This window comes from Ravibacter arvi (assembly GCF_039540405.1).
Lineage (GTDB): Bacteria > Bacteroidota > Bacteroidia > Cytophagales > Spirosomataceae > Ravibacter > Ravibacter arvi.
Genome location: NZ_BAABEY010000023.1, coordinates 1 through 57,671 on the forward strand (window position 1 = coordinate 1; position 57,671 = coordinate 57,671).

General features: G+C 52.3%; 45 protein-coding genes (1 of these 45 running past the window's edge). 21 read left to right on the top strand and 24 right to left on the bottom strand.

Annotation, left to right across the window (positions count from 1 at the left end):
- The first annotated feature begins 94 nt into the window (after nt 1-94).
- A complete protein-coding gene (locus tag ABD852_RS11885) occupies nt 95-229 on the top strand; it encodes a hypothetical protein (protein WP_345028970.1) in 135 nt (44 codons plus the stop codon).
- A 182-nt stretch (nt 230-411) separates the two neighbouring features.
- Here the strand turns inward: ABD852_RS11885 and ABD852_RS11890 are convergent, their stop codons facing one another.
- Together ABD852_RS11890 and ABD852_RS11895 are read right to left on the bottom strand one after the other, a co-directional pair.
- Nucleotides 412-4,674, bottom strand: a complete 4,263-nt coding sequence (locus tag ABD852_RS11890; RefSeq protein ID WP_345028974.1) for a M4 family metallopeptidase — start codon at nt 4,672-4,674, stop codon at nt 412-414.
- 171 nt (nt 4,675-4,845) lie between these two features.
- A complete protein-coding gene (locus ABD852_RS11895) occupies nt 4,846-5,874 on the bottom strand; it encodes a sensor histidine kinase (protein WP_345029154.1) in 1,029 nt (342 codons plus the stop codon).
- Nucleotides 5,875-6,057: 183 nt separating this feature from the next.
- Here ABD852_RS11895 and ABD852_RS11900 point away from each other — a divergent pair, with 183 nt between their 5' ends.
- From ABD852_RS11900 to ABD852_RS11935, 8 genes are all read left to right on the top strand, one after another.
- Complete coding sequence (locus ABD852_RS11900; protein ID WP_345028976.1) at nt 6,058-7,155, top strand: Gfo/Idh/MocA family protein; 1,098 nt, start codon at nt 6,058-6,060, stop codon at nt 7,153-7,155.
- Nucleotides 7,156-7,159: 4 nt separating this feature from the next.
- Nucleotides 7,160-7,732: an RNA polymerase sigma-70 factor gene (locus ABD852_RS11905; RefSeq protein ID WP_345028979.1), complete on the top strand. Its 573-nt coding sequence runs from the start codon at nt 7,160-7,162 to the stop codon at nt 7,730-7,732.
- Nucleotides 7,733-7,752: 20 nt separating this feature from the next.
- Nucleotides 7,753-9,336, top strand: a complete 1,584-nt coding sequence (locus tag ABD852_RS11910; RefSeq protein ID WP_345028984.1) for a Na+/H+ antiporter — start codon at nt 7,753-7,755, stop codon at nt 9,334-9,336.
- Between the two features lie 127 nt (nt 9,337-9,463).
- Nucleotides 9,464-10,690 (top strand): FecR family protein, encoded by a 1,227-nt coding sequence (locus tag ABD852_RS11915; protein ID WP_345028985.1) that lies wholly within the window; start codon nt 9,464-9,466, stop codon nt 10,688-10,690.
- A 159-nt stretch (nt 10,691-10,849) separates the two neighbouring features.
- Nucleotides 10,850-14,293 (top strand): TonB-dependent receptor, encoded by a 3,444-nt coding sequence (locus tag ABD852_RS11920; protein ID WP_345028989.1) that lies wholly within the window; start codon nt 10,850-10,852, stop codon nt 14,291-14,293.
- 38 nt (nt 14,294-14,331) lie between these two features.
- Nucleotides 14,332-15,810, top strand: coding sequence for a RagB/SusD family nutrient uptake outer membrane protein (locus ABD852_RS11925; protein WP_345028993.1), 1,479 nt, complete (start codon nt 14,332-14,334; stop codon nt 15,808-15,810).
- Between the two features lie 13 nt (nt 15,811-15,823).
- Entirely contained in the window at nt 15,824-17,194 is a 1,371-nt protein-coding gene (locus ABD852_RS11930) for an FAD-dependent oxidoreductase (protein WP_345028996.1), read from the top strand.
- 4 nt (nt 17,195-17,198) lie between these two features.
- On the top strand, nt 17,199-18,344 hold the full coding sequence (locus ABD852_RS11935) for a hypothetical protein (protein WP_345028999.1): 1,146 nt from the start codon (nt 17,199-17,201) through the stop codon (nt 18,342-18,344).
- A gap of 13 nt (nt 18,345-18,357) precedes the next feature.
- On the opposite strand, the gene ABD852_RS11940 is transcribed toward ABD852_RS11935, so the two are convergent.
- The 9 genes from ABD852_RS11940 to ABD852_RS11980 form a co-directional block, all read right to left on the bottom strand.
- On the bottom strand, nt 18,358-20,478 hold the full coding sequence (locus ABD852_RS11940) for a cation:proton antiporter (protein ID WP_345029004.1): 2,121 nt from the start codon (nt 20,476-20,478) through the stop codon (nt 18,358-18,360).
- Nucleotides 20,475-21,062 (bottom strand): hypothetical protein, encoded by a 588-nt coding sequence (locus tag ABD852_RS11945; protein ID WP_345029009.1) that lies wholly within the window; start codon nt 21,060-21,062, stop codon nt 20,475-20,477. The genes ABD852_RS11940 and ABD852_RS11945 overlap by 4 nt, the downstream gene beginning before the upstream one ends.
- A gap of 154 nt (nt 21,063-21,216) precedes the next feature.
- A complete protein-coding gene (gene rplS, locus ABD852_RS11950) occupies nt 21,217-21,579 on the bottom strand; it encodes a 50S ribosomal protein L19 (RefSeq protein ID WP_345029013.1) in 363 nt (120 codons plus the stop codon).
- A 657-nt stretch (nt 21,580-22,236) separates the two neighbouring features.
- The gene (locus tag ABD852_RS11955; protein WP_345029015.1) at nt 22,237-23,937 is read right to left on the bottom strand and encodes a RagB/SusD family nutrient uptake outer membrane protein; all 1,701 of its coding nucleotides are present in this window, start codon (nt 23,935-23,937) and stop codon (nt 22,237-22,239) included.
- A 15-nt stretch (nt 23,938-23,952) separates the two neighbouring features.
- Nucleotides 23,953-26,991: a SusC/RagA family TonB-linked outer membrane protein gene (locus tag ABD852_RS11960; RefSeq protein WP_345029022.1), complete on the bottom strand. Its 3,039-nt coding sequence runs from the start codon at nt 26,989-26,991 to the stop codon at nt 23,953-23,955.
- 91 nt (nt 26,992-27,082) lie between these two features.
- On the bottom strand, nt 27,083-28,921 hold the full coding sequence (locus ABD852_RS11965; RefSeq protein WP_345029025.1) for a RagB/SusD family nutrient uptake outer membrane protein: 1,839 nt from the start codon (nt 28,919-28,921) through the stop codon (nt 27,083-27,085).
- A 9-nt stretch (nt 28,922-28,930) separates the two neighbouring features.
- The gene (locus ABD852_RS11970; RefSeq protein ID WP_345029028.1) at nt 28,931-32,503 is read right to left on the bottom strand and encodes a TonB-dependent receptor; all 3,573 of its coding nucleotides are present in this window, start codon (nt 32,501-32,503) and stop codon (nt 28,931-28,933) included.
- A 233-nt stretch (nt 32,504-32,736) separates the two neighbouring features.
- Entirely contained in the window at nt 32,737-33,777 is a 1,041-nt protein-coding gene (locus ABD852_RS11975) for a FecR family protein (protein WP_345029031.1), read from the bottom strand.
- A 117-nt stretch (nt 33,778-33,894) separates the two neighbouring features.
- Nucleotides 33,895-34,461 carry an RNA polymerase sigma-70 factor gene (locus ABD852_RS11980; RefSeq protein WP_345029033.1) on the bottom strand — a complete coding sequence of 189 codons (567 nt, stop codon included), beginning with the start codon at nt 34,459-34,461 and terminating at the stop codon, nt 33,895-33,897.
- Nucleotides 34,462-34,614: 153 nt separating this feature from the next.
- Here ABD852_RS11980 and ABD852_RS11985 point away from each other — a divergent pair, with 153 nt between their 5' ends.
- Complete coding sequence (locus ABD852_RS11985) at nt 34,615-35,115, top strand: DUF1905 domain-containing protein (RefSeq protein ID WP_345029035.1); 501 nt, start codon at nt 34,615-34,617, stop codon at nt 35,113-35,115.
- Nucleotides 35,116-35,126: 11 nt separating this feature from the next.
- Here ABD852_RS11985 and ABD852_RS11990 read toward each other — a convergent pair whose 3' ends face one another.
- From ABD852_RS11990 to ABD852_RS12000, 3 genes are all read right to left on the bottom strand, one after another.
- Nucleotides 35,127-36,116, bottom strand: a complete 990-nt coding sequence (locus tag ABD852_RS11990) for a helix-turn-helix domain-containing protein (RefSeq protein WP_345029036.1) — start codon at nt 36,114-36,116, stop codon at nt 35,127-35,129.
- Nucleotides 36,117-36,170: 54 nt separating this feature from the next.
- Nucleotides 36,171-37,601, bottom strand: coding sequence for a PI-PLC domain-containing protein (locus ABD852_RS11995; RefSeq protein WP_345029038.1), 1,431 nt, complete (start codon nt 37,599-37,601; stop codon nt 36,171-36,173).
- Between the two features lie 112 nt (nt 37,602-37,713).
- Nucleotides 37,714-39,390: a C45 family autoproteolytic acyltransferase/hydrolase gene (locus tag ABD852_RS12000; RefSeq protein ID WP_345029040.1), complete on the bottom strand. Its 1,677-nt coding sequence runs from the start codon at nt 39,388-39,390 to the stop codon at nt 37,714-37,716.
- 210 nt (nt 39,391-39,600) lie between these two features.
- Between ABD852_RS12000 and ABD852_RS12005 the strand changes: the two genes are divergently transcribed.
- A complete protein-coding gene (locus ABD852_RS12005) occupies nt 39,601-40,239 on the top strand; it encodes a 4'-phosphopantetheinyl transferase family protein (protein ID WP_345029042.1) in 639 nt (212 codons plus the stop codon).
- 488 nt (nt 40,240-40,727) lie between these two features.
- Here the strand turns inward: ABD852_RS12005 and ABD852_RS12010 are convergent, their stop codons facing one another.
- The 3 genes from ABD852_RS12010 to ABD852_RS12020 form a co-directional block, all read right to left on the bottom strand.
- The gene (locus ABD852_RS12010; RefSeq protein ID WP_345029046.1) at nt 40,728-40,874 is read right to left on the bottom strand and encodes a hypothetical protein; all 147 of its coding nucleotides are present in this window, start codon (nt 40,872-40,874) and stop codon (nt 40,728-40,730) included.
- 196 nt (nt 40,875-41,070) lie between these two features.
- Complete coding sequence (locus ABD852_RS12015) at nt 41,071-41,250, bottom strand: hypothetical protein (protein ID WP_345029048.1); 180 nt, start codon at nt 41,248-41,250, stop codon at nt 41,071-41,073.
- Nucleotides 41,244-41,390, bottom strand: a complete 147-nt coding sequence (locus ABD852_RS12020; protein WP_345029049.1) for a hypothetical protein — start codon at nt 41,388-41,390, stop codon at nt 41,244-41,246. The genes ABD852_RS12015 and ABD852_RS12020 overlap by 7 nt, the downstream gene beginning before the upstream one ends.
- Nucleotides 41,391-41,707: 317 nt before the next feature.
- Between ABD852_RS12020 and ABD852_RS12025 the strand changes: the two genes are divergently transcribed.
- The 6 genes from ABD852_RS12025 (at nt 41,708) to truB (ending at nt 47,718) form a co-directional block, all read left to right on the top strand.
- Nucleotides 41,708-42,967, top strand: a complete 1,260-nt coding sequence (locus ABD852_RS12025; RefSeq protein WP_345029050.1) for a YeiH family protein — start codon at nt 41,708-41,710, stop codon at nt 42,965-42,967.
- 105 nt (nt 42,968-43,072) lie between these two features.
- Nucleotides 43,073-44,980 carry an ABC-F family ATP-binding cassette domain-containing protein gene (locus tag ABD852_RS12030; RefSeq protein ID WP_345029051.1) on the top strand — a complete coding sequence of 636 codons (1,908 nt, stop codon included), beginning with the start codon at nt 43,073-43,075 and terminating at the stop codon, nt 44,978-44,980.
- Between the two features lie 111 nt (nt 44,981-45,091).
- The gene (locus ABD852_RS12035; protein ID WP_345029053.1) at nt 45,092-45,967 is read left to right on the top strand and encodes a cell division protein FtsX; all 876 of its coding nucleotides are present in this window, start codon (nt 45,092-45,094) and stop codon (nt 45,965-45,967) included.
- Nucleotides 45,968-46,002: 35 nt separating this feature from the next.
- Complete coding sequence (locus ABD852_RS12040) at nt 46,003-46,215, top strand: DUF3098 domain-containing protein (protein WP_345029055.1); 213 nt, start codon at nt 46,003-46,005, stop codon at nt 46,213-46,215.
- On the top strand, nt 46,212-46,997 hold the full coding sequence (locus ABD852_RS12045) for an undecaprenyl-diphosphate phosphatase (RefSeq protein ID WP_345029057.1): 786 nt from the start codon (nt 46,212-46,214) through the stop codon (nt 46,995-46,997). Before ABD852_RS12040 ends, ABD852_RS12045 begins: the two co-directional genes overlap by 4 nt.
- Nucleotides 46,990-47,718, top strand: coding sequence for a tRNA pseudouridine(55) synthase TruB (gene truB / locus ABD852_RS12050; RefSeq protein WP_425568810.1), 729 nt, complete (start codon nt 46,990-46,992; stop codon nt 47,716-47,718). The genes ABD852_RS12045 and truB overlap by 8 nt, the downstream gene beginning before the upstream one ends.
- A gap of 58 nt (nt 47,719-47,776) precedes the next feature.
- Here truB and ABD852_RS12055 read toward each other — a convergent pair whose 3' ends face one another.
- Nucleotides 47,777-47,902 carry a hypothetical protein gene (locus tag ABD852_RS12055; RefSeq protein WP_345029060.1) on the bottom strand — a complete coding sequence of 42 codons (126 nt, stop codon included), beginning with the start codon at nt 47,900-47,902 and terminating at the stop codon, nt 47,777-47,779.
- A gap of 9 nt (nt 47,903-47,911) precedes the next feature.
- On the opposite strand from ABD852_RS12055, the gene ABD852_RS12060 reads away from it, so the two are divergent.
- On the top strand, nt 47,912-48,841 hold the full coding sequence (locus ABD852_RS12060) for a bifunctional riboflavin kinase/FAD synthetase (RefSeq protein ID WP_345029062.1): 930 nt from the start codon (nt 47,912-47,914) through the stop codon (nt 48,839-48,841).
- Here ABD852_RS12060 and ABD852_RS12065 read toward each other — a convergent pair.
- The gene (locus ABD852_RS12065) at nt 48,838-49,392 is read right to left on the bottom strand and encodes a dihydrofolate reductase family protein (RefSeq protein WP_345029064.1); all 555 of its coding nucleotides are present in this window, start codon (nt 49,390-49,392) and stop codon (nt 48,838-48,840) included. The genes ABD852_RS12060 and ABD852_RS12065 overlap by 4 nt on opposite strands.
- A 142-nt stretch (nt 49,393-49,534) precedes the next feature.
- Here ABD852_RS12065 and ABD852_RS12070 point away from each other — a divergent pair, with 142 nt between their 5' ends.
- The 3 genes from ABD852_RS12070 (at nt 49,535) to ABD852_RS12080 (ending at nt 52,728) form a co-directional block, all read left to right on the top strand.
- Complete coding sequence (locus ABD852_RS12070; RefSeq protein ID WP_345029066.1) at nt 49,535-49,984, top strand: DMT family transporter; 450 nt, start codon at nt 49,535-49,537, stop codon at nt 49,982-49,984.
- 152 nt (nt 49,985-50,136) lie between these two features.
- Nucleotides 50,137-51,732: a peptide chain release factor 3 gene (locus ABD852_RS12075; protein WP_345029068.1), complete on the top strand. Its 1,596-nt coding sequence runs from the start codon at nt 50,137-50,139 to the stop codon at nt 51,730-51,732.
- A gap of 66 nt (nt 51,733-51,798) precedes the next feature.
- Nucleotides 51,799-52,728 (top strand): AraC family transcriptional regulator, encoded by a 930-nt coding sequence (locus ABD852_RS12080; RefSeq protein WP_345029070.1) that lies wholly within the window; start codon nt 51,799-51,801, stop codon nt 52,726-52,728.
- A 4-nt stretch (nt 52,729-52,732) separates the two neighbouring features.
- Here the strand turns inward: ABD852_RS12080 and ABD852_RS12085 are convergent, their stop codons facing one another.
- The 5 genes in view from ABD852_RS12085 to ABD852_RS12105 are tightly spaced (at most 12 nt apart) and all read right to left on the bottom strand, a layout consistent with a single transcriptional unit that may run on beyond the window.
- Nucleotides 52,733-53,686, bottom strand: coding sequence for a C-terminal binding protein (locus ABD852_RS12085; RefSeq protein WP_345029071.1), 954 nt, complete (start codon nt 53,684-53,686; stop codon nt 52,733-52,735).
- A 6-nt stretch (nt 53,687-53,692) separates the two neighbouring features.
- Nucleotides 53,693-54,712: a zinc-dependent alcohol dehydrogenase gene (locus ABD852_RS12090; protein ID WP_345029072.1), complete on the bottom strand. Its 1,020-nt coding sequence runs from the start codon at nt 54,710-54,712 to the stop codon at nt 53,693-53,695.
- Nucleotides 54,709-55,338 carry a cyclase family protein gene (locus tag ABD852_RS12095; RefSeq protein WP_345029073.1) on the bottom strand — a complete coding sequence of 210 codons (630 nt, stop codon included), beginning with the start codon at nt 55,336-55,338 and terminating at the stop codon, nt 54,709-54,711. The genes ABD852_RS12090 and ABD852_RS12095 overlap by 4 nt, the downstream gene beginning before the upstream one ends.
- A 12-nt stretch (nt 55,339-55,350) precedes the next feature.
- The gene (locus ABD852_RS12100) at nt 55,351-56,097 is read right to left on the bottom strand and encodes an SDR family NAD(P)-dependent oxidoreductase (protein WP_345029077.1); all 747 of its coding nucleotides are present in this window, start codon (nt 56,095-56,097) and stop codon (nt 55,351-55,353) included.
- Between the two features lie 9 nt (nt 56,098-56,106).
- Nucleotides 56,107-57,671, bottom strand: the final stretch of a protein-coding gene (locus ABD852_RS12105; RefSeq protein WP_345029081.1) for a family 78 glycoside hydrolase catalytic domain. It continues 1,711 nt past the right edge of the window; only the last 1,565 of its 3,276 coding nucleotides appear in the window; its start codon lies beyond the right edge, outside the window — the gene reads right to left on this strand; the stop codon is at nt 56,107-56,109.

Below are 57,671 nucleotides of genomic sequence, written 5' to 3' on the forward strand. Positions count from 1 at the left end.
CCTCTGAAAAGGATTGGGTACAGGGACCGGGAGATCCCTCCACTACGGTCGGGATGACCCTCCGGTTGGTGCGGCTCCAAACCTGTTGTTGTCAATGGTAGCGCATCTGCCGGATGGTCATCCTGAGCGCAACGCAGTGGAGCCGAAGGATCTCCTGTTGCAAGAAAAAAGCCCTCTGAAAGGGATTGGGTACGGGGAGCGGGAGATCCCTCCGCTACGGTCGGGATGACCCGGAGGTTGGAGCGGCGCCATCCATCGTGTTGTCAATGGTAGCGCAGCCGAGGAATCTCCCGCTCCCTGCATCCAACCCTGGCCTAAACGGGAGATCTCTCGGCTCCACTGCGTTGCGCCCGGAAATTGTCTTCCGGAGGAAGCCCTCCGGAAGGTGAGTCGATATGATGACTATAAAACCTACTGCTTCACCAAAGGAATGACATGCCTCGTGCCTCCTTCTTCGATGACAGCCTGGTAGTACCCGGTGGGCAGAAAGCTCATGTTGAATTTCAAAGTGCCGTTTACCACAGCTATGACGGGCTTATCAATTACCTTCTGACCCGAAACGTTCACTACAATCAATGAAACGGATTGGTTCTTCTTATCGGGAAGCGCTACGCTGAAGACATCCGTTACAGGGTTAGGCCCGAATTTTAAGCCGTTCCCTCTTTTTGACGCGATTGAAATAACCGGGCTGTGGATGAAGCTGCCGTCTGAATCTACCATACGCAACCGGTAGTAGGCAAGCCCGTTGCGATGGCGCGTATCCAGGAACGAGTAGTGATGCGTTTCAACCGTATTGCCTTTGTTGTCAATTTTTCCGATTTGTTCAAATTGTTTGCCATTGGGCGAATACTCAATTGCGAAATGACTGCTGTTGACTTCCGAGGCTGTCGACCAGTTCAGCAGGTTGCCTTCATTTGTCGCCACACCGGTAAGGCCGGCAAGATACACCGGCAGCGACCCGATCGGCGGGGCGTCGGACAGACCGAAGCCGGAAAAGCCCGAATCAAAGGTAGCGGTGAATGAATAATCGGCGTCAAAGACTGCTTCGCTTTGAACTTCTGCCCATGAGGTGCTTCCCTGGTTGCCCGCGCCAATTCCACCCGCGCTCTTGCCCATCGATTTGACGGCTGATCCGTTGAAATTGGGAAGCTCTTCCGTTTTGTAATAGAGCGTGATTTCGTATTTGCCGTCCGGATTGGGATTGGCGGGTGTTACCTTAAACGTTTTGTTGGTGATCTGGTAAGCGCCAAACCAGGGGGTGGCATCGATACCGGCCCGGTCCACCTCAACCGTGGTGCAGCCGTAGTCGTGAGCGGAGAGGTTTTTGATTTTGGCCATGACGCCGCCCGTAGCCGGGTCATAAAAAACAGCGGTTTCATTAGGCCCCAGGTACTGACTGTCGCCGTTGCCGGTATTGGTTCCCGCCAAAATCGTAGTGACGTTGGAACTGGTTACCTTAATATCATCGATGGCCCAGTAATAGTCGTCTTTAGCAAGGTAACGGAAGCGGATTTTCATAGCCGGGTTGACGTATTGATCGGGAATGCTGAACGTAACCGGGGCACTGTTCCAGCCGCCCTTCGTTCCCGGGGCAGCGCAGCCGCTTGCGCAATACGTCTGAATGGTTTGCCAGGCCGAACCATCCCACACCTGGACAATTCCCTGTTCGTTGAAAGAGTTGGCATACGTTAAAAAGTAATGCCTGAACGAAAGTTTCAGATCCTTTTGTCCCAATGCATTGAACGCCGGCGATTCGAGAATTTCGTCGAACGTAACAGTGGAAGACTGGGCATATCCGAAGCAGAAAAACAGGACCCGACCGTTAGGATCCAGTTGAATGGGGCTGCCGCCGGAGGTTAGGGTAGTTCGCTTCCAGGACGTGTTGTCACTTCCGCCATTTCTGATCGTCCAGCCGGCCTGACCTGCGTCAAAACCACTGCTCAGCAAAACATTCTGGCTGTTTCCTGGCGGCAGGTCATCGTCGTTGATAGTCAATTCATGTGTCTGATTTTCCAAGCCGGCGTAACCGTCGCTGCCATTGTTGTTGAGTGTGTATTTCAACTTGATTACTTCGGCGCCTTCCGGGTAAGCATCGTTGTTGATCCGGACGACGATATCCCGGTAGAGGTTGGCGGCATCGAGTGTCACCACTGACGGAGAAAATGTAAAGTCGTTTGTCGCGCCCTCTTTGGCGGTGGACGAAGGGTCTACCGAAAGGTTGAGTGTAACGGGGCCGGAAGGGGCCTTGTCAATCATGACGCGTACCAGTTTTTCAGAATAGTCCAGGCAGTTCGCCGACCCCAGGGCAGGAGCGCTTTCATGGGTGGTTGCGTCCGCTTCCGCGAAATGAACAGCCGGCGTAGAGGCGCAGGTATAAACACTGATATCGTCGAGGTACCAGCCTTCTACTCCCGTACAATAAGAGGTGCCGAGCTCCCACCGGAGCCTGATGGTCTGGGAAGCGGTAAGCCCGAGCGAAGAGAGGTCAATGACACTGGTCCCCCAATCACTTTTTACATCACCGTCGTTCCCGGCGGAGAAGGCGCGCTGCCCCTCCAGCGGGTTCTGTCCGCCAATATTCACTGAGCGGTTGTAGGCATTGGCGACAAAAGCAGCGTCAGGAACCTGTATCCAGCTCCCGTTGTCGATCTGGTATTTGATATTCCCGCCGGACCATAGGTCTTCCATTGCCACCAGGTGGGTAAACGACAGCATGAAAGGCCCATTTGCCGAGGCTGGGATGGAAATAGCCGGGCTTTCCAGCCGCAGGAGACCGTGTTGATAGGTTGCCGGGGTACAATCGCCGTATCCGGGATCGGGGCCAAAGGCAGCTTTGCCGGGTTTGCCGTATACATTTTCTTTGATCTCCCAGTTCCTGTTGATCCAGGATGCGGGGGCGCCGGGTGTGCTGCTGACGGTCCAGTTGGTCAGGCCGCTTTCGAAGTTTTCAAAAAACAGGGCGGAAGCGGGTTTAGACCCCTCGCAAAGCGGGTCTACGGCTGCAAACAGGGGCGGGAAACCGCAGTTGTTTTCCAGCAGCAGTTCCGTTGCCTGTACTACTTTCTGAACTTCGCCCACATCGGCAAGCGTAATGACTTCACCTGATGCCGAGGCGCCATTTTCCAGCGTGCTGAGCGCGGGCAGGGCAGCCCCTATGAGATCGTTGGCAGCCGCTATCATTGCGTTGCCGAACGTTGCGAAATTGCTCGTTTTAGATAAATACTGACTTTGAACACGCCACATAATATGAGCGGCTTTAGTCAGCCCCAGCCCGCTGATCTGGTAGTTGTTGTAGTTTCCCCCATCTACAAGCAGCGCATAAGCATGATTGGGAACTCCGGAGTTAGTATGTACGCCGCCACCGTCCTCGGACCAGCAATAGAACAAAGGGTCACCCACCCGGCCGGGATCTCCCTTGCAGTTAGGGTCCCACATATCGCGTAATGCGCCGCCGAATGCAGTTGCTTTCTCAGATAGAAGCCAGCGGGTAGAGCTTCCGCAGCCGGGTTGCCGAAGGGTTTGTGAGGATTCATTTTCATCCATATAGCCGTTAAGCTGGTCAATGGTTTCTCCCCACATGTCTGAAAACGATTCGTTTAAAGCGCCGGACTGCCAGCCATATACGAGCCCGCTGGTGTATTCGGTGTAGGCGTGCGACCATTCGTGGGCCACGACATCATCGGATGCGGTACCGTTGCAATAATTGGCGGACACGCCGTTCCAATTGGCATTCGGGCAATCAATGGTCGGGTTGTTGTGGGTACTGATCATAGGGGCGTCGGTACCATTATACGAAGTGCGTCCGAAGGCATTTTTGAAAAAATGGTAGGTATGTCCGGCGGTAGCTACCGAAGACTGCTGCCAGACATTGGTGCTCAGCGCGCCCGGAAATTCATCACCTTCTTTCCAGAGGAGGTTGGCGTCCGGGCTGGCGGGGTTATACGTTTGGTTGTAGAGCCTGCGGTTGAGGCCGTGAATCCCGGTAAACTGTTCGACGACCACGCCGGTATGCGCATCAATATACAGGAACTCACGAACGTCTTTTTCGTTGGTAACTTCGACTTCGTAAACCAGGTAATTGGCGCCTTTGAAGCCCTGGACCAACCCTTTCCTGAATACATACAGGGTGTTTTTAGCGGCTTTCAATTCGCCGGGATCAACCCCTTTCCCGGCAGAAACGGAGCGAAAGGCCCTCGATTGGGCATCCTCTTTGGTGAGTGACGGGTTAGGCTCCAGCATGATATCCGGGATAAAGTTCCCGTTTACGGATCTAAGGTTCATGCGCGCATCGTAGTGGAACTTCAAGATACCGTCAAAGACCGGAACTCCTTTGTAGTGCTGGTGAACGGTCACATGTTCGAGACCATGCTGGTCTCTTACCGTTGACAGCGTAATCAGCTGATCCTGACCCTGTCTGATCCCGTAGATGTCGGCATTTTCTTTCAGAAATGCTGCGGCCCTGGCCGTCGTTGTGCCCCCTTCCAGGGGGATATCCCTTCCGGCTGATACGGTAATAAAGCCGGGAGTTCCCGTCGCTTTGCTTGTAGTAACTTTTGCCCCGGTTTTGGTAGCAAAATTGCTGATACTACTCCCGAAGTCTCTTTTTTGCGCGTATAAGGCGCCGGTTGCTGTCAGGACGGACGCAACTCCGAGTGGTAGAAGTTTTTTCCACATAGTAATGAGTAGTTGAGAGGTGAGTAATCGAAGGCGGGTATCTTCTGCGATTATCAGCAAAAGTAGAAAAAGATACGAGATAAGTTCCGAATCCGCGAATATTAAATCCTCACCCCTCAATCCTCACCCCTCAAACCTCACCCCTCAAACCTCATCCCTCAAACCTCACCCCTACTTAGCCAACTTGAAGCTGAACACCGTTCCCTTCCCAACCTGCGACATTACGGTGATAGAGGTACCGTGGGCGTTAAGAATATGTTTGACAATGGCAAGACCAAGCCCGGTGCCGCCCGAATCACGGGAGCGACTTTTATCAACCCGGTAGAAGCGCTCGAAAATCCGGGCCAGGTGCTCCTGCGAGATACCGGGGCCGTTGTCTTTCACCGAGATAGAGAAGCTTTTTTTCTCTTCTTCGATTGAGACCACTACTTTTCCGCCCTCATTGTTATACTTGATGGCGTTGCTGATGAGATTGACCATTACCTGGTCGATTCGTTGTTTGTCGGCAATTACAAGGGCCGATTCCAGCTTATCCGGCTTTATTTTCAGGCTGACGCTGCGGTCTTGGGCCACTTTTTCTAGTCGTTCGAAAATCTCCCGCGTGAGGTCCACCAGGTTGACCTTTTCCAGGTGCATGGTAGTCTCTCCGGATTCAAGCTGCGAAAGACTGACCAGGTCGTTGACCAGCACGTCGAGGCGGTCAAGGTTTTTGGCCGCCTTAATCAGGAACTTCTCCCGCACCGCTTCATCCTCCATGGCGCCTTCCAGCAGTGTGTGCACAAAGCCTTGCGCTGAAAAGACGGGAGTCTTCAGCTCGTGCGATACATCGGCAAGAAATTCCCTGCGGAACTGCTCCATCTTTTTCAATTCCTCAATTTCTTTCTGCTTACTGGAAACGTAAACAAAAATTTCGTCGTTCATTGCCTTGATGGGGTTGCTGGTTTGCAACAAGGCTTTTTTAGAAATAGAGAAGTCGCGGAGCTTCAGCTTGTGGATCGTTCGCCGCATTTTTTTAATTTCGGAGAAAACCAGCATCTCAATCGCGTAGAAAGTCAGAAAGAAAGACGACACAAAAGAGGCAATCCCGGCAGTAAAAAGGATTGTGCCGTTGGTTTCGTCAATAAATGACAGAAATGTGATGGTTATAAACGAAATGCAGAGCGACAGTAACAGAGCAATAATGCGCGGACTTAACGACATTTTCAGAACGGGCGACGTTGACACGGCAAGTTAACAAACATAATCGGTTGCACCATGTCGATATCACGCGCGGGAAAGGCAATGCCCGCATGGTAACGAAAAGTTAACAAATCCGAACGAGCTGGCTTTTCAGTAAATATTCAAGGAAACTTCTTTTATTCGCAGAAGCAAAATCTTATTAACATGGCAGATCACAATCCTCTTTTGGTGACCAGAAGGAATTTTCTGTTGACCGGGGCCACCGCCCTGGCGTCAACCCTGACATTACCTGACGTACTGGCAAAAGCCGGGCAAAAGAAAAGCCTGGGGGTAGCGCTGGTCGGATTGGGCTATTACAGTACGGATCTGCTCGCGCCTGCCCTTCAGCTGACCAAAAACTGCCACCTTGCGGGTATTGTCACCGGTACGCCCGAAAAAGCGCGGGTATGGAAAGAAAAGTACGGTTTGGAGGATAAAAATATTTATAACTACCAGAATTTTGATTCGATAAAAGGAAACCCCGATATCGATATCGTGTACGTTGTACTACCCCCTTCCATGCACAGGGAGTTTGTAATCCGGGCTGCCAGGGCCGGTAAGCATGTTTTTTGTGAGAAGCCGATGGCGCTCACTTCCAAAGACTGCGAAGACATGATCCGGGCCTGTAAAGAGGCGAATGTAGCGCTTGCGATCGGCTACAGGTGCCAGCACGACCCGAATACCCGGGAGGTGCTGAGCATTGCGAAGGAACAAAAGCTCGGGAAGGTAAAGCTGATCAGCGTAGCTGCGTCATACACGGAAAGCCGCAAAGGGCATTGGAAAATGCAGAAATCGGTAGGCGGCGGGTCTATGTACGATATGGGGGTGTATGCCCTGCAGGGGGCGCGGTTGGCGGCCGGAGAGGAGCCTGTTTCCGTAACCGCGCAATCGGTGGTGAACCGGCCTGAAATCTTTAATGAAGCTGACGAAATGATGATGTTCCAGTTGAAATTCCCATCCGGCGCTATTGCGAGTTGCATGGGCGGTCACGGAGCCAACGCCAATTACCTGAAAGTCAGCTATGAAAAAGGTACCCTTTTTATGGAGCCTTTCTCTGCTTACAAGGGGAACAAGGGAAGCAGTACATTGGGCGCGATCGATTATCCCATTGAAAACCAGCAGGCCAGGCAGATGGATGAGGATGCACTCGCCATCATGGAAAAAAAGCCGCTCCTGGTTCCGGGGGAGGAAGGACTTCGCGATATTCGCATTGTAGAGGCCATTTACAAGGCAGTAAAGACAGGAGGTTCTGTAAAGCTGTAGCAATATGGGCATTTCCAGTCGCAGTATCGGCAAACAGGCAACCGGCTCCTCCGGCGAGGAACTGGTGAAAGAACTGTTTACGACGTACTTCGACCGACTGGCTTATTTTGCCTTTAGGCTGTTGAATGACCGTGAGCTTGCCAATGACATGGCCCAGGATGCGTTTGTGAAATTCTGGCAGGTGAGATCGGAGGTGGAAGACCATCCCGTTGCGATCAAAAATTTTCTTTATACCACCGTTAAAAATTCGTGCTTAAATGCCATCCGGCGTCAGAAGGTGGCCGGAGAATACCTTTCTCACCTGGAAAGAGAATCAGAGCCCGATGGAACGGTAATTGAGGCGATCGTAACATCGGAAGTACTGCATTTACTGGATGAGGCGATTGAAGCCCTGCCGGAATCTTACCGGAGGATCAGTACTTTGGCCTACCTGGATGGTAAGAAAAACCAGGAAATAGCCGACCTGCTGGACATGTCGGTCAATACGGTAAAAAAACAGAAGCAACGCGCCCTCGAATTGCTGAGGATGAAACTCACGCCCGAGCTCCTCGCGTTGCTGCTGCTCCTCAGATATTAGATTGGTCAGACGAACTTCCGATGCAAACTATCTTACCGCTGCTGCTGGCGATGATCGCGGCGATCGTGCTGCTGGAAATGTGGGCTACCAGGCTGAAGGTGGCCTATCCCATCCTTTTGGTGATAGCCGGGTTGCTGATCAGTTTTGTGCCCGGGCTGCCGGTCATCAGAATTGATCCCGACCTTATCTTTTTCCTGTTCCTGCCGCCTCTGCTTTTTGAAGCTTCCTGGGCGGTTTCTTTTAAGGAAATGCGGAAATGGTGGCGTATTATCACGAGTTTTGCCTTCCTCGTGGTGTTTTTTACAGCGCTTACCGTGGCGGTGTTTACCAATCAGCTTATTCCCGGGTTTACTATTGCCCTTGGCTTCCTGTTGGGCGGAATCGTTTCACCGCCCGATGCCGTAAGTACCGGCGCGATCACCAGGTTTGTTAAAATCTCAAGATCTACCTCGGCCGTATTGGAAGGAGAAAGTCTGCTGAATGACGCCTCTTCCCTGATCATTTTCCGGTTTGCACTGGTAGCAGTCGGAACGGGCCAGTTTGTCCTGCAGGAGGCCATCGGGAGCTTTTTCTGGATGGTATTGGGCGGGGCTGCGATCGGGTTGGCCCTGGCCTGGTTTTTTGTGCAGGCCCACAAGCGTCTGCCTACCGACGCGCCCTCCGACATTGTCTTCACCCTCATTGAACCCTATATCCTGTATCGGGTAGCGGAAGAAGCCCACGCTTCGGGTGTGCTGGCCGTAGTTTGCGGCGGGCTGTACATGTCTGCGCAACGGCTGAATTTTCTCACGAGCGCCAGCCGTATAAGAGGGTACAGCGTCTGGGAAAGTTTTGTATTCGTGCTCAACGGCATTGTTTTCTTTATCATCGGGCTGGATCTGCCCGAGATCGTAGGTGGACTGCGCGCCGACGGCTTTCCTTTGAACAGGGCGATCGGGTATGGTGTTTTTGTGACCGTACTGCTCATTTTAGCGCGTATCATCAGCTCTTACGCCGCAATGGTGTCGACCATGATCTTCCGGCGCAGCGTGATCCCGAAAGGGCGCACAGGACGGCGCCGCTGGCTCATGCCGCTCCTGATGGGATGGACCGGCATGCGCGGGGTGGTGTCGCTGGCTGCGGCGCTGGCGATCCCGGTCACGCTAACCGACGGAAGCCCTTTTCCGCACCGTAACCTGATCCTATTCATCACCTTCGTCGTGATCCTGCTGACGTTGCTCGTACAGGGGCTCACGCTGCCTTATTTGATACGCCGCACCGGCCTTTTTGACAATATTAAGGGTGCAGAGAGCGAAGAGTCGGCCCGGAAAGAAATGAAAAAAGGCCTGAAAGAGGTGGTTTACCTGCACCTCAAAGAGCGGTACGAAAACGATCCTGACGGGCACGCCGGTATGGAGAAATTCCTGAGGCAATGGGAGGAAAGGACCAAAGCTGCCGATGACACCCGGATGACCGAAAAAAACAAAGCAATTTTTATAGAGCTGCTTGAAATCCAGCGCCGGTATTTGTCGGAACTCAATAAAGACCCGAACATTGACGAGGAAATAATCCGCCGCCAGCTTTACCAGATTGACCTCGAGGAGGAAAGACTGAAGATGATCTGATTTTTTGTGATACTTTACCCGTCGGAGGCAACTCCCATTTAGCTTTTCTGATTTTTTCTCAAAAAAAAGCGCCCCGTTTTTATCCGGTTTGCGTTTGAGATTGTCTTTACTGCAATCAAAGCGGAATATGGATAATTACGAGGAATATTATAAAACGGGCGGGTTGATAGCCAGGTATCTCAGGGGGGAACTGACTGAAAGCGAGCTGACCAAGCTCAATAGCTGGCGCAGTGAAAGTCCCGAAAACGAATCACTCTTTGTACGGCTGACGGAAGAACGGCACCTGGTGGGCGAGCTTTCACGGTACCGGGCACCGGGGAAAGATGCCGTTTTGACCAATATCCTGACGGAAATCAATGCTTTTGAGAAGCCTGCAAGAACGTTTATTTGGTACCGTTATGCTGGTTACGCTGCTGCGGCCGTTTTATTTGCCGGTATTTCTTACCTCCTTTTCAGCAGCAGGGGCGCGGACAACACTGCGATCGGACAAGGGGATTTGTCTTTCGCGCCCGGGGGGGACAAGGCCGTGCTGATCCTGGAAGGCGGCCGGAAAATTGACCTTGAAAGCGTAGCGGCGGGGGAGATAGCGCGCCAGGGGAGTTCGATCATTTCAAAATCGGAAGATGGCATCGTTTCGTATGAGCTCGACCGGCGTGGGGCGGAGTTGCCCGGAACACCCGGTGGCGGCATCAATACCATTACTACGCCGCGGGGCGGACAATACCGGTTGCGCCTGCCCGACGGCAGCAAGGTATGGCTGAATGCGCAGTCTTCCCTCAGGTTCCCGACCCGGTTCGACCGTCGCGAGAGAAAGGTGGCTTTATCGGGAGAAGCCTATTTTGAAGTTGTAAACATGGCCGCCCAGGGGGTTCCGTTCAGGGTCATTTCGGGTAACCAGACCATCGAGGTATTGGGAACGGAATTTAACGTAAACGGCTACGCCAATGAAGGAGAGATTACGACCACGCTTCTGTCGGGTAAAGTGAAGGTAGGCATAGAGGGAAAAGGTTCTGGTACGCCTGACGGTAAAATCGTGACGCTGTCGCCGGGCCAGCAGGCATCCGTAACGGGGCATGTGGACGAAATAAAAGTTTCACAGGCCAAACTCGAAGAGTCGGTCGCGTGGAAAAACGGTCATTTCCAGGGTGATGACACCGATCTGGGCGCGATTATGCGCCAGATTGAGCGTTGGTATGACGTGCAGGTAACGTTTGAAGGCGGGGTTGAGAAAATTAAATTTAACGGGAAAATTCCCAGAAACCTGCCGGCAGAGAAGGTCTTTGAAATCGTAAAAGCCAGTAACCGGAACATTCAAATCAAAACAGAAGGAAAAAAAGTCAGGATCAGTATCTGAAAACGTGACCGGCCCAACCAGGTTGGGGCCGGATACGGCGTTTCAAAAAAAGTGCCGGAGTGTTGAGGCCACTCGCGGCACGGTGTCGGAACGCCGGGCTCATTATGAAAATGAGACCAGAATCGATGTCAAACAGATTATTCCAACTCAAACAAAAGTATGGATTATTTTACCAATTACCTACCGCCCGAACGGCGGCAAAGGAGCCTGTTTGCCCGTATTGCAAAGGGTTTTCATACCGGCCTGGTTAGCCGGAAATCATGGAAGAAACTAATCATGAGATTGAAATACGTTTCCTTTTTGATTTTTATCACCTGTCTGCATGTCTATGCGAGCGGGAATGCGCAGCGTATTACCCTTTCGATCAGGAACTCCAGCATGCTGGAAGTAATGCGGCAGATTGAAAAACAGACGGGCTACACCTTCTGGATGCAGGCGGACCTCGCACATGACCAGGCGAAAGTCAATATGCGGGTGAAAAACGGTGAATTAACGACCGTTTTGGAACAACTGCTCAGGAAGCACCAGCTCACGTTTGCCATCATCGGCAAAACCATTGTGATCAGCGCACCGCCGGAGTCGGTGCAGGACGCAACACCGGACAGGGGTATCCGACCGGATCAACTGGAGTCCTTGCAGCCGAAAGAGAAATTGTCGTGGCCTGAACTCCCGGCCATGCGGGAGCGTACCCTTATAGTTGCCGCGCCTGATGAGAAAACCGTGACCGGGCGTGTGCTCGACGAAAACGGTTCGGAACTGCCGGGGGTAAGCATTATGTTGAAGGGAACCCAACGGGGTGTTTCTACCGGCGCCGACGGGACTTTTTCGCTGGAGGTACCCGAAAGCGGTGCGCTTCTGGTGTTTTCTTTCGTAGGCTATCTCACGCAGGAAGTTGCCGTAGGAACCCGGACCTCATTCGAAATTAAGATGGAACCGGACCTCAAATCGCTGGAAGAACTGGTGGTGATTGGTTACGGAACCGTAAAAAAGAGTGATCTGACCGGTTCTGTTTCCCAGGTCAAGGCGCGGGAGCTGAATGCTTTTCCGAATGCAAATGTACTGCAGGCCTTGTCCGGCAGGGCCTCAGGTGTGCATGTCCGGCAGAGCTCGGGCGCCCCGGGGGCGTCCATGTCCGTTCGCATACGTGGCGGCAACTCCGTCCTGGGAAGCAATGAACCCTTGTATGTCATTGACGGTTTCCCGATAGAAGGTAACCCAACGCAGCTGAACAACGCGGAAATAGAAAGCCTGGAAATTCTGAAAGATGCTTCCGCTACTGCTATTTACGGTGCCAGGGGTGCGAACGGAGTAGTCATGATCACCACCAAAAAGGGGGCGACGGGACGTACCAATGTCAATTTCGAGACAAGCGTCAGCAGCCAGAGACTGATCAGGAAACTCGATCTGATGAATGCAAAAGAATATGCACAGTTCTACAACGAGCAGGCGATAAACGACAACATAAAGCCGTTCTTTTCGCAGGCAGACCTGGATGGCTTCGGCGAAGGCTTCGATTGGCAGGATTTTGTCTTCACAAAAGCTCCTATGCTGACTTCCTCGCTGAATATCGAGGGAGGAAGTGATAAAACGAAGTTTTCTATCGGGGGAAGCGTTTTTGATCAGAATGGTATCGTCAAGGGGAGCGCTTACAAAAGGTATTCGCTGCAGACCAACATTTCACACAAAATAAGCGACCGGTTTACCGTGGATCTCTCGAGTACGATCAGCCGTATCGGCAACGAACAAAAAGACAGCGGCGGCGGGTCAAGAGGAGGTTCGATGATTGCGGCTGCGATCACAGCGCCTCCAACTTTGTCGCCGTACAATCCGGATGGAAGCTATACCGTGTTGTCGACTGCGTACCCTTTTATCGCTACCGATATACGGAACCCGATCAACTTCATCAACGAACGCAGCAATCTCGAGCGGCAGAATGCGGTGCTGGCCAACCTGTCATTATCGTATAAAATTATGCCTGACCTCGTCCTGAAAGTTTCAGGCGGCGTGCAGAACCGCGACAGCCGCATTGATAAGTATACGACCCGGAAGTTCTTTAATTCCCTGGGCATAGCCGATGTAACCAGTCGCCAGTTTACCAGCTTCCTGAATGAAAATACGTTGAATTACAGCCGGGTTTTTGCCGAAAAGCATAGCTTCAGCGTATTGGCCGGCGTGACGTACCAGGATTTTACCACGACGTCGCTGAGCGCCGGCGGCAACGGGTTTCTGAGCGATGACTTTGAAACCTACAACCTGGCTGCCGCCGCCAACCAGGATATACCGGGTTCGGGGTACGAAAAATCCGTTCTGGTCTCTTTCCTTGGGCGGGTCAACTATGCTTTCCGTGACCGGTACCTGCTGACAGCCAGTCTCCGCCGGGACGGCGCTTCGGTCATCAGTACCGGGTCGAAGTTTGGCTACTACCCTTCGGCAGCATTCGCCTGGCGGGTGTCCAATGAAGACTTCCTGGCAGACAACCGGGTGATTTCGGACCTGAAGCTGCGAACGAGCTGGGGCATGACCGGCAGCCAGGGAGTAAAGCCGTATACCACGCTGAACATACTGGCCGCCAATGCGACTATTTTCAACGACGGATATGCCAATACCTTTGCGCCGGGTACCACGTTGCCCGGTAACCTTCGCTGGGAATCAACTGCCCAGGTGGATGCCGGCCTGGACCTGGGAATACTTGAAAACCGGGTGGTGTTCACTGCCGACTTCTATGTTAAAAATACAAAGGATCTTCTGAGTACCGTTTCACTCCCTTCATCAACGGGTTACCTCAATACGATTATGAACGTAGGCAGGGTGAGAAATACCGGTGTTGAATTTGGGGTGGACGCGGCCGTTTTCAGAAAAGGCGGGTTCACATGGGACCTGAATGGGAACCTTTCCCTGAACCGCAACAAGGTAATAAGCCTCTACGGCGGAGAAGATATTTTACGGGACAATATAGGGGTGATCATCGTCAACGACGCGACCGGGATTCTGAGAGAAGGAAGACCGATCGGACAGTTCTGGGGGTACCGCGAAACCGGTTACGACGAGAACGGCTACATTACTTTCGAAGACCTTAACCAGGACGGGGCCATTACCCAGGCCGATAAAACTTACATTGGCGATGCCAACCCGGGCTTTATATACGGGCTCAATTCGGTCATGAAATTCAAAGGGTTGGAGTTAAGTATGTTCTGGCAGGGGAGCCAGGGAAATGACATCTTCAATGCGAGTGCCATTACCAACACCATGGACTACGGTTTCGGGCTCAATATGCCGCGGTCGGTATTCCTCAACCATTGGACGCCCGAGTCGCCGGAGGCCGCCTATCCGAAAATCAGTTTGAAATCGCCGGTGCGCATGTCAGACCGGTTTATAGAAGATGGTTCTTACCTGCGTCTTAAGAACATCATGCTCAGTTACGACCTGACTGCCGACTGGATAAAGTCGAAAGTCTTCCGCTCACTGAACGTCTACGTAAGCGCGCAGAACCTGCTGACTTTTACCGCGTATTCCTGGTGGGACCCGGAGACCAATTACAGGTTGGATCACAACAGTTATCCCGTGGCGAAGTCGGTGACCGCCGGCTTGCGGGTGGGTTTTTAACAGGTTGAAAAGTTTATCGGATCACAGAATCGTACATTATGGAAAAATATAAAAAAACAGGTCGCCCCACCCGCCGGCTGATGAGTCTTGCGGTGGTGTTGGGGCTCGCGTTAGCGGCAGTATCGTGTGAAGACGCGTTGGTAGAATCTCCCAAGGCAGTTGCGGCAGAGGGATTTTACCAAACGGCAGAAGAGGTTGAATCGGCTGTCAACGCAATTTACCGTCCGCTCAGGATCAGCACCTTTCCGAACTATATTGCCACGCTGGAGTGCCAGTCGGACTGGATGTACGGACGCGGAAGCTGGACTCCTCTCAGTGACTACCAGGGTCTCAACGATGCCAATATTACGAGGGTATCGGGCTTTTGGAATGATTTTTACCAGGCGATACGGAATGCCAACCTCGTCATCCAAAACGCTCCGAAGGGCGCTTCGATCAGTGCTGCCGACGTTGAAAAGTATGTGGCCGAGGCCAAATTCCTCCGCGCTTTTACTTACTTTCACCTGGTTCGGAACTGGGGCGGGGTCCCGTTACGGACCGAGGCCAATATGGTTGAAAAAGACCTTGCCAAAAGTACTGCCGCACAGGTTTACGAGCTCATCGTAACTGATTTGCAGGCGGCCGAATCTGTGCTGCCGGAAACACCGAAAGATGTAGGCAGGCCTTCCAGGTGGGCGGCGAAGACCCTTTTGGCAGACGTATACATGACCCTCGGCAACCATTCCGACGCCGCGGCACGTGCCAAAGAGGTAATAGACTCCGGTAAATTCAGCCTGGTGCAGGCTAAATCCGTCCAGGACTTTCAGATGAATCTCTTCGGGCCGGCCATTCTCACCACCCCGGAGGAAATATTCTACTTCAAGTACTCCCGGCTGGAGGCGCAGGGGAACTATATCCTCTGGATATCCAATCACCCCAGCACCAACCTCTTTAAATTCGGCGGCGCTTATGCCGTTCACGGTGATAAGACGAACCCGAATTTTGTAGCGTGGGATGACGACGATGTGAGGAAAAAGCTATGGGACAATATCAGTTTTGGCCTGGGGCCCAATACGCTGGTGAGTTCAAAATATGTGGACAAAGAGGCGATCAGCCAGAGCGGTGCCGGCAATGACCTGCCCCTGTACCGTTATGCCGACGTGCTGCTGATGTATGCCGAAGCGGTGGTAAAAAGCGAGGGAAGTGTTTCCGGCAAAGCAATTGAGGCGCTGAACCGCGTACGCAGGCGGGGGTACGGGCTTCCGTCCGAGGCGCCGTCCGCAGTGGACATTACGGCGGCAGATGCCGCCTCGCCGGAGCAGTTCTATGATCTCGTGATCAAAGAGCGGGGGTACGAATTCCTTTATGAAGGAAAGCGCTGGCATGAACTGAAAAGGACCGGCAAGGTAAACGAACTTGTTTTGTTCGGGAAAAAGAAAACGGTGGCCGACAAGCACCTTTTGTGGCCGATACCCCTATCGGAAATGAACTACAACGGCCTGCTGGATCCCGCCAGAGATCAAAATCCCGGCTATTAAAAAATGAAAGCTTATGACAGAGAAAATTAAACGCCGGTCGGCGCTCGCGGCACTTGGAAGTATTTCGTTCGGGGTACCGACGATCCTGAAAGGGGAGCGGTTGAGCGTCCCGTACCGGGTTGATAAAAAGACGATAAAAACTGAAATACTGGTAATTGGCGGCGGGACGGCCGGTGTGGTGGCAGCGATACAGGCCGGTCGCGCCGGTAGAAAGACCGTCCTGGTCGAGAATGGAAGCCAGTTAGGCGGTGTAACCACCACGGGTGGCGTGAATTTCCCGGGGATTTTTTTCGCCTGGGGAAAACAGGTGATCGGGGGGATCGGGTGGGAGCTGGTCCAGGAAGCTGTGGCGATGAATGATGACCCGCTGCCCAATGTGTCGGTTCCCCACGGGCGACAGCATTGGCGGCACCAGGTACGGGTGAACGGGCAGCTTTACGCGCTCCTGGCGGAAGAAAAGGTGCTGGACGCGGGCGTTGAAGTCCGTTATTACGAAACGCCGGTATCGATAAAACCGACGAAAAACGGTTGGCAGGTCACTACAATCGGAAAGGGTACTGAAACCGTAATCGAAACCAACCAGCTGATCGACTGTACGGGAAATGCCTTTGCTACTGCAATGGCCGGATTTCCGGTGCTCAGGGAGGCCGACACGCAGCCGGGAACCCTTCAGTTCAGATTGTCGGGGTACGATTTGGATACACTCGACTTCAAGATGATCCAGTCCCGTTACGAAGAGGAGGTGCGCAAAGGAAACCTTGTAAAAAAAGAGTTTTTGAATGTGGCCGGCCTGCTCAGGAATTATGGAGACAACGTGCAGCACATTGCGGGCGCGGACTCCACCACTTCGGAGACGCATACGTCGGCCAACCTCAGGGGACGGGCTTCGCTGATGCGGATGCTGCGTTTTTTGCGGACGCTCCCGGGACTGGAAAAAACAAGGCTGCAGGACGTGCAGAATGAAATTGCTGTCCGGGAGACCTTTCGCATCGATGGCCAGTACCTGATTACACACGAGGACTATGTGACGGGAAAAGTATATGATGACGCCGTGTCCTATTCCTATTACCCGATCGATCTGCATGATGACAAGGGGGTAATTCCCCGGCACCTCGTAGAAGGGGTGGTGCCGACTATCCCGTTGCGCGCCCTTGTACCCCGGGGAAGCCGGAATTTCCTGGTAGCAGGTCGTTGCCTCAGCAGTGACCGGCTGGCCAACTCCGCGTTGCGCGTCCAGGCCTCCTGCATGGGAATGGGCCAGGCCGCAGCCGCTGCGGCAGCATTGGCCTGCGCTTCCGGAAAAACACCCCTGGAGGTGCCGCATGCCGATCTGAAAAATCTTCTTGAAACACACGGCGCAATTGTTCCCGTCAAAAACACCTAGCGGATTGAAAATAATGAAGCGGATCATGGGGATGGCACTCATTGCCTTCGTATCGGAGGCAGCCGGGCAGGCCGTCCCCATTCGCTACCTTTTGCCGTCTGTATCAGCGGACACCGGCGTTAATGCAGTCTTGTTTGAAGAAGATTTTGCCGATTCCACCTATTCGAATATCCTGTACCAACACCTGGACCGCGATTCCATCCCGGTTTTTTATGAGCGAAAGATTAAAACAAGCGTTTGTTTCGACGGCAAATGCCGGTTGCTGGACATGTCGGTTTACTGGAAGCCGACCGGCGGGTACCTGGGGTTTGAAATGCCACAAGGAGAGTTTTTAAGTAAAACCGACCACGAGCCATTCCGGGCGGAAGACTACGAGAAACTTCACGCCATTCTTGCTGATTCGTTGTCGCCGCTTGCAGATTACAGTTTTTTCGAACTTGTTCCCGAGACCGGCAACCCCGACCAGGTGGATGCGGTTTCGTCGGCGACGCTGAAAGACATCGTTGATTTTATTGTACCGGGGGCGGCCTTCACGACCTACCGCCTCTGGCACCTGGTACATGGCAGGACACGCCAGCTTGTTTCTGCGCACAGTGAGCGGCTGCTTAACGAAAAATTTGCACTACTTCTCCTGGCCAAGGGCAGCCCCGGCGACCAGATATGGGGGCTGGAGAGAGCCGGGAATCTCCAAGCCTGGGGAGAGCTGTTCCTGCTCCGCGTGATGCGCCTCGGAGAAAGCGAAAATCTTAACCTCGCCGCTGCCGCTATCCGATCTTTTCCGGACCGCCTGCTCGAGACCGGCGAAGTTCAGCATTTCCTGGTTCAACGGATTGAAAAAGGGGGCTATCCGCAGAAAAAAATGGCCCTGGCGGAGCTTTTCAAGCCGGAAAAACTTTGTGATTCAACCGTAGCCGGCTTGGTGGAGCTGATCCCTGAGATGAACGGCGACCTGCTGGCGGATGCATTGGCGTTGTTGTTCGAAAAGAAAGTAGACAACCTTCCTGTCATCCGCAAGCTGGCGGTCTTACTGGATGGCAACAACCGCTACAACTCCGGAAAGGTTTATTCTTTTCTCGAGAAAGTAAACTCTTCGGATGCTGAAATCAGGAAAAAAATGGCAGAATACAAGTTGCGGCGAGCAAAACAGTAAAGCACAAACCGGGCTATTTGAAGATCCGGCCTACCATTTTTCCGATTTCGTTAAAGTCGTCATAGTTGTTGACTGCCCGTTTTTCAGCATCCACTTCGTCACCGGCGTAAGGATAAACCAACAGGTAATTTTTGTCGGAAAAACGTGCATTCAGCAGATCCGGAATAGCCCGCATCTCCGGTGAGTAGGAGTTCATTGCCGATTCGGCCATCATCAGGATGAGTCCCTCGTTTTCCCCTACAGAATCGATGATCTGCCCAAAATCGCTGCTTTTCTTCAATTCTGTAAATTCTGCTTCTATTGCCGCTTTTCGCTGGATATTCCGGAGGGATCGGATGGTGGTCGCGCCGCCGAAAAAATGGAGGACGGCGCCGGAATTCCGGCCGATGTTCCAGATCCGGAGCAGGGCAAAGAAAAAGCCCGGTTCCGTATGCGATTTAAAAGGAAGGATGACGATATGTTTCCGGATTGTCGAAACCGGTTGTGCGGCATGGTATACCAGTACGTTGGTCATCCGGTTTTGAAGGTAGCCGTTGTAAAGATTGTATACAAATGAAGGAGAAAAGCCTTTGGAGTCGTCCAGACCGATCATTAAATCCGAAATCTTCTTCTCTTTGATCACGTTATTCACGCCGCTGATAACATCGTTGTCGTAGCGGGTAAGCGGGGTTAGCCGGACATCGGTGGCCGCCGCTATTTCGGTAGCCTGGCCGAGAAGCTTTTCCGCATTTTTTATGGAAGATTCGTTTTTCTCCTCGTTAATAATGTTGAGCGCATATACCTGGTCTGTGTTGCTTTTGGCTTTAATCATCAACATCAGGTTGACCATTTTTTCGACGGTACCCGGGTGATTGACAGCCAACAGGATGCGTTCCTCTTCGGTGGTGTTTCCCGCGACAGTTTCCTCATGATCGGAGTCTGCAATCTTGCTTGCGTTAGCCATTGAAACGAACGAAGACACGGTACAGGATACAAGGATCATCAGGATACTTCCGTTCAGAATATGTTCATTGAGCAGACGCACGGGTTCACCGGCTTCGTTTTCAGAGATAATGATGTTGTAACCGACCATTACGGCCGCGAGCGTTGCTGCAGCGGAAGCCGTGCTCAGGCCGAAGATAAGGCCGCCCTCTTCGCGGCTCAGCCGGAAAGTTTTCTGCGTGGCTACTGCGGCCAGGTACTTTGTTCCCACCGCGGCTACGGTCATTAGCAGGGCGACTTTGATGGTTTCCCAACTTTTGAAAAAGACCGAAAAGTCAATGATCATACCTACGCTGATCAGGAAAAACGGGATAAAAATGGCGTTGCCGACGAACTCGACCCGGTTCATCAGCGACGATGTGTGCGGGATCAGCCGGTTGAGCGCGAGCCCGGCCAGGAAGGCTCCGATAATGGCTTCCACACCAGCCAGCTCCGCCAGGAGCGCGGCCAGGTAGATCATGACCAGTACGAATATATATTGCGAAATCTTATCGCCGACCTTTTTGAAGAACCAGCGCCCGATCACCGGGAAAAGAAAAAGCACAATACTCCCGAAAAGCAGCACCGATATCGTCAGTCTGAGCCAGAATTCGCTCCCCACCTCACCTTTGGCCATCCCGACGCAAATGGCCAGGACCATCAGCGCGAGCACGTCGGTGATGATCGTACCGCCCACAGTGATATTCACTGCGAAATTCCGCGAAAGGCCCATCTTGCTCACCAGCGGGTAGGAAATCAGCGTGTGCGAGGAGAACAGGCTTGCAAACAGGACCGACGTGAGCGGCGAAAAGCCAAGCAGGTAGTAACCGGTCAGATAACCCAGCGAGAGCGGAATGGTAAAGGTGTAAATACCGAAAGCCAGGCTTTTCCATTTGTTTTTCTTGAAATCGCCCATGTCGATTTCAAGCCCGGCCAGGAACATAATATACAGCAGACCGGTGGTTCCGGTTACCACAATGCTGCTGTCGCGCTGGAGCAGGTTGAGCCCGTTGGGCCCTACGATGGCGCCTGCAATAATCAGTCCCAGTAAATGGGGTACTTTAATCTTATTAAGCAGGAGCGGCGCGCTCAGGATAATGATAAGCAGGATCAGAAATTTCAGCACCGGATCTTCGATCGGGAGCGAAACGTCGTAAATATTCGCCAGCATCATCTTTTGAGATCTTTTGAAGTAGCCCGTATGAGTTCTACATTGAACCGCGCTGTGCAGCGGCTATCAATGACAATGGTTCGCGTACCTTTGATTTTGCTGCCGGAAAGCTCATTCAGCAATACCTTCATTTCGACTTGCTTGGCCGCGGAGGAGTCGGTGCTGAAATGAAGCTGAACCTGGCTCCCGTTGAAAGTGGAGGCATAGACTCGGACCAGGGCATTGTTATTGAGCACTTTGGTGACCAGCTGTGTAGAGTCGTTGGCAAAAATCCAGGTGTCGTTTCGCTGGTCGCCTACCACGTAATCAGGGCAATTTGAGTCCACACAAACGATTTTTCCATTCCATTGCCCGGCCAGGCTGTCGGGCCATACGGAGATGGGTACCAGCGTATCCCTGAGCGTTTGTAAACTGTCTCTCATCCTGAGAAGCGCCTGGTACTCGACTTCCTTCAACGAAAACTGTTTCTCTTTCACCAGAAGGTTTCGTTCTCTCGTGTTCAGTCTTTCTTCTCTTTCCCGGTCGTAACATCCTGACAGAAGGACAGGTATACAAAAAAGCAAAGCGGTTGGAATTCTGGGCATCATCAGCCGTCTGTGGTTGAAGTGTGATGAATGGAATTGCGGCCTGCCGGCGGCAACCCCAATTTAGGAGATTACGCGAAGGGATCAAAGCAATACCGGCGTAAAAAAAAGGACCGGCCTTGCGGCCAGCCCTTTTCACCATACGGGATGGAAATTCTTACTTGGCAGATTTAAGCTCCTTAATTCTGGCTGCTTTTCCATGGCGTCCGCGCAGATAGAAAATTCTGGCGCGTCTTACCTTACCTTTCCGCACTACTTCGATTTTGTCGATGCTTGGGGTAAGAATCGGGAAAATACGCTCAACGCCGACACCGTTTGAAATTTTACGAACCGTAAAAGTTTCACCGGCCGAATTCGGGTTACGACGCTGAATAACAGTACCCTGGAATTGCTGGATACGCTCTTTGTTACCTTCTTTGATCTTAACGTGCACGATGATAGTGTCACCGGCGCCAAAATCCGGGTACTGAGACCTGCGGTCCTCAGAAAGTGCCTCTACGAGTTTGATTAAATCACTCATGACAATTTTTTGTTTACAATACTTCTTTAGAGTCCATCGTGCCCAGCGGAAAGGGTGGCGCCCCCTCATACAACACGTTTCGACAAAACGAGTGCAAATCTAGTGTATTTATTCTTTAAGAGCCAATTGATCTGTGAAAAACTTTGGAAGGCAAGCCGGCTTCGATAAAATAGCCAGCAAGGTGTGGTGGATCTTTCGATTATGTTGTAGAAATTTTTTTGATAAAATTTGTTACGATTGCCGACTCAGGTACTATAAATGTTTATAATCCGGTTTTCTGAGGACGGAGTTACTCAACGTTATGAATTTTTTGGAAAAGTCGGGAATCAGGTAGAAAATCTGGTTCCCGATTTGTTTTTTATCACATCCGGGAAAACGATGTGGTTTATAAAATCGGGACAATACCGCTACAGGGAGAGATCCCTCGGCTGCGCTTGGGATGACCCTCTGGTCGGAGTACCCACCGAAGTTGTCGGCAGCTGTATGGAGCCTTGATATACAGAACTCACGAGTGGAATAGCCCGTTCGTGCATTGGTGGCCTCGCCATTCAGGCGGAGCCGGGAAATCTCACGCATACATCCACCCGTTAAAAAAGGAGATCCCCTCCGCACCGGTCAGAATGACGGCCGGGACGGAGGGGTCTCCCTATCGCTGCACTACCAGCCGTTGTTCTGTTTCAAAGCCGGGGCTTTGGCCAACTGGGTCTGAGCAAACGGGAACCAGTACATTTTTTCAGAAAAGGTCCGGTCCTGAACTTTGAAGTATGTGTATGTATAGGGTTCCGCATCTCCTGATATCCGTACACCGTTTACCGGTTTATTGAAAAATTCATTCCCCAGTTTCCAGCGCCGTACGTCGAAAAAACGATGTTCTTCGAAGCACAGTTCTATACGGCGCTCGTTCTGGATCCGTAGCCGCATGGCTTCTTTGGTCGGCAAGACGTAGCCATTCCCGGCTTTGTCGGTACTTTGGAGCGCCGCCAAACCGTTGGCTGTGGGCGCAATTCCCCTGCGCCGTACCTGGTTGATCGCCTCGTACACTTCCGGAGCCGGTATTTCGCCCGATTCGTTGAGCGCTTCCGCGTAATTGAGCAGGATCTCGGCGTACCGGAAAAAGACGTAGGTCCGCCTGACCGCCGCCGTGTTGGTGGTGTTCATGAATTTCCGCAGGTAGTAACCGGTGGCTGTAGTACGGTCTACTGCCGCCTGCGGGTTATTGTCCTTCATGCCTTCGCGGGTATCAATTTTTACTCCTCTGAAATTGAGTCCGTTGTAGTTGATAAACATAGAGAATCGATCGTCCCGGCCGGCGTAAGGCATATCGGGGTTGTAGCCGGAACCCGCTTCGTGAATCATCTTGCCGGTTTCTTTCATCTCGAAGGCATCCACCAGTTCCTGCGTAGGATTGGTTCTGCCCCGGCCATTGGTATAACTGGGGGGCGCGTTGTTGGCGTCGATGGTGGTCGCCGAGAGGGTTTCGGAAGAGAAAATAACCTCCTTGTTGAAGGCCAGGGTCCCGAAGTTCCACAGGTTCGGCAGCTCTGCCAGTGTCAGCAGCCCATGTTTACCGCCGGAGAGGTCTATTACGGCCTTCGCGGCATCAGCGGCGGCCTTCCATCTGGCCAGGTCGTTTCCGGGGTTGTTGAGCGGACTTGCCGCGTACAGCAGCGTACGCGACTTCAATGCCAGCGCGGCGGCCTTGGTAGCCCGCCCTTTGATGGCCGATCCCTGATCGGAGGTCGTCGGGTAGCTGATGTATTCGGCCGCCTTATCACAGTCGGCAACGATATGCGCCACTACTTCATCGAAGGTGTTTTTGGGAAGGTCCAGGTTTTCTTCCAGGGCGAAAGGACGATCGGCAATGATGACGCCGCCATAACGCTTCAACAGCTCGAAATGAAACATTCCGCGCAAAAAATGCGCTTCCCCGATAAGCGTTTGCTTGGTAAGGGTGGCATCGTCGATGATAGCGCTGGAAGCGGCATTTTTCAGGAAAATATTCACCGAGCGCAGTGCCCGGTATTGCTGGGCATAAACGTCGTCGTACAACAGGGTCGGGCTCCAGTTGCCGTTCTGGAATACATTGATGGCTGCGCCCGGCAAGGCGCTGACCGCTTCGTCGCTTCCCGTGGAAAGGCCAAGCTCCCCATTCAGGTTGTACCTGAAATCGGCGTTGCTGCCGGCAACCAACCCCCGGTAAATGTTGTTGAGAAAATTTCTGGCGTGTTCGTTCGACGCAAACACCTGCTCTTCCGAAATCGTCCCGTCTACTGCATACTTGTATTCAAGAAAGTCATTTTTGCAAGCCGTCGTCCCGCAAAGCACGATGATACATGCCTTTATGATGTATTTTTTCATTGTTAGCTGCAGGTCTTAAAGTTTAACATTGAGCCCAAAAGAGTAGGTTTTGACATAGGGATAGGTGGAACCCCGTCCGAGGAAGGGTAGCTCCGGATCCACATCCAGGTCCAGTTTGCTGAAAGTCAGAAGATTGAACCCGTTGAGGTAAAACCTGATGCTCTGTATCTTCAGTTTCTGCGTAAACGACTGCGGAAGTGTGACACCCAGTTCGAGGGTTTTCAGTTTGACGTAATCGGCGTCGCGCAGCCAGAAATCGGAGTCTGTCCGGTTGTTGCCCAGGTTGGCTAACCCCACTCGCGGGTAAATCGCAGTGGCAGCGGTGGCCGGGGTCCATCTTTTCAGGCTTTCCTGGTTGAAGGCGCTCGGACCTGTGTCGATGATTCCCCTGATATTGGTTTTCTGGCCAACGGTTCCCTGGAATTGCGCATTCAAATCAAATATCTTGTATTTAACGGCCGTGCCGAAGCCAAAGTAATTCGGGGTGCCCAGGTTGAACCTGATCCGGTCGTTTGCATCAATGATGTTGTCATTGTTGATGTCCTTGTAGCGGATATCGCCGGGCATGATCTGGTTGGACAGCGTCGATTTCGGTCCGGCTTCAATTTCCTGCTTGCTTTGGTACAAGCCGTCCGAGACATAATAAAGTCCCGATCCCGCACCGAGGCCTATCGTGCTTTGATAGGCTGGTACGCCGGCCTGACCTCCCTGGTAAATTACCTTGTCTTTTGTTGCCAGGAAATTCGCGTTCAGGCTGAAATCTACCTCCCCGAAATTGTTGTGATAGAAGACGGAACCTTCAATTCCCTGGCTGTTGACGGCGCCTTCATTGAGATCGCCGGAGCTCTGCCCGATGATATCCGGGATAGAAGCCGTGGTGAGAATGCCGGTCCTCTTGTTTTTGAATGCGTCAAGGCTGGCGGTCACCGTGTTTTTAAAGAGGTTGAAATCCACTCCCAGGTTGGCTGTGGTAAGTGTTTCCCAGGTAATATAAGGATTCCCGATGTTAAGCTCGTTGGCGGAGCCGGTGAGCGCAAAACCGGTACCGAACTGGTAACCTGCGGCATTTGATACCAGGTTACGGGTGTAGCGGCTTTGGTAGGGAAATCTTCTCAACGCGCCTTCGCCAAACCCGATTTCAGTATTACCCGTCTTTCCGTAAGACGCCCTTATTTTCAGGAAGCTCAGCACGTTATTATCGCTCAGGAATGACTCGTCGGAAACGATCCAACCCGCCGATACGGCCGGGAAAAAGCCATATCGGTTGTTAGGGGGGAGGTCATCATCCCCGGCGTAGCTGCCGACCAGCTTCAGCAGGTAGCGGTCCTTGAAGGCGTACTCCACTCTTCCGGAAAATGCCTGGTACCGCTGCGAAAAGTCGGTTCTGCTTCTGAAGTCGATTATTGCAGAACGCATGCCCCGTACGCTCGCATTGATTTTATGTGCCTGGAAGGTTTTGTTATAGTCAAAACCCGTCCAGACTTCGCTGGCGCGGTATGCGTTTTCGTAGGCCGCGCTGCGGTAGGCCAGCCGGGCTTCCGTGCGATAAGGGATAGGGTTTCCGTCTACAGTAGCGTCGAAAACACGGTAATTTTGGGTGAACCCGGAAGTATAATCACCTTTCGTGTCATAGGAAACGAGGAGGTCAAACGAAAGACCGTCGAGGATCATATCCAGCTTCTGAGTGGCTTTCAGATTGGCGAAGCCTACTCTTTTCCTGGCCTTGATCACGCCGTTTGCTGTGATGGCGCCCAGAATGTTGTTCTGGTCTTCGGTAGTACCGCCGAAGGTACCGTCACGATTGAGGATCGGGTAGGCGTTCGGCCGCGTCCCATTGATCAGTCCCATGAGCGGAAGCGTCCCGTAGGTGGGATCTATCCGGTTTTCAACCCTTCCGGCCAGGTTGACAGAAATCGTCAGCCGCGAATTCACGTCAAAATCCACATTGCTCCGGAAGTTGAAACGCTTGTAGCCATTGTTGCTGTCATAGTTGGGACCTTTGGTTTCATTGAAAAGCCCGCCTTGATTGAGGTAGCTCATCATGGCAAAATACCTGACCTTTTTTTCACCACCCTGTGCGGAAGCTACGTAACGCTGGAAAGGAGTGGCCGATTTCAGAAAGCGCTCCTGGTAGTTGTTGTCCGGGTAGCGGTAGGGGTCGGATCCGTTCCGGTAGGCATCCAGCGCAGTTTGGTCGTAGCGCGGAATGGCGGTAGGATTATCGTTTAAAAGGGCTTCGTTGTACAGTGACGCGTATTCATAGGAGTTCAAGGGCTTCACCAGATGGTCGGGTAACTGGAACCCGTACTGTCCGGAAAGGTTGATTGATGATTTGGTCCGGCTTCCTTTTTTTGTGGTGACCAGTATAACGCCATTCGATCCGCGCAAACCGTACCAGCTGAGTGTGGCCGGGTCTTTGAGTACGGTAAAACTCTCTACTTCCTCGAAATCAAGATCCGACATGTCGCGCTCAATACCGTCTACGAGCACGAGCGCGTTGACGAAATTGAAGGAGGTACGGCCTCGTACCCTGTAGACGCTGAAGTCATTGCCCGGCTGCGTACCGGCCTGCAGAACGCTTAGCCCGGCCAGACGGCCTGACAAAATATTGGGCAATGCGCTGGTGGAGGGCTGGGGTAGGTCGGAAGTACTAACCGATGAAACTGCTTCGGTAAGGTAGCGTTTGTGCCGCACCCCGAAAGGGATTTCCACCAGGTCATCGTCGCCGGCCAGCGTTTTGGCGCGGGCCATCGTGATTGAGATCTTGCTTCCCGCAACGGTTTCGTAGGTTTGAGCCAGGTAACCGCTTTTCTTCAACACCAGGATGGCATTCGCCGGCCCCTGGATGCTGAATTTGCCGTCGGCGCCGGTAGTTGCCGTTTCGCTGGACTCCTGGACGGAAATTGATACGCCCGGTACTCCCTGATGGTTCGAATCCAGGACTACCCCTGTAAGGGTTACCAGGGGCCTGTTGCCTTGTCCAAAGGCCTGCAGCCCGGTGACCGTCAACAGAAGTATGACCAGTTGTTTAAGATATTGATAAGGTCTTTTCATTTCGCAAAGGTTTGAGCCGCGGGGTGGAAAGTGAGTAGCGCTTACGGCCAACATCCCACACCTCGCGTCTATTTCAGATATCGATTCCTAGTTATTCCGGCCAGCCTGGATTTTGTTTCAGGTTGTTCCCCTTGGCGATTTCATTCAATGGCACCGGGTACAAATGCATATAGTCCTTGAAAGTGCGCTGATAGGCACTCGTCATCAGCGTCGGCGTATAGGTGAACGCCGTGTCATTTTTAACTACATCCATTCGCATAATGGGCTGCGCAATGATCTCGGGACCCTTCTTCCAGCGAAGAATGTCAAACCACCGGATTCCTTCAAAGGCCAGTTCCACCGCCCTTTCGTTTCGGATGAGGTCGCGCATGCTTTCTTTGCTGATGGTAACGCCTCTTGCCAGAAAGGTATTCGCGACGGTCGGCATGTTGACGGTCGGGCGTTGCCTGATCTGGTTAACCGCCGCCTGAACCTCTGCTGTCGGGCCCTGGGCTTCGTTTAGCGCTTCCGCGTAGTTGAGCAGGATTTCGGCATACCGGTAATAGACGAAATTGAGGATGGCGGTAGAAGTGGTGTTGCCCTTCAGCGCCTCCGGCCATAGCTTGCGGCAATAATACCCGGTGCTTGTACCGGTGCCGCTTACTGCGGTCACGTCTTTGCCGTAGACAACTACCCCGTCTTTTATTTCACGCCAGGTTTCGACTTTCGAGGGAGCCTGCCAAACCTGGTTGTTGTGCAGCACATTGTATTCCAGTCTGGGGTCCCGGTTAGCGTAAGGATTTTTGAGGTTATATCCTGATCCGGGATCGGTAATCCGCAGCCCCTCGCGGGTTTCATAAAGGTCCACATGGTTTTGGGTGGGGTTGAGCGACCCGCTTTTCTCCAGGTAACCGTTGGTGCTGGGCGAAATCAGGTAATCCCTGAAGAAGCCTGCCACATTGGAAGCCCGCGGCCCCTTGATATTGGCAAGGATGTATTCATGGGAAATCGGATCGGTCAGTATTTTCGAATAGTCATGATGCAGCTGGTAGCGTCCCATGTCAATCACCGATCTGGCAGCATCGGCAGCGCGCTGCCATTTGGCGGCGTCTCCGCCGGGATTCCATAGCGGGCTTGCCGCCAGTAGCAGGGCTCTCGTCCGCAACGCGCGTACGGCTCCCAGATCCGGCCGGCCGTTGTTGTTGGAGACGTTGCTGCCCGGTACGTCGATTGAATAGCTTGGGTTCCAGCCGGATTCGGGCGAGTAGATCAGCAGGGGGCTGCTGCCGGTATTATCGGTAAAGGTGGTGGTGCTGAAAATCCTTTCGGCTTCGTTCAGGTCTTTTTCAATAAACGCGAGCGTTTCCTCGAAGGTAGACCGTGGGATATCCATATCGTCATTCAGACCAAGCGGTTTGTCCATCAGGATGGCGCCGCCCCATCTCCGCGACAGTTCAAAGTAAAAATAGGCCCTGAAGTAATGTTGCTGTGCTTTTACCAGCTCTCCGTTCAGGGACGGTTCGTTCTCCCAGGGGATAGCCGGGTATTCTTCCATAAACACATTGACGTTCCGTATCCCTTCATAAAATTTGACATAGGGCGGTCTCTGGCCGGAAATGGTCTTATTGGAGCCGAATTCGGTGCCGTGCTCCCAGTTGGTCCAGTCGCCGCTGTACATGGCTTTGTAGGGCTCGTCCAGGAAGCCGCAGACGGATTCATCGGTAAACTCGGAAATAGTGCCGCGGAAGGGTTGTCCGACCGACCCCAGCCCGAAGTAGTCGAGTACCATAAATATATAGGACCGGTCGGCAAACTGAGCCGCGAGTTTCGGGTCGTTGAAAACATCCCGCTTGGTTGTAACAACGCCGGTATCCCGCTTGAGGAAATCCTGTTCGCATGAAAGCAGGCAGCTCGTCAACGCAAACAGAAACAAAGTATATCTGGTTTTCATGAGCATAGTTTAGAAAGTGACGTTTACATTCAATTGGTAGGTCCGGATGTTGGGGTAGGTAACGCCGCGGTTAACATAGGTACCTACGTTCAGGTCGTCGCCGTTTTCCGGATCGAGTCCTACGAATTTGGTCCAGGTATAAAGGTTGTAGCCGGTGACTGAAACGGTTGCGTCCGAAAGTTTCAGCCGGGATAAAAATTTAGGCGGGACCGAATACATCAGCGAGATATTGCGCAGTTTGATAAAGCTGGCATTCTGGAGGTTAAAGGCATTGATAATCCCGGTGTTGTTGCCTCTGAGATCGGTACGGCCGAAGAACCGGTTCTGACCGATATTGGCAGCCCGTATTGCCGGGTATTTGGCGTTCGGGTTGTCAGGCGTCCATCGGTCCAGCTGGTGTTCGTAGTACTGCGGTACGATGAAAATGGCATCGGTTTCAACCAGGTTGAATTCGTTGCTTACTTTGTCTACCGCCTGGAACAAGGCGCTCAGTGAAAACCTCTTGTAAGAAATGTTGGGCTCAACACTGTATTGGTCGATGGGTACGTCGGGATAACCGATGGCCGTGTAATCCTGGGGCGTAATCAGCCCGTCGCCGTTGATATCCTTGAGCCTGATGTCGCCGGGCATGAAGGGAAAGCCTTCCATTTTCGCCCAGGCATCAATTTCCGCCTGGTTTTGGAAGAATCCTTTTTCTACGTCATAGCCGAAGAACTGCCCGATCGAGCTGCCCGCCATCCGGAGGTTGCCTTTCTGATTCTTGGGCTCGTCCATAATAAGCCGCTTGTTTTTGATATGGCTGAACTGCAGGTTGATGCCGTAGCGGAAGTGCCCGCTCCGGTTGTTGAGCTTCAGTTCGGCCTCCACGCCGCCGTTGTAGTTCTCGCCGTAGTTGAAAATCGGCATGTCTTCGCCATAATGTTCAAACGTTGCTCCCGCCCGTGAAAGAAGTATGTTTTTGCGGCGTTCGTCGAACAGATCGGCTACAAGTTGAACACGGTTATTGAAAAAGTTAGCGTCAATACCGATGTTCCGTTTGTGGCCCGTTTCAAAGGTTGCATAAGGGTTGCCTATCTGGCTGTGAAAATAACCCGGAGCGCCTACCGGGCTGTTGGGGTTACCCAGGGAGAAGCTTCCGCCGGGGCTGTAAGCATCGAGGTACAGAAACCGTGACGGAATGGTGGCGTAGCCTACCAGGCTGATATTGCCCGTTGCATAGCCCACCGTCCCGATGCTGCCCCGTATTTTGAGGAAGTTAAGACCGATGCTTTCGTTGATATTTTTCATGAAATCCTCATTGCTGAGGGTGTAGCCAAGGCCGACCGTCGGGAAGAAGCCGTACCGGTAGCCTTTATCGAAGTTTTCCGAGCCCTGGTACGACCCGTTGAATTCGGCGTAGTACTTGTCTTTGAAATGGTAGGTAGTCCTGAAAACCATTCCCTGGAATGCCCGCGGCGCTTCGATACCGGTGAGGTACTTGATTTCGCGGGTTCCGACAAGCGCGCCCGACACGTTGTGCGCGCCGAAGGTCCTGCTGTAGTTGGCCTGAACCTGTATGTTTGTCTTCAGGAGCCCTGCGCCCACGCCTGTGTTGCTGTTAAGCGGGTCCTCGATCCGGATCGTGGCCGGGTTTGCATATGCGGGAATAATGGCTTTGGTTTCCCTGTCGACGGTATACACGGCTCCTGCGCCCGACTGGTTCCGGTAAAATTCGGAACTCTGGTCGTAGGCAATGGTGGCCATGAGGTTAAGCCCGGGGGTAACGAAATCCAGTTTCTGGTTGATAACAAAAGTGCTTTCCAGGATGTTTTTCTCGCCGGCGGTAAATCCCCCGCGTTTCAGGTTGATGTAGGGGTTTTCCTGGTAGGCGAGTGCCCCGCCGAATCCCACGCCGATGATCTGGTTGTACATGTCATCACGGGCAATCTGCTCGGGCGTATTTCTCTTTGCAGCTTCCGCGTCAAACGGCATGGACCAGGAGGGGGCAATGTACATCCATTTGAAGACTGCTTCGGCCCCCGTCCGGAAATTGGCTACCGCCGCTGTTTGCCCGTATTTGATGGCCCGGTTGGTGTATTCGTTTTCAATCCGGCCACCCAGGTTCAGGCTGAGTGTTGTAGTAGGCGTCAGTTTATAGTCCAGGTTTGACCTGAAGTTCGTTCGTTTCGCATACGGCGAGGTACGGTAGCCAAGAGGGGTATCAAATTTCTTGAACATACCGTCTTCGTACATGTAGCCGAGCGACACAAAATAGCTTACCTTTTTACTCCCGCCGCGCAGGCTGATGTTGTGCTGGTGGCGCATCCATACTTTTTGCGTAAGCTCTTTGAACCAATCCACATCGGGATAAAGCAGCGGGTCGCCTTTACCGGTTCTGAAAGTTTCGATGTCCTCGGCGGTGAAGTACTTTTTATAGGTATTTCGGTCGAGGATCCCGGCGTTGAGCATGTTTTCCTCACCTTCGTTGTGCAGCATGGCGGCTTCATAGGCGCGCAGCGGCTTGGGGCGCTGCCCCACGGTGTTCAGGCCGAACTGGCCGCTGTAGGAAACCTTGGCAGGGCCCTCATTGCCCCTTTTAGTAGTTACGACAATTACGCCATTTGCGCCTTTCATTCCGAAAAGTGCGGTAGAGGCAGCATCTTTAAGCGTTGTGATGGACTCTATGTCGTTGGGGTCGATATCGCCGAAAGTCTCGCGCTCTACACCGTCTACGATGATCAGTGCGGCGGAGTTGTTGGACGCCCGGCCGCGGATGTAGATTTCCGCGCTGCTTGCACCCGGACGGCCTTGCCGCTGCCGGGTCATAACGCCTGCCATCCGGCCGGTCAGGGCATTGGTGACGTCACCTACCGGGGTTTTGACGATTTCTGCAGCGGACATGGTGCTTACCGCCGCAACGGCAGCCATTTTGGTTTGAGTACCAAAACCGACTACTACCACCTCGTTGAGGTCCGTGTACTGTTCCGTCAGGGTAACATCCAGCTGGCTCCTGTTGTCAACAGCCTGTTCAAGGGTTGTAAAACCAACATACGAAAACACCAGGACGGGGGCAGTCCCTTCCAGCTGGATGGTGTACATGCCGTTAAGGTCGGTAACCTGGGCGTTATTGGTACCTTTCTGGCGTACCGTAACGCCGGGTAGCGCCTCACCTTTGCTGTCAGACACTTTCCCGGTTATTTTCCGGGCGGCCTCGGGGGCAGGTTCTGCCATATCAGGCAACGGCTCGGGTTGCAGCATGATTTGCCCGCCTATGATCCGGTAGGATATGTTCAGGGGCTGTAGCGCCAGGTCGAGCACTTCCGACAGTTTACGGTTGATAGCCGTAATGGTGAGCCTGCGGGATGCCCCGATCGCATTCGGATTGTATACGAATTTAACGTGGGCTTCACGCTCAATCCGGAGTATAGCTTCCCGTAGTTCGGTGTTTTCGGCGACAAGGGTAATCTGGCGATCCAACAGTTTCTGACCGTTGCCTTCGTGTGCGTATCCCAGTGAGATCCCTATGCATACCAGCAGCATTTGTAAAAATGTGATCTTCATAACATGCCTGGCAAGAGGATGAATGCGTATGCTTATTTTCATTAATTTTGTTTGTTTTGTTTGGAACTGGAAAAGTCTGGCAAAACCATCCCCTGTGCTCATTTCTTAGCAGAATGAGCCGGCGTTTTTAAAAACGTGGGGTAGTGACGGTGCCGGAAGTGGTCGCAACACTTTCGGCACTTTTCTGTTTTTAAGCTTTATTCATGCAGTGAAAGGTTAGTTGGGTTTGGTTCAGGATATAAGGTGACAGATAGTGATTTCGGAACAGGGGCCGGCTAATCGCAGGGTTTGCCGCTGATCAATACGCGTGTGCCTATAATTTCGTAGGTGGCATTGCTCGCCGAGCAAAGCAGGTCCAGCTGTATAAATAAAGGCTGATGACTGATATCACCGCGGAAAAGGCAACCTTTGAGCGCCTCGTTTTCCAGGATAATCTCAATCCCGTAGGCACTTTCCAGCTTTTCGATTACTGCGGTCGCCGGGGTATCCTCAAAATTGAATGACTCATCGGGCGTGAGGACCGAGGATTCCGGGACGACCAGGACAGGTTGTTCTACCAGGCCGAGCTCAAATTGCCGGCTGCCATTGGAGAAAGAGGCTTTCTGGTTGGCGGTCAGTATAACGCCGTGCCTGGAAAGACCGTTGTCGCCATCACCGTTCTCGCTTCTTTTTGATACAGTTACCTTCCCGGTTACGACCGAGACCTCAATGGGACGTACAGGGTCGCTTCCGTCCACCCAGAAACTGGTTCCGAGTACCCGGGTTACAATTTCACCCGAATAAACCAGGAAGGGCCGGTTCGGGTCGCCGGTCACTTTGAAAAAAGCTTTGCCATTCAATGCAACCTCCCGTTTGTCGGCCCGGAAATGAGCCGGATATTCCAGGCTGCTGTTCGGAGCGAGCAAAATTTCACTGCCGTCAGGCAAGTGAACGGTTTTATCTTTTTCCCCGGAACTTACTACGGTCACGCCTGTAGCCGGGCCGGCTGCGGTAGACGAAAAAGGGGTAGCGGGGAATTCGGTTGCTTTTTCGGATACCGACCGGTAGATGGCCCAACCTGCTGCTGCGAATACCACAAATGCGGCAGCGCTTTTCCACCAGATCAGCCAATTTCCATGTCTATTGGTTTTTTTTTGCTTTCGTTTCTGTATGGCCTTCCAGAGCCGGTCTTCGAGGGCTTTTGTTTCTTGAGGTGTTTGGTCAGGGACCTCTTCATCAAGCAGGGCAAACCATTGTGCGACCAGGCGTTTCTCCCGGTCTGTACACGTTCCATTCCGGTAGCGGGTCAGCAAAGAATAGAAATTCTGTTTGCTCATGAGCAACAATCGTTTTTAACGGTTTATATAAGGACTGAAAAAGCGGCAGGAACCGCAAAGTGATTGGATTGATCTTTGAATATTTATAGGGTTTGGTTGAAATAGCCCAAAATATTCTTAGAATATAACAGCGCTGCTCAACGCCAATACGAGTGGGGTTACTTCGCCGAGCGCACTTCTCAAAAAGCGGAGACCCTGGGTAATATGGTATTCTACCGTGCGTTTGGGGAGGTTTAGGTTGGCCGATATTTCGCCGGCTGATTTGCCTTCCAGGCGGTTCATCATGAAAATTTCCCGGGTTTTGGCGGGCAATTGTTCCAATGCCTGCTGAAGCTGCGTCTCCAATTCATCCAGGAAAAAGGGATAATCCGGCGCCAGGGGATGATCAATACCATCGAGATTTGAAAACAGCTGTTGTTTGTAGAAATCGATTACACGGTTCCTGGCCGCGGCAAACAAATAGCTTTTTAAATGGACAATGCGAAGTTCGCCACGTTTTTCCCAAAGGGTTGAGAAAAGATCCTGGATGATTTCTTCCGCTGTGTCGGGGTCATGCACTTTGGCCAATACAAAGTTGTACAAACGCAGCCAATAGGTCCGGTAAAGCGTTTCAAAAGTGTGTTCGTTCCATTCATCGGGCACAAGTTCCCAATCAGAACTGCTCAGGGAATCAGGATTTGGCAAATTGAAACAGGATAAGGTTTAGGAATAGTTGTGCCATACTATTAAATAATTACGAGATTAGCCACCAGAACTTTTTTTTAATTAGCGGTAACGTTTGCGGAAGCAGTGCCGCGCTGCGGATTGCTTCCGCCGGAATTAACAATTTTGATCGACATGATTCATTCGGATAAGGAAAAAGAACCGCCCGCGCAAATTCATTTTGAGTCCGTAATAGATCGTTATCCGGGGCATCGCGGGCATTTTGTGGATGTTCCGGAAGACGTCTCGCTGTTTTTCTCCAACGAAAAAAATGTACGGTTGCTTTGTGCCATAAACGGGGGCGAGGCTTTTCACTGCGCACTGCGCCCGAAAGGCAACGGTACCTTTGACATAGCGGTCGGGACACCCATCCGTAATGCGGGCAAGCTCCGGTTGGGGCAGCGGGTATCGGTGTCGCTTGAACGTGATACCAGCTCTTACGGAAGGCCCATGCCCGAGGAATTGGCTGAACTGCTCGAGCAGGATGAAGTAGGGAACCAGTGTTTTCAGCAGGCAAATGCCAGTGTTCAAAGGGGAATACTGTACTATATCAACAGCGGGAAAACGGTTCAGACCCGGATCGACCGGGCAATCCGGATGATTGACCGGTTAAAGCATGAGGGAAAGAAAAATTAGCGTGGGCCGGTTTAGCTTGCACGAACCTGCCTGGTGACCTCGCTCGGGCGTATTCCGAATTCCTTGTAAAAAGCGCGCGAAAAAGCGGCCGAAGTCGCGTACCCGAATTCGGCGGAAGCCTGGGATACGTTGTACAGTCCGTCTGAAAGCGACTGGTAGGCCCGGGCCAGGACCTGTTGCCGGTAGAACCTTGCAACGGATGTATTGAACACGCTCTGGAAGCCCATCGTAAGTTTGAAGCGGTTGATGCCGAATTGCCGGCAAAGCTCCTGGATAGAAATACTGGTGAGGTCGCCGGTTGCAAGCGCCCGCCTGACTTCCTGCAGCGTGGCAACATCCCTGGCAGAAAAACGGACCGCTTTCTGATCGATCTCTGTGATGGAAGCGAAATAATAGGAGAGGAGCTCAAAAAATTTGCAGTCCAGGAATACCCTTCTGAAATTTCCTCTCAGACGACACCGCAGAATTTGTCTCACTACCAGCCTGAGCTCGCCCGAGAACTGGAAAACGCTTCCCGGACGGTCTTTTGTAAACATTGCCGATATACATTGCTGTCTGACCGCGGGGCCCTGGTCGGCAAAAAAGCGGTCGAGGGCAGACTCGAAGGCCGATTGGCTGAGCACCAGCGAAACCACTTCAAAGCGATGGCTAACGGGAAGCTCCATATAGGAACGTTCCCCGCCCACTGCGTAAATAAACGAGCTTCCCCCCTGAACTGTTGCGGTGACGCTCTTGTTCAGAATATGCGTTACCTTGCCTTCGATCATCAGGTTGATAAGCACTTTCCCTTCGTAATACTGGCTGTAACCCAGGCGGTAGGACTGTTCCGGGGTGCCGCTCAGGGAAATGAGCGTCGCTTCGGACGAGAGCGGAATAATAGCGGTAGCGCCTTTTCCGAGGACCGGCGCGCTGAATTTTAACAGCTCATCTTCACAGTCCAGGCGGGTTATTTCACGAAAAGGCACGTCTTTCATTTCCTCAATGACAACAGGCAGGTCCATAGGGTATCCGGGAAGGTTTTAGGTCTTCCAAAGATACCCCACGGATCAAAAAAATCATGAGAAATTCCAGAGAATAATACTCCTGTTGACGCGCTCTTCCACGTAATCGATGTAAACAACGTTGGGCTTGGCGTAGTGTGCGCCGTCGATCGATTGCTTCAATACGGTCGGAAGGGCAGTATTGGCGACCCGGGCCAGGTCATAGATCGGGGAAGTCAGCGGCGGTTTGCCCGAAGTGAGGGTCCAGGAAAGGAGAAACAGGTACCCTTTGCCCAATCCGCCGTGGGTACGCCATAGTTCCAGTTCTTTTGAAGCCATTGTATTGTAATCGTCGGTATCGGCGTATTCGTCAAAAACAGTCAGGTTGGCATCGGAAGCGGCACTGCCGTCCTGGTAGCGCCAGCGGCCGGACGCGGGGTCTATGTATTCGGGATAGTCAAATACCATAACCAGTTTACCACGTAGCTTCTGAACCGGCGCTTCGGCGAGATTGGCCGGGAGGTCTCCGGTCTTTTTCAGGAGCAGGTTATCGTACGCGTTCAGGAGCTCATTGATCCGCCGCTTGGTATCTGCCGCGTCATGTTCCTTGTACTGCCTGATATGGGACACTTTGAAAATCACCGTTTCGGTGGGCGTACTGCCGAGAAAGCTGCTGGCTTCATCCATTACGGATTTCAGGTTCTGGCCGTTGCACCCGTTACCGCCTGTGCGGTGATAGGTCACCAGCTCGTTGTAGTCATAGTCCACACGGATGTCGAAGTAGCGGGAACCGGCCTCCAGCTGCTTCGCGATGGAAAGGTTCTGAGTCTGGGTGTAAGGTACTGCAAACCCGAAAGGCATGCAATGGCTGCATTCGGACATGCCCGCATCATGGCTGCCGGGTAATACAATTTCATCCAGCCTGCGGTGGTCGGGCAGGTGCTTCATCCAGGCGGCGGTATTGATCAGTGAGACCGGCGTGACGTAAAATGTGTACGCGGAAAATGCCGCATTTGCGAATCCCAGCGTGACTTCGCTCCCGCCCGGCAAGGTACCTTTGCCTACTGCATAGGGTCCGGAAGAAGGCGTATAGGTAAGTGTTTTACCACCTAGCCACCAGTTGTTGTTCAGGCCCGAATGTCCCTGCGCCAGCGCAAACCCCGGGAAAGTACATTCCAGTTCAAGTCCTCCAATAGATTCCCCGGTCACCACCAGGCGAAGCGTGCCGATAAAGGCGAAATTGAGCTTTCCCGGCGCGTCGTTGAAAGTGTTTTGCGAAGGCATGATCCTGTTGCTGAACCATTTGGCGTTGTCGGAGGAACCTTTCCGGCCGATCTCAAAAGACATCTCTCCGTCGCTGCCAAAATTGACCGTCATACCGGACCTGATGTGATGGTCGGGGTCTTCGCCGCCGGTAATTGAAAAATCCTCTACTGTGTAAGATCCCCTTACAAGGGTCAGGCCCCCCTCTACGGAGAGGCAAACGGTGTTGTCCCAGTATTTCATAACTTGTTGAGGTAAAAGTTGAACGTTACGAAAGTAGGGGCGGAGCCGCTATGTGGTGTTACCCGAAAAGCATAAAGACATACCCGAAACGCATTATTTGCACCGGGAGGGTCTACTTTACTTCGGCAAGGGCGTCTTCCAGTTTCCTGGTGAGGGTTTTCCTGTCTTTCTCGGAAGGCAGTTCTTTGGTAAGCGCTTTCCTGAAATAGCCGGCGGCCTCAGGGTACTTTTTTTGTTGCCGGAAATAGGCGCCCAGCAGCTCATAAGGGGCATAGCTTTCCGGGTTGGCGGCAATGAAATCCGAAATTTCACGGTCCGACAGGACGAGGGGTTTTCCGGTCATCAGGTGACTGGTAATGCGGTTCCTGGTTTTCTTGAAAGATTCGAAGTGCTTGTACCCGGCGCTTACCAGAAAAGGATCGGCAGGCAGCAAGCCGGTAGAATCGGTGACGTAAGTGACTGGGGTAAATACTTTTCCAAGATCATAGGAAACAAACGCTCCCAATTGATACGGGTTTGCCGATACCCACATCTTCCGATGAGCCGGTTTGAACAATACGGCATGGTGGGCCAGCAGCTGGTTAATCGCTTTCGGGTTGCCGTATCCCAGGAATTTATCGTCCATTCCCAGCTGGTCCCTCAGAATGGAAGCACTCTTTCCGGGGGTGAGCGGCAGGTTGCGGTCGATCAGCTGACGCATCCTCCGGAAGCGGTATTCAGAATCGCTTTCCCGGATGTTCTCCAGGTTGGCGGGGTCTCTGGAAAGGGTAGGGCCCTGGTAGTGGTTGGAACAGACCGTAAGCGAGGCTTTCGAATCGTAAACATCCATTTTGGAAGGCGTTTTCTCGATCACAACCGCCTTCCCGTCTTCCGCCGAACCGATGAGTAGTGACTCGCTTACGAAAGTTTCTCTTTTTGCGGCGATGGCAATTGCTTCGCTAATATTGGCCGCATACTGCAGAATCTCCCTTGCAAGCAGTGAAATCGGTGTTTTTGCCTGGTAGGGAATATCTGATTTTGCGGCATTCAGGGTAACGGTAAGCCCTTTCTCGTTCATGCCGGAAACGACTCCGGTAAAGCCCGCCCAGGTGACAGAGGCCAATGCGTATCCTTTTTCCGGTTTAAGAAAAAGGACCAGCTTATTTTCTGCAAACCGGTCGCCCATGTTAAAGTCAAAATTCCTGCCGATCATGAGCGTGGAATCCGCCGATAGTTCGTGGTTGGCCGCGAAAGACGTACAGCCTACCATGTTCAGGTCGGTAAGAGCGTGGCCGATATCATGCGCCGCATGGTAATTAAGCACACGGTAGTAAGGTTCGCCGATGAAATTGAACTGGTCCGAAAATGACCGTGAAATTCCATAAATTTCCTGCAGGTTTTCGGGTTGGACGTATTGATCAATATCGCGGTTGAACCACCCGACGAAGTATTTCAGGCTTTTGAGCCAGATTTCACTGGGAATCATGTTCCGTATCTGCGCTACAAAAACTTCTTCCTGTTCGTTTACCAGTTCCCGGGCGAGTTTACCATAGATCAGCCCGCGCTCGAGCGGAGGACCTTCCAGGTACATTTCCCAAATGCCGAAGCGGTTTTTTCGCAGCCAGTTATTACCAATGCGGTAATGGTCCGGGCCTACTTTTTCGCGCGCTCCGACTTTCGGGAGCGGCCCGGTTTCCGGCGTTTCCAGTTTCGTTCGCAGGTGGAACCAGACCAGCAGCCCACCGCAGCATACGACCAATCCGGCTAACAACCGGAAGAGAATTTTTCTGCGCGATGACTTTACCTGCATGGTACTGCTTTACGAAATAATTCGGCGAATTTAACTCAGAACAAATAATTAAGCGCTGGTCGTTCAAAATTTCGACAGGTTTCGAGTCCGTACTCCGTTGTTTAATTCCTGGAGAACCGGTGCGGTTGGTGGAAAAGAAAGCAGGGCGGTCTGACCATATTTTATACTTTTGGAGGTCAATGCACATTTTATTTTCGGAACCGGGGACCTATGCCTCAGATTTTTTCAATAAAACCGACAGACGATTCATGGCTCGGGGTTTGGGAAATAACCGAACCCCTGGCGGCTTTGACCGCGGCGGTGGCGCTGACGGAGGCGGATCAATCTGCAATGACCGCTCGCAGGACCGTCCTGAAAAAGCAGCAGTTTGTTGCCGCCCGTGTCTTGCTTTCCGCGCTGACGGGCGAAAGGCCGGTTATCCGGTACACAGTGGAAGGCCGGCCGGTCCCGGCCGGTAATTCCGGTGCCGTTTCTATCTCTCATTCCGGCCGGTTTGTAGCGGTAGCCTATTCAAAGGGCGAAAGTATCGGGGTAGATATCGAGTGCATGCCGCGGCATGCACTGCAAAAAAAACGGGACTTTTTTCTGAACGAAACCGAACTCGGGGAATTCGGGTCGGCGGCCGGTCTGCACGGCCTGCATCTGGCATGGTCGGCTAAAGAAGCGGCTTATAAATTTGCCGGGAACCCGGTTGCGGATTTCAGGAACGAAATTCGCGTGCATCCTTTCCCGGTAAAGGACACAGGGGAAATCACAGCGGAAATCACGGCGGCGGGTATTGTACGCGCTGTTGGCCTGCAATATTGGGTGACTGCGGATTTCGTCCTGGTGGTGACGAAATCCAGGTAAGCGGTTTCTGCTGGAGGGTCATCCCGACCGCAGCGGAGGGATCTCCCGGTCCCTGCACCCAATCCCTTTCAGAGGACTTTTTTTAGCAACAGGAGATCCTTCAGTTCCACTGCGTTCCATTCAGGATGACCATCCGGCAGATGCGCTACCATTGACAACAACAGGTTTGGCGCCGCTCCGACCGGAGGGTCATCCCGACCGCAGCGGAGGGATCTCCCGGTCCTTGTACCCAATCCCTTTCAGAGGACTTTTTTTAGCAACAGGAGATCCTTCAGTTCCACTGCGTTCCATTCAGGATGACCGTCCGGCAGATGCGCTACCATTGACAACAACAGGTTTGGCGCCGCACCAACCGGAGGGTCATCCCGACCGCAGCGGAGGGATCTCCCGCTCCCTGAACCAATCCCTTTCAGAGGACTTTTTTCATAGCAACAGGAGATCCTTCAGTTCCACTGCGTTCCATTCAGGATGACCATCCGGCAGATGCGCTAGCATTGACAACAACAGGTTTGGCGCCGCACCAACCGGAGGGTCATCCCGACCGCAGTGGAGGGATCTCTCGGTCCCTGCACCCAATCCCTTTCAGAGGACTTTTTTATAGCAACAGGAGATCCTTCAGTTCCACTGCGTTCCATTCAGGATGACCGTCCGGCAGATGCGCTAGCATTGACAACAACAGGTTTGGCGCCGCTCCGACCGGAGGGTCATCCCGACCGCAGTGGAGGGATCTCCCGCTCCTTGTACCCAATCCCTTTCAGAGGACTTTTTTTAGCAACAGGAGATCCTTCAATTCCACTGCGTTCCATTCAGGATGACCGTCCGGCAGATGCGCTACCATTGACAACAACAGGTTTGGCGCCGCTCCGACCGGAGGGTCATCCCGACCGCAGTGGAGGGATCTCCCGCTCCCTGTACCCAATCCCTTTCAGAGGGCTTTTTTCCTGCAACAGGAGATCCTTCGACTCCGCTGCGCTCCGCTTCAGGATGACCGTCCGGCAGATGCGCTACCATTGACAACAAGAGGTTTGGCGCCGCACCAACCGGAGGGTCATCCCGACCGCAGTGGAGGGATCTCCCGCTCCCAGTACCCAATCCCTTTCGGAGGGCTTTTTTCTTGCAACAGGAGATCCTTCAGTTCCACTGCGTTCCATTCAGGATGACCGTCCGACCGGATGACCATCCGGCAGATGCCCTCCGGTTGGTACCGACTGGCACCCGCTGGCATTGATTAAAAGAACAGCTACAGGTTTTCAGCAACGATATTTGCGGATTTTTTAAATCAAACCGCCACTTTGCTCCATGCTATTCCGGCAACAAACTCTTCATTCAAGAGTTAACCCTATGCGAAGTTGAATTTTTTTGATTGCCGTTTGGTAAAAATTTTAAATTTGCCGCAGTGTGCCCGCCAGTCAACGATGTTTGACGTCATTGCGGATTTCGTTTAACTCCTATTGATTTTCTTTCCATCATGACTAAAAAAGCTTCTATAAAACTGACAGAAGATTGGACCTCCCTTATCCTTGGTTTCCTGATTATTTTCCTTTTCCTGGGCGGTGCCAAGGTGGCTGCTCCCGTCTACAAGTGGGCTTCCCTGGCCGACCTGACGACCGAAGTCCTTTCTTCTGCCAACCTGTTTAAGATTTTTATCCAGTTTTTGCTTGTGTATGGTATTACCCTCCTGGGCTATTTCCTAAAGGGGGAAGCGGTCGGCCCGGCGCTGAAGGGGTTCCCCATCATTTATGTGCTGACTGTAATTGCGCTCGTCATCGCCGGAAGCGCGGCTGTAAACAGCCTTAACCTGGAAGCGGTTATCATCAGTCTCTCGCTGGGGTTACTGATCCGGAATTTTATGGCGGTACCCGAATGGTTGAAAAGCGCACTTTCAACCGAGCTTTTCGTCAAAATAGGGCTAATTCTGCTTGGTACGGGAGTTATTTTCTCGGACGTCCTGAAAGCAGGCAGCCTCGGGTTGATTCAATCCCTGGTCGTTGTTTTCTCGGTGTGGTATTTTGCTTTCTGGGTGTGCAAAAAACTCAAGGTGGATGAAGACATGGCACTGATGATCTCCAGCGCTGTTTCAATCTGTGGCGTGTCTGCTGCGATTGCGACTTCGGGCGCCATAGAAGGCGATTCCAAAAAGTTGTCTTACGTCATTTCCATGGTTTTGATTACGGCCATCCCGATGATGATCTTTATGCCCATGATCGCCAATTACCTCGAACTGCCGCAGCAGGTAACCGGCGCCTGGTTAGGCGGAAGTATTGACACCAGCGGAGCTGTCGTGGCATCCGGAAGCCTGGTCGGAGAGGAGGCTTTGAAAATCAGTACGATCGTTAAATTTTCCCAAAATGTTCTGCTTGGCCTGGCCGCATTCGCCATCAGTATTTACTGGACTTACTCCAAATCTGCGCGCTCCGGTAACGGCCATGTTGAAAAGCCGACCCTCGGCGTGATCTGGGAGCGTTTCCCGAAATTTGTGCTCGGCTTCCTGGCAGCCTCCCTCATTTTCTCTTTTTTGCTGAGCGAAGAAACCATTTCAAGCGTCAAAGGAGGAATCAAAAGCGTACAGGGTCTCTGGTTTGCGCTTGCTTTCACGAGTATAGGCCTTGAAACACGCTTTTCGGAACTTTTCAGCCAGAACAACAAGAAACCCCTTTACGCATTTCTCACCGCTCAGTTTTTCAATGTACTGATCACACTCGTCATTGCTTATCTGTTGTTTGGGTAGGTATGAGGGGTGAGGTATGAGGTATGAGGACTCATGTTCCCCCCTCACACCTCATACCTCACCCCTCATACCTAACAACTCAGAAATTCGCTGTAAATTCGCGGCATGATTGCTATCACTAATTTAAGTTATTTCCTGGGCGACCGTCCGCTGTACGAAGAAGCTTCGCTGCACATCAAGCCCAAAATGAAAATTGGCCTTATCGGTCTCAATGGAACGGGTAAATCAACATTACTGCGCATAATCAACGGCGAATACCAGTCTGATGGCGGAACGATCTCCAAATCGGGCGACTGTACGATCGGCTTCCTGAACCAGGACCTGCTGTCCTATCAGACCGATGATTCGATCCTGTCGGTCGCTATGCAGGCGTTTGAAAGACAGAACGTACTGCAGCGCCAGATTGACAAGATTCTCCACGAGATGGAGGTCAATTACTACGATGAACTGATTGACAAGCTGGCCAAGGTACAGGAAGAGTTTGAAGCGCTGGACGGGTATTCCATCCAGTCAAAGGCGGAATCCATCCTTGAGGGGCTTGGCTTTTCGACCGACGATCTTCAGAAGCCCCTGCGCGAGTTCTCCGGAGGCTGGAGGATGCGGGTAATGCTTGCCAAACTCCTCCTGCAAAAGCCTTCATTGCTGATGCTCGATGAGCCTACCAACCACCTTGACCTTCCCTCTATCCAATGGGTAGAAAAATATATTCAAAGTTATGAGGGAGCGGTTATCGTAGTTTCTCACGATCGCGAATTCCTCGACAACGTGGTAGACAATATCGTGGAGGTATCGGGCGCGAAGCTCAATCATTATTCCGGGAATTATTCTTTTTACCTGGAGGAAAAAGCGCTCAGGAACGAGATCCAGCGCGGGGCCTTCGAAAACCAGCAGGCCAAGATCCGTCAGACCGAAAGGTTTATCGAGCGTTTTAAAGCGAAAGCTACGAAGTCGAGACAGGTGCAGAGCCGGGTTAAATCACTGGCCAGGATGGAAATGGTGGAGGAAGTGCTGGACGAAAATACGAAGGTTCATTTCCGTTTCCAGTTTACGACACAGCCCGGTCGGCATATCCTGCACCTTGACAATGTCTCAAAAGCTTACGGCGACAAGGTAATCCTGAACAACAGCACGATTTCCATAGAGCGGGGTGATAAAATTGCCCTGATCGGTGCAAACGGAAAAGGGAAATCCACTGCGCTGCGCATTGTTGCGGGAACCGAGGACGTGGACGGAAACCGGAGGCTCGGGCATAACGTGGAGTTTACGTTTTACGCCCAGCACCAGTTAGAGTCGCTCAATCTAGATCACAACCTCATTGAGGAGCTGAAATATGCCAATCCCACCAAAACAGAAGCTTCGCTCCGGACGGTCCTGGGCTGTTTCCTGTTTTCCGGTGACGAGGTTTTCAAGAAGATCAGGGTGCTGTCCGGGGGAGAGAAATCCCGCGTGGCATTGGCAAAGGTATTGCTTTCCCAGGCTAATTTCCTGCTGCTCGATGAGCCTACCAACCACCTTGACATGCAATCGGTCAACATTCTGATCCAGGCGCTTCAGCAGTACGAGGGCAGCTATATCGTGGTGTCTCACGACCGGTATTTCGTGGAGTCGATCGCAAATAAAATCTGGTTCATCGAGGAGCAGCAGATCAAGGAATACCCCGGAACTTACGAAGAATACTGCATCTGGATGGAAGACCGCGCTCAGAACCCCGCGGCAGAGGCTTTAGTTAAAAAAATAGCCGACGTGAAGCCGGAGCCCAAGCCCCGCCAGGACGACGAAAGCAAGGCGCGGCGAAACCAGCTGAAGAAGCAGGTCGCCGAGCTGGAAGAGGAGATTACGCGCCTTGAAAAACAAAAGATGGATTGGGAAGCGAAGCTGGCTTTGCCAGAAGTGTATGGCGATGCAGCCCGGCTTTCGGAGGCCAACAAAGAGTATGGCCTGACCCGGCAACGCCTGGAGAAGGCGACAGAAGATTGGGAATCGGCGGTGGAAGAGGCGGAAACACTGGGTTAAGCCGCTCCGGAGCGTAACCGTTAAATTAAGTTAAGTAGGCGGAAAGCGCCTTGATATAATGTATTAATACTTACTTTTGCGACAGTACGTCTTGAAAAGGAGCGTTTCAGAATGGCTAAAAAGAAAAAAATAGGGAGTTATCCGAACACCATGATCGTCGTAAGCCTTACGGCGGCCCTGTTTCTGATCGGGTTTTGCGGCCTGCTGGTAATCCAGTCGCGGAAATTGGTTTCGCTGATCAAGCAGAATCTGCAGGTGACGGTGTTTGTGGAAAAGGATCTTCCGGTCGCGGGACGGAACGCACTTTATAAAGAAATCGCTGACAAACCGTTCGTGCTGAAAGGAATTGATTCGTCAGTCGTTTTTGTTTCGAAAGAGCAGGCCGCCAAGGAGTTTATCGAAGGTACAAAAGAGGATTTCACCACGCTGCTTGGTGAAAACCCGCTTCTCGATAGCTACCGGGTGAAAATTGACGAAGAGTATTTCAATGAAGAAAAGCTGAAGGCGATACAAGGACAGATTGAACGGATGAAAGGCGTTCACGAGGTGGTTTATCACCAGGATCTCGCCGATCAGATTAATCGGAATATTGCCAAAATCTATATGGTTCTTGCGGCCTTTGCCATCATCATGCTGGTGATTATTGTGCTGCTGATCAACAATACCATAAAGCTGGCGATTTATTCACAGCGGTTCCTGATTCGAAGCATGCAATTGGTAGGTGCAACCGACGCCTTTATTCAAAAACCGTTTTTAGTACACGGGGCCCTGCAGGGAGCCATCGGCGGTATTATTGCCAGTGTTTTCCTGGTGATTTTGCAGCAGGGAGCCGTAAGGAACATTGAAGGGCTGATCGCCCTGCAGGAATATTCAAAGCTGGGAATTCTCCTGGTCGGAGTGATTCTCCTGGGAATCCTCGTGGGGCTGGTGTGTACCTTTCAGTCACTCTCCCGGTATCTCCGGATCAGCCTCGACGAGCTTTACTAGCAGACTACGTTTAAGCGATAAATTTACTTACCAATATGTCAGATAAAAAAACGTTTCCATTCGGGCCGGCCAATTACAAGCTTTTGCTGATCGGTATCGTCATTATTTTAGCCGGTTTTTTCATTATCAGCCTTGACGGAGAGGAATTCGGTTTCGGCGCATTGGGGCTTACTGTAGGTCCGCTTGTCGTAATCGCAGGTTTTGTTTTCCAGTTTCTGGCGATCTTCAAGAAACCGGTTGATAAATGAGTTTTTGGGAAGCGTTCGTGTTGGCAGTGGTAGAAGGGCTTACTGAGTTTTTACCTGTTTCTTCCACCGGTCATATGATTATCGTCTCCTCCTTCATGGGGATCGGACATGATGAATTCGTAAAAATGTTCACGGTAAATATCCAGTTCGGCGCCATTCTTTCGGTGGTGGTGCTGTATTGGAAGCGGTTTGTGAAGGACATCGATCTGAATTTTTACCTGAAACTTTTCATTGCATTTATCCCGGCTGCGGTTTTCGGCTTTTTGCTGAACGACCTGATAGATTCGATGCTGGAGAACGTCTATGTAGTTGCCATTACCCTGTTACTCGGCGGTATCGTGCTTGTCTTTATCGACAAGTGGATCAACGCACCGGTCGGGGAAAAAAATATGAGTTTTGCGCAGGCTTTCAAAATAGGATTGTTTCAGTGCATTGCCATGATCCCCGGGGTATCCAGGTCAGCCGCGACGATTATCGGCGGTATGGCACAGGGATTCTCCCGCAAGCAGGCGGCGGAATTTTCATTTTTCCTGGCGGTGCCTACCATGGCGGCCGCCGGAGGCTATAAGCTGTTGAAAACCTATGACAGTATCGGGGCAGAAGATGTGAAGGTGCTGTTGTTTGGAAATGCCGTTGCTTTTGTGGTGGCTATGATCGCCATTAAATTTTTTATCGGTTTTCTTACCCGGTACGGTTTTAAAGTTTTTGGTTATTACCGCATAGCCCTGGGCTTGCTCCTGCTCGCCCTGATGGCGTCGGGCTATAAACTGGATATTGTCTGAAGTGGCTGAGGAGCGTATAAAAAAACAAGCAGAGCCGGTTCCTGATCCCGGTGAAGTCATCCTGATCGACAAGCCCGTTACCTGGACTTCTTTCGACGTTGCCAATAAGTTGAAGCGGGCCTGCAAATTCAGTAAAATAGGTCACGCCGGTACGCTCGATCCTTTGGCAACCGGATTGCTTATTCTTTGTACCGGTAAGAAAACCAAGGAGATAGATACCTACCAGGCGCAGGAAAAAACGTATACGGGCACGCTTGTGCTTGGCAAGACGACTCCTTCGGTAGACCTGGAAACGGAGTTCGACGGTACCTATCCCGTTGATCACATACCCGGAACAGACCGGATCGAAAAAGCGGCCATTGCTTTGACGGGAGAGCTCGACCAGAAACCGCCGGTCTACTCTGCGGTGAGAATGGGCGGTGAAAGGCTGTACAAAAAAGCGCGCCGGGGTGAAGAAGTGGAGGTCAAAACCAGGAAGGTCACCGTCCGCTCATTTGAAACTGATACCGCAGATTTTCCCGAAGTTCATTTTAAGATAGTCTGCTCCAAAGGAACTTACATCAGGAGCCTGGTTCGGGATTTTGGCGAGCTTTTAGATAGCGGCGCCTATCTGAAAGCGCTTCGTCGGACCCGGATTGGTGATTTTGATGTAAAAGATGCCTGGGAGCTCGAAACCTTTATCAGGCAGAAAAGAGAAGTGCTGGGATTGGCGAATGAATGAAAGGGGAGGTCGGAAATCGGAAATCGGAAATCAGAAATCGGAAATCAGAAATCGGAAATCAGAAATGGGTTACCAGCAGTCGGGAACCGGAAATAAGGAAGCCCGTTACCGGGATAAAAATCCAGCGAAGCGCCTCACGCGAGCAATGCCTGCCGATCTCCGACCTCCGATTTCCGACTTCCATTCAACACCAATGAAAGTATACCATCGAATAGAGGATTTTACCCCGCTCGGAAATGCCGTTGTTACCAGTGGCATGTTCGACGGCGTGCACCTGGGGCACAGGAAAATAATCGCCCGTCTCCTTGAGGTGAGTCGTTCCAGCGGGGGGGAAAGTGTAGTGATTACTTTTTGGCCGCATCCGCGTACGGTCGTCAGTGACGACTGCAGTGATCTTAAATTGCTGTCCACTCTCGAGGAGAAGACCGCCTTGTTCGAATTGCTGGGCGTACAGCATTTGCTGGTGCTGCCGTTCACCCGCGCATTTTCCGAGTTATCGTCTGACGAATTTATTCGCAGCATTCTCGTAAAGGGAATAGGTACCAAGAAACTGGTGATTGGCTATGATCACCGGTTCGGTAAAAACCGCGAGGGAAGTTTTGCATTTTTGAAAGAGCATTGCGGTGAATACGGTTTTGAGGTGGAGGAAATCGCCAGCGAGGATATCGATAACCTGGCGGTTAGCTCGTCACGAATCCGAAAGGCGCTATTTTCGGGTGATGTGGAGGAGGCCAATCACTTGCTGGGTTATGACTACGCGCTCTCAGGGACTGTCGTTAAAGGGGACCAGATAGGCCGTACCCTCGGTTATCCTACGGCAAACCTGCTGGTTGAAGCCGCTTACAAGCTTGTACCTTTGGATGGCGTTTATGCGATACGGGCTGAGTATAACCATACGGTATACCAGGGAATGCTGAGCATAGGCCTGCGACCCACCGTGGATGGTAAGCACCGGACGATTGAGGCCAATCTTTTTGATTTCAATAAGGAAATTTACGGAGAACCGCTGACCATCCGCTTTTGTAAATACCTAAGGCCGGAGGAAAAATTTGACAGCCTGGACGCCTTGACCCAGGCCATCCGGAAAGACAAGGAAGATACCCTTCGCTTTTTTGCCGGCTAGTTTTCGCCGGCTTCCGGTTGATCTTCCTTTCTAACGTCGTACCATAGCTGAACCAGCCCGGAGGGGTAGGTGATACTGCGTTTCAATGTTATTTTCTGCTCGGAGAAGCCCGCTTTAAAGAGAGGTATTCCGTCGCCCAGCAGGTGCGGAATGATACTGACAATAATACGGTCGATCAGTTGATGCCGGAGGAGTTCAAAAATGATTTCGGCGCCTCCGTCGCAGTAAATGTTCTTGCCTGCTTCGCTTTTCAGCTGCCTGACCAGCTCAATGACGTCGGGGTGATAGGTGACATGCTCGGTTTCTCCCGTGCGTGAGCGGGAAATTACGTACACTTTGCGCCCGGTATGCAGAAACTCGCCGTCAAAGGTCATCACCTTGTCGTAGGTGCGCCGCCCCCAGATGACCGTATCAATTTGTTGAGTGAAGTCCGCATAGCCGTAGTCTTCATTTTCCATTTCCACCTGGGAAAGGAAATCTATATTGTCATCCTTTGTGGCAATATAGCCGTCAAGGCTCATCGCAATGTAGAGTTGAACGTCTCTGCTCATTTGAAAATCGTTAAGAAGTCAGGTTGAATAAATTTGCCGGAGATCACATATCGGCACGCCTGTTCTCCAGGTAAACCGCACATAACTTTCGGGACTGCATTATATGTGCTAATTTGAAGCCTTGTTTTTCCGGGCGATAAAGATGGATAAAATAATTTGGATTTTCGTTGTCCTGCTCACTGGTATGTTTTTGCCGGTACAGGTAGGCCTGAATACGCGTCTTGGTAAACTGGGCGGAAGCCCGGCCTACGCTTCGCTGATCTCGTTCGTGGTTGGCTGCGCGGCATTGCTCGGGTACGTGCTGCTGAGCCGTCAATCCTTCACCTGGCAAGCTATGCGGGACGCGCCGTTGTACGTATGGATGGGGGGAATTATAGGGGCGGTGTATGTCACCGTTACTATTTTTGCATTTCCCAGGCTGGGGCCCGGGCTTACCTTCGGGCTGATCGTTGCCGGGCAAATGATCTCGTCTGTTTGGCTGGAACACCAGAATGTGCTGGTGGCGCACCCGAGCCCGGTCAATTGGATGAAAGGCCTGGGCGTTTTACTGATCATCTGCGGTGTACTGCTGATCCGCAGGAGTGGTCAATAAGCGAAAAAATGAAGGACGTACGCCCCTGCAACGCTTCATAAACAGGGGGTTTTTGCCAATATCTCCTATACTTTTCGTAGTTTTGCGGCCTGTTTGAAATAGCAGGTCCCGGCCTTACCCAGGAAAAAATCAGGATTGTCACTACCGTATTTATGTCGATTGCTCAGGAAATAAAGAAGCGCCGTACGTTTGCCATTATCAGCCACCCGGATGCCGGGAAAACCACACTTACAGAGAAACTGCTGCTTTTTGGCGGCGCTATCCAGACGGCCGGGGCGGTAAAGTCGAATAAAATCAAGAAAACCGCGACTTCCGACTTTATGGAAATCGAAAAGCAGCGGGGTATATCCGTTGCAACCTCGGTCATGACCTTCGAATACAAGGACCTCCTGATTAACATCCTCGATACACCCGGTCACAAAGACTTCGCGGAAGATACCTACCGCACACTTACCGCAGTGGATAGTGTAATTCTTGTCATTGACTGCGTAAAAGGGGTGGAAGAGCAGACCGAGCGACTGATGGAGGTATGCCGCATGCGGAATACGCCCGTAATTATCTTTATTAACAAACTGGACCGGGAAGGGCAATACCCGTTCGATCTCCTCGATGAGCTGGAGGAAAAGCTGAATATCAGGGTACGACCGCTTACCTGGCCGATCAATATGGGAAGCGCCTTTCAGGGCGTGTATAGCCTTTACGAGCAAAAGCTGTACTTTTTTAAAATCAATAAGACCAAAGTTGAAGAAGATGTAGTCGAAATTGGTCTCGAAGATGAAGGTCTGCCCAAGCTGCTGGGAGAAAGGGACGCGAAGCAGATTCGTGAGGATGTGGAACTGATAGAAGGCGTTTATGACACTTTTTCGGAAACACCGTACCAGGAAGGCCGGTTAGCGCCCGTTTTCTTTGGCAGTGCGATCAATAACTTCGGGGTGAAAGAGCTGCTGGATACTTTTTGCGAGATTTCGCCGACGCCGCAGCCCCGGCCTACCACGGTGCGGGAGGTAGCGCCTGACGAGCCGAAATTCAGCGGTTTCGTGTTCAAAATACACGCAAACCTCGATCCGCGCCACCGCGACCGGATCGCTTTTCTCCGCGTATGTTCCGGAAAGTTTGAAAGAGGAAAGTTTTTCCATCACGTGCGGCTCGATAAAAATGTGCGTTTTTCCAGTCCCTTTACTTTTATGGCATCCGCAAAAAACGTGCTGGATGAGGGTTTCCCGGGCGATGTGATCGGCTTGTACGATACGGGCACTTTTAAGATCGGCGACACGCTTACGGAAGGAGAGAACTTTATGTTTTCCGGGATCCCGAGTTTCTCGCCTGAAATTTTCAAGGAGTTGATCAACCTGGACCCCATGAAGTCCAAACAGCTTGAAAAAGGTATCCAGCAGCTTACCGATGAAGGGGTGGCCCAGTTGTTCACGCTCGAATTGGGTAACCGCAAGATAGTCGGAACGGTCGGCGAGCTTCAATTCGACGTAATCCAGTACCGGCTCGAACATGAATACTGCGCCAAATGCCGCTGGGTCCATATGAATATTTCAAAAGCGTGCTGGATAACCTCTGCAGACCAGGCAAAACTTGCGGAGTTTATACGGCTTAAAGGAAACCAGATCGGTTATGACAAGGATGGAAACCCCGTTTTTCTCGCCGAATCTGAATGGATGATCCGGATGAATAAGGAAAATAATCCCGCCGTGCAGTTCCATTTTACCTCCGAATTCAAGACCGAAGGAGTAGAGTAGGACGTTTGCATTATAACCCGAATAAACTTAACTTGCCTGGGTTGGTGGTCATTAAGTTTTTTCGGGATGGATCCATTGTTGCTCAGGGTCAATCAGCCTGATACCCTGTCGTTTAGTGTTAACCAGTTCAATTACCTGCATAGCTTTCCCGGGCTATGGCACTATCACCCTGAATTTGAGCTTACCCTGATCCTCAAAGGAGCCGGTACCAGGTTTGTGGGGGATCATGTAGAGTCTTTTGAAGCCGGAGATCTTGTACTGATCGGGAAGAACCTGGCCCACACCTGGCGCAGCGACACAGCACCCGACGGCTTGCCGGGCGGACCGGCTGAAGCCCTTGTGACTCACTTTCGCGAGGAATTTCTCGGCAGTGCTTTTTTCGACATCCCGGAGATGCTGGCCGTCAGGGGTTTGCTTAACCGCTCGGCCAGAGGACTGAAAGTCACCGGAGCCGTCCGCGCGCGCCTGACTGCCGAACTCAAACTACTGCAGGATTTCAGCGGGGCGGCGAAATTACTCAAACTCCTGCATCTGCTTGTTTTGCTTTCTGAATCCGACGAGCTGACCACGCTCGCCAGCGAAGGCTTTTGCCAGGGAACGTCCGACTCGGACAGCGACCGTATTAACAAGGTCTACGCCTACATTATGAACAATTTTCAGCAACAGATCCGGCTGGCCGATGTTGCTGAAATGGCCCATATGAGCCCGACTGCTTTTTCCCGCTATTTTACACAACGCACCAGGAAGCCTTTTTCACAATTCCTGATCGAAAAAAAAGTGGGCTATGCCTGCCGGTTGCTGATGAGCGCCCGTTTTAGTATTCTCCAAATTTGCTATGAATGCGGTTTTCAGAATGTTTCGAGCTTCAACAAACAATTCAAGAAAATCACCGGGGTTACGCCCAGGCAATACCAGCTTACCTATAAGCCCTTCGGCGGACAGCCGCTTGACCGAAGCCGGGAGGACGACCGTGTACAGGTATGTAGTGAAGGTTAACCCTTCATGCAATCCGGTTTTTCAGGGGTGCCCCGCCCAATATCCGTGCGACTTCTTCGGCCGCCAGTTTTTGTAATAACGGAATGCTCCGTTCGCTGTACCAGGCCGTGTGCGAGGTGAGAATGGTGTTGGGTGCCGATCGCAGAGGATGATCCGTTTCCAGGGGCTCTTTTTCAAATACATCCAACCCTGCCCCGCCGACTTCACCGGCAATGAGCGCTGCCGCCAGCTCATTCGTATTGATCAGCCCCCCGCGGGATGTATTTACCAGGATAGCTGAGGCTTTCACTTGCGCGATCGTTTCACGACGAATACAATGGCGGGTTTCGTCCGTAAGCGGGAGGTGAAGCGACAAAATGTCTGAGTGGGCCAATGCTTCTTCAAATGAAAGCTTCTTTACCTGCAATTGCTCCATCGTCGCCTGGTCTACATACGGGTCCGATGCGGCCACCACAAATCCCAGCGCTTTTGCCTTCCGGATGACCGAGACGGCGATTCTTCCCAGCCCGAGTACGGTAAACATCGTTTCGGAAACCGGTTTTACCGGGCCGGGCGGAATGATCTTCCAGGTATTTTCCCGTAGCCGCCCGTCTGTAGAAAGCAAACGGCGTTGGAGGGCCAGCGCCAGGGCCAGGGTGTGGGTAGCGACTTCTTCAATGCAGTAATCGGGCACGTTCGCTACCGGAATGCCGTGATCACGTGCCGCATTGAGGTCGATATTGTCGACTCCGATCCCGTAGCGTACGATTACCTGGCAGCGGGTAAGTTTTTCGATTACTTTCCGGGTTACGGGCGCCCACTGGACCAACAGTGCGTCTGCATTTCCGGCGACGGCAATGACCTCGTCTTCCGTCGTGCATTTCGCTTCAACCAGGCGGTATCCGGCGCCTTCCAGAACAGCCTTTTCATGGTCGATATCAGAAAAACCATGATCGGTAATGACAACCGTTTTTTGCATCGGTTTCTAGGGATAAGTAATTACAGATTTGATGTGCCCGTTTTTTGATTCCAGCATTTCCCGGAATGCCCTCACTCCCTCGCTATGGGGGTAATAGTGTACCCAGGAGCTGACATCTATGCGGCCGGTAGCCAGGAGGGCAACCGCCTGGGATATCTCGGCGTCTGTTGCCGCGTAAGTCCCGGTAACATGTTTTTCCGGGAGAATGATGTCGTAACTGAGCAGGGACCTGCTGTTTTCATAGAGGCCGATCAGGACTGCGGTGCCACCGGGCCTGGTGGCTTCGAGCGTCTGCCGGTTGGTAGTGGAAGTACCTACGGCGTCAATCACAACATCCATCCCCTGGTATCCGGTGAGCTGGCTGACCGCTTGGACGAGGTCGGTTTCCGAGGGGTTTATGGTGGCTGCCGCGCCGTTTTTCCGAGCTATGGCGAGACGTTCCGGTTTCAGGTCTGCAACCGTTACACTTGCGCCGGTCATTTGCTGAAATGCCTGCTGTGCAAGCAGGCCAATAGCTCCCGCGCCGATTACCAGAACGTTTTCAGGCGCAATATGCCGGGTCAGGTTGACCATATGAACCCCGTTTGCCAGCGGTTCGGTGAGGCAGGCCTGTTCCGGTGTCAGCTGGTCGGGCATGGGTACAAGGCAACGCGCCGGCACGTTGACGTACGCTGCAAATGCCCCGGGCCGGTGCATACCGAAAATCTGGCGGTTGGCACACAGGTTGGAGCGTCCCTGCCGGCAGGCCGTACAGATGCCGCAGGATACCACCGAATTGCTGACTACCCTTGCCCCGGGAGAAAAGCCGCTGACATCCGCCCCGGTTTCCGCCACCACGCCGCAAAATTCATGACCCATCACTAGCGGTGGGGTACGGCGGTTACTGTGGCTTTTAAAAGTTTCGATTTCGCTGCTGCAGATGCCGCATGCGGACACTTTGACCAATACTTCTTCAGGAGCTGCCACCGGTAAGGGCAGGTCGGCCATCACGAGCTGGTCGTGGGCAGGATAATAAAGTGCTTTCATCCGGGAATCTGGGCCACGGCGCGGATGGGTGATCCGTCGCGGCCTTTAAGGAGAAGGGGAAACCCCATGAAGGTGAATTGATCCGGGACCTGATCCAGGTTGGCCAGGCTTTCTACAATGACGATTTCTTTCCCGAGCAGGATGTGGTGAACTTCGTACCAGTCGTTTCCAGGGGTAGGGGTGTCCATACCGAGCATCCGAATGCCTCTCCCGGCGAGATAGCGCGCCGCATCCTGGGTAAGCGACGGGAACTGTTCAAAGAAGATATCCTGGCCGAACCGGCGATGCCAGCCGGTTTCGTAAATGATTTTGGCTTCAGGAACCAGGAGATGCTCATAGGGCCTGAAGTCTTCCGGCCCTATTTCTTCGCCTGCTTCCTTGGGGATACGAAGCACATGAGCCGGTCCGTAAAACCATTCGAGCGGCATTTGGTCAATTGTCTTCCCGTCGTCCAGGAAATGATACATGGCGTCGAGGTGCGTGCCCTGGTGGCTTCCGATCACAATCTGGGTAATGTTGTATTTCAGCGTACGGGTTGTGCCGTGCGGAACAATACTCAGCTTCGGGTCTGACGGAAACGTCTGCTGACCGTGAATCAGCGGATGAGATAAATCAACGAGTTTCATGGTGTGTTGCGGTTATTTGGCGAGGTATCCCCCGTCTACAAGCAGGTCGCTTCCTGTTATAAACGAGGCGTCATCACTAGCAAGAAAAGCGGCGGCGGCAGCCACTTCCTCCGGTTTGCCCTGCCGATTAAGGAGATGCATGGCCGCAGCTCGCCGATTTTCTTCTTCAATATCGAGACCCAGTTTTTCGCATGAATTGATAAAAGCCCGGGTGTAAATGTATCCGGGACAGAGGGTGTTTACGCGTATTCCAAACGGCGCAAGATCCTGTGCCCAGCATTTCGTTAAGCCCCTGATGGCAAACTTGGTGGCGTTGTAGGTGGCAAAATTGGCCTGCCCCACAAATCCGCTGACGGATGAGAAATTGACGATACTCCCGCCCTTGTTTTTTTTCATTTGCGGTACCACAAACCTGGCCATGAACGAGGTGCCGGCGATGTTTACGGCGTTGATTTTATGCCAGTCGGCTTCGTCGGCATCAATGCCCTTGAATACGAAACAGGCAGCTGTATTGATGAGTATATGGGCCGGGCCCAATGTGTCTTCAACCATCGCGCAGGCGTTTTTTACTTCCTCTTCCTTACTGATGTCTACCCGGATAAAACGGGCGCCCAATGCGGAGGCCATTCCGGATTCGTCATCCCGGAGGTCAAAAAGCGCGAGCTTACACCCCTCTTCGGCCAGCCGGAGCGCCGTGGCATAGCCCAGGTCGCCCAGCCCGCCGGTCACAATCGCTATTTTGTCTTTAAGCCCGCGCATCTGTTTGTTCTAAAGTGCAACTGAAAAATGATATTGTCCGGACGGCACCAGCAGACGGATTTCTTTTTCGCCGGCCGCCTTCTGTTGAATCCTCGGGACTGATTTCACGTCTTTCCCGCTTTCGAGCACCGCTTTTCCTGCAGGAAGTACTACAGTGGCCCTGGTATTGGCCGGAATGTCTACGTCAAGTAAAAAGGAGCCGTTTTCTTTTTTCCAGGATACGTCAATTTTCCCGGCTATGGAATGGTAGGCGCCTTTCGCCCAGGTCAGGCTTCCGCCGGGGCGGGGGTGAATCGTAAAGGTTTTATAGCCGGCTTCATCCGGGTTGATACCCAGGATACTGCGGTACATCCATTCGCCGACCGCGCCGATGGCATAGTGATTGAAAGAATTCATACCCGGGTTCTGAAAGCCGCGCCCCTTGACGTAGCCGTCCCAGCGTTCCCAGATGGTGGTGGCGCCCTGGTCTACAGAGTACAGCCACGAGGGAAAACGGTGGCTTTCAATGAGCTGATAGGCAAGGTCGGAATAGCCGAATGCGGTGAGCTGGTTCATTAACCGGATCGTGGTCTGTATACCTGTCGAGATCCGGTTATCGTAAGGTTTTAAAGCTTCCACCATTTTTTGCGCTGATTTTTCTTTTAGCGCATCGGGAATCAGGTCGAAGTCGAGTGCTATAGCGTACCCGGCCTGCGTATTCCCGGTAACGGCGCCGTCTGCCGCGACAAAAGATTTGATAAACGCTTCTTTTATGCCTGCCGCGAGCGAGTCATAATAGGCTGTTTCGTCCTTTTTATCGAGCAGGCGGGCTACTTTGGCTACTATACTGGTGGAGTAGGCGAAAAAGGCGGTGGAATACACGTCGTCGGGTACTTTTCCGCCCTCTTTCGGATAGTCGTCGGCTATAATGGTGTTGCCGTTCAACCAGTCGCCGTACATATTGCCGCGTGCTTTTCTCCAGACCAGGTCCGGGTTTTGGGAACGGATGCTTTCTACAAAGGCTTTCATGGCCGGGTACTGACGGGCGAGTACGGTGGTGTCGCCGTAGTTCTGGTACATGCGCCAGGGGGTAATAACGCCGGCGTCGCCCCAGCCCGGAGAGTTGTAGAAGTTTCCCCAGACGCCTACCTGAGGCGCATAATCTGGAAACCGTCCGTCAGGAGTTTGCGAATCGCGGATGTCACGCGTCCATTTGGTAAAGAACGCCCCCATATCCAGGTTGTAGATAGCGGTTTGTGAAAACACCTGCGCGTCCCCCATCCAGCCGGCACGTTCGTCCCGCTGGGGACAATCCGTCGGTACGGAATGCATATTGCCTCTTTGTGTCCAGAGAATGTTTTGCCAAAGCTTGGTTAATCCGTGGTTGGAGCATTCAAAGTGACCCGTAACGGGAGAGGCCGATGCGACGACTTTCCCGGTTATTTCATCCGGGTGCAGCTCGCGGGTTAATCCCGAAATCTCCACGAAACGGAAGCCGTGGTAGGTAAAACGGGGCTCATAGGTAATGCTTGTTTCTTTTCCCGGAATGTATTGGTCAATCTGTTTGGCTGCCCGGAGGTTGGTAGTGTACAATT

Excerpts from the sequence above, each read along its gene's own strand:
- ABD852_RS12065 (WP_345029064.1), bottom strand. The coding sequence starts at position 49,392 with ATGAGCAGAGACGTTCAACTCTACATTGCGATGAGCCTTGACGGCTAT.
- ABD852_RS12025 (WP_345029050.1), top strand. The coding sequence starts at position 41,708 with ATGACTAAAAAAGCTTCTATAAAACTGACAGAAGATTGGACCTCCCTT.
- ABD852_RS12100 (WP_345029077.1), bottom strand. The coding sequence starts at position 56,097 with ATGCGCGGGCTTAAAGACAAAATAGCGATTGTGACCGGCGGGCTGGGC.
- ABD852_RS11910 (WP_345028984.1), top strand. The coding sequence starts at position 7,753 with ATGCAAACTATCTTACCGCTGCTGCTGGCGATGATCGCGGCGATCGTG.
- ABD852_RS12095 (WP_345029073.1), bottom strand. The coding sequence starts at position 55,338 with ATGAAACTCGTTGATTTATCTCATCCGCTGATTCACGGTCAGCAGACG.
- ABD852_RS11985 (WP_345029035.1), top strand. The coding sequence starts at position 34,615 with ATGATTCATTCGGATAAGGAAAAAGAACCGCCCGCGCAAATTCATTTT.
- ABD852_RS11900 (WP_345028976.1), top strand. The coding sequence starts at position 6,058 with ATGGCAGATCACAATCCTCTTTTGGTGACCAGAAGGAATTTTCTGTTG.
- ABD852_RS12020 (WP_345029049.1), bottom strand. The coding sequence starts at position 41,390 with ATGGAACGCAGTGGAACTGAAGGATCTCCTGTTGCAAGAAAAAAGCCC.
- ABD852_RS11975 (WP_345029031.1), bottom strand. The coding sequence starts at position 33,777 with ATGAGCAAACAGAATTTCTATTCTTTGCTGACCCGCTACCGGAATGGA.
- ABD852_RS11955 (WP_345029015.1), bottom strand. The coding sequence starts at position 23,937 with ATGAAAAAATACATCATAAAGGCATGTATCATCGTGCTTTGCGGGACG.
- ABD852_RS12075 (WP_345029068.1), top strand. The coding sequence starts at position 50,137 with ATGTCGATTGCTCAGGAAATAAAGAAGCGCCGTACGTTTGCCATTATC.
- ABD852_RS11940 (WP_345029004.1), bottom strand. The coding sequence starts at position 20,478 with ATGATGCTGGCGAATATTTACGACGTTTCGCTCCCGATCGAAGATCCG.
- ABD852_RS12040 (WP_345029055.1), top strand. The coding sequence starts at position 46,003 with ATGTCAGATAAAAAAACGTTTCCATTCGGGCCGGCCAATTACAAGCTT.
- ABD852_RS12060 (WP_345029062.1), top strand. The coding sequence starts at position 47,912 with ATGAAAGTATACCATCGAATAGAGGATTTTACCCCGCTCGGAAATGCC.
- ABD852_RS11920 (WP_345028989.1), top strand. The coding sequence starts at position 10,850 with ATGGATTATTTTACCAATTACCTACCGCCCGAACGGCGGCAAAGGAGC.
- ABD852_RS12055 (WP_345029060.1), bottom strand. The coding sequence starts at position 47,902 with ATGGAAGTCGGAAATCGGAGGTCGGAGATCGGCAGGCATTGCTCGCGT.
- ABD852_RS12080 (WP_345029070.1), top strand. The coding sequence starts at position 51,799 with ATGGATCCATTGTTGCTCAGGGTCAATCAGCCTGATACCCTGTCGTTT.
- rplS (WP_345029013.1), bottom strand. The coding sequence starts at position 21,579 with ATGAGTGATTTAATCAAACTCGTAGAGGCACTTTCTGAGGACCGCAGG.
- ABD852_RS12010 (WP_345029046.1), bottom strand. The coding sequence starts at position 40,874 with ATGGAACGCAGTGGAACTGAAGGATCTCCTGTTGCTATAAAAAAGTCC.
- ABD852_RS12030 (WP_345029051.1), top strand. The coding sequence starts at position 43,073 with ATGATTGCTATCACTAATTTAAGTTATTTCCTGGGCGACCGTCCGCTG.
- ABD852_RS11925 (WP_345028993.1), top strand. The coding sequence starts at position 14,332 with ATGGAAAAATATAAAAAAACAGGTCGCCCCACCCGCCGGCTGATGAGT.
- ABD852_RS11970 (WP_345029028.1), bottom strand. The coding sequence starts at position 32,503 with ATGAAAATAAGCATACGCATTCATCCTCTTGCCAGGCATGTTATGAAG.
- ABD852_RS11945 (WP_345029009.1), bottom strand. The coding sequence starts at position 21,062 with ATGATGCCCAGAATTCCAACCGCTTTGCTTTTTTGTATACCTGTCCTT.
- ABD852_RS12000 (WP_345029040.1), bottom strand. The coding sequence starts at position 39,390 with ATGCAGGTAAAGTCATCGCGCAGAAAAATTCTCTTCCGGTTGTTAGCC.
- ABD852_RS12045 (WP_345029057.1), top strand. The coding sequence starts at position 46,212 with ATGAGTTTTTGGGAAGCGTTCGTGTTGGCAGTGGTAGAAGGGCTTACT.
- ABD852_RS11930 (WP_345028996.1), top strand. The coding sequence starts at position 15,824 with ATGACAGAGAAAATTAAACGCCGGTCGGCGCTCGCGGCACTTGGAAGT.
- ABD852_RS11965 (WP_345029025.1), bottom strand. The coding sequence starts at position 28,921 with ATGAAAACCAGATATACTTTGTTTCTGTTTGCGTTGACGAGCTGCCTG.
- ABD852_RS12005 (WP_345029042.1), top strand. The coding sequence starts at position 39,601 with ATGCCTCAGATTTTTTCAATAAAACCGACAGACGATTCATGGCTCGGG.
- ABD852_RS11895 (WP_345029154.1), bottom strand. The coding sequence starts at position 5,874 with ATGTCGTTAAGTCCGCGCATTATTGCTCTGTTACTGTCGCTCTGCATT.
- ABD852_RS11890 (WP_345028974.1), bottom strand. The coding sequence starts at position 4,674 with ATGTGGAAAAAACTTCTACCACTCGGAGTTGCGTCCGTCCTGACAGCA.
- ABD852_RS12015 (WP_345029048.1), bottom strand. The coding sequence starts at position 41,250 with ATGGTAGCGCATCTGCCGGACGGTCATCCTGAAGCGGAGCGCAGCGGA.
- ABD852_RS11995 (WP_345029038.1), bottom strand. The coding sequence starts at position 37,601 with ATGAAATACTGGGACAACACCGTTTGCCTCTCCGTAGAGGGGGGCCTG.
- ABD852_RS11990 (WP_345029036.1), bottom strand. The coding sequence starts at position 36,116 with ATGGACCTGCCTGTTGTCATTGAGGAAATGAAAGACGTGCCTTTTCGT.
- ABD852_RS12035 (WP_345029053.1), top strand. The coding sequence starts at position 45,092 with ATGGCTAAAAAGAAAAAAATAGGGAGTTATCCGAACACCATGATCGTC.
- ABD852_RS11905 (WP_345028979.1), top strand. The coding sequence starts at position 7,160 with ATGGGCATTTCCAGTCGCAGTATCGGCAAACAGGCAACCGGCTCCTCC.
- ABD852_RS12090 (WP_345029072.1), bottom strand. The coding sequence starts at position 54,712 with ATGAAAGCACTTTATTATCCTGCCCACGACCAGCTCGTGATGGCCGAC.
- ABD852_RS12070 (WP_345029066.1), top strand. The coding sequence starts at position 49,535 with ATGGATAAAATAATTTGGATTTTCGTTGTCCTGCTCACTGGTATGTTT.
- ABD852_RS12085 (WP_345029071.1), bottom strand. The coding sequence starts at position 53,686 with ATGCAAAAAACGGTTGTCATTACCGATCATGGTTTTTCTGATATCGAC.
- ABD852_RS11960 (WP_345029022.1), bottom strand. The coding sequence starts at position 26,991 with ATGAAAAGACCTTATCAATATCTTAAACAACTGGTCATACTTCTGTTG.
- ABD852_RS11915 (WP_345028985.1), top strand. The coding sequence starts at position 9,464 with ATGGATAATTACGAGGAATATTATAAAACGGGCGGGTTGATAGCCAGG.
- ABD852_RS11885 (WP_345028970.1), top strand. The coding sequence starts at position 95 with ATGGTAGCGCATCTGCCGGATGGTCATCCTGAGCGCAACGCAGTGGAG.